The organism is Marispirochaeta aestuarii (assembly GCF_002087085.1).
Lineage (GTDB): Bacteria > Spirochaetota > Spirochaetia > JC444 > Marispirochaetaceae > Marispirochaeta > Marispirochaeta aestuarii.
This window is the reverse complement of the sequence record NZ_MWQY01000001.1, coordinates 1-55406: the sequence shown is the minus strand read 5'-3', so window position 1 is coordinate 55406 and position 55406 is coordinate 1. Positions and strand designations below refer to the sequence as shown.

Genomic DNA, 55406 nt, shown 5'->3' with positions numbered 1-55406 from the left:
ACGGAATCGTCCGCCAGAGCACAGAGGGTTTCTTCAACCGTGTGCTGAAGAAGGGAGTCGTCAGATACAATACCATTAAAATCGTCGTACGGTGCGTTGAGCTCAAACTGAGGCTTCAGAAGAAAGACTCCCCAGCCTTCACTGGTCAGGGAGAGGACATGGTCAACCACTCCACGCAGAGAACGGAAAGACAGGTCGCCGACGGCCGCATCCGGTCTGGGATCAAGGGATTTCAGGGATAAGATGTTTGTCCGCTCATGGACGATTACACGAGGATCGGTGCGCAGGCTGTAATCCAGCTGGTTGTACCCAACGTCCACGGCATGTACCGACCGCGCCCCGTGGAGCAGCAGAAAATGGGTAAAGCCGCCGGTGGAAGAACCGGCATCGACAAAAACCTTGTCGGTAACCGGGAACCCCAGCCCGAGAAAAGCTGATTCCAGTTTATCACCGCCACGGCTTACATAACGCTGCCTGCTGAACCCCAACTCCGCCGCGGGCTTAACCAGGGCTTTCGGGTCTTTTTCCGTGGAACCGTCAACACGAACCTCTCCGCATAAGAGCCGGGCATAGAGCTCATCCTTCGGTATATCCGGAAAGCGGCGATAGAGAAGCTGAAGCAGCGGGATCTTTCCGGCCCGCCGCGGATAAGACGTCATGTTCCCTCAGAGCGTAGATTCAACGAAGATTCTGTTTATTTCAGTGCATTTTCCGTTTTCGGTATCAATTTTCAGATGAACTCCCCGAATACAGGCCTCGAGATCCGCGACCGCCATTTTCAGAGGCATCTGGGTCAGTGATCGTTCTATGGCGGTCTCCAGGTTTACCCCAATAACACTGCGGCTTGGCCCTGTCATACCGATATCGGTTATATAGGCAGTACCTCCGGAGAGGATCCGTTCGTCGGCGGTCTGGATATGGGTATGGGTTCCCAGAACAGCGCTAACCCGACCATTCAGATAGTAGGCAAGAGCCTCTTTCTCCATAACCTCCTCGGCATGGAAATCGATTATTCTGACTTTTGCCTTACCGTCCAGCTTCTTGAGGATCTCATCGGCGCTTCTGAAGGGACAATCCAGGGAGTACATATGCTGCCGTCCCTGGAGATTAATAACTGCGACGGGAATACCCTTTATATCCAGCTTTGTCAGGCCTTTTCCGGGAACACCGGGAGGATAATTTGCCGGCCGCAGGATACGGTCGGAACTCTCCAGCGAGTGGATTATCTCCCGCTTCTGCCAGATATGATTCCCGGTGGTAATCACATCTACACCGCAGGAAAAAAGCTGGTCGGCAATTTGCGGCGTAATGCCGAAACCGTCTGCGGAGTTCTCCCCGTTGGCGACGACGATATCCGCATTGGTTTCCCGGACCAACTGCTTCAGGTGAATAAAAACAGCCCTGATTCCCGGTTGTCCGACTATGTCGCCGAGAATCAGAGCGTTAAGATACTGTGCCATCAATCGATGATTTTCCTTTCGTCTCTTCTGTCTGAGATCACCGGGCGTATTCCACGACCCGGGTCTCACGAATAATCGTGACCTTAATCCGACCAGGATAACGCAATTCCGACTCAATTTTCTTGGCAATGTCCTTTGCCAGTTCCTTGGCCTTATCGTCGCTTATCCGATCGTTATTTACCATGATCCTCAGTTCCCGTCCGGCCTGTATTGCGAAGGTCTTTTCTACACCGTCAAACTCACCGGCTATCCGTTCCAGGTTTTCAAGACGTTTGATGTAATTATCCAGAGTCTCACGCCGGGCGCCTGGACGTGCGGCGGAAATTGCATCAGCGATCTGCACCAGAACAGACTCCACACAGTTGGGCTCCACATCATTGTGGTGGGAGCCGATTGCGTTGATTACCCGCGGGTCCTCACCGTTTTTACGTGCCAGTTCCATACCCAGCTCGGCGTGGTTTCCGTCACCGTCGGTCTCGATACCCTTTCCAATATCGTGCAGCAAAGCCCCCCGTTTGGCGATATCCCTGTCGGCACCAACCTCGGCGGCCAGCATTCCGGAAATCACGGCAACCTCTTTTGAGTGGTTCAGTACATTCTGTCCGTAGCTGGTCCTGAAATGCAGGCGTCCGAGGGCTCTGATGCATTCCTGGCTCATATTGTGTATACCCAGATCAAAGAGGACCTTTTCACCCTCATCATAGATGATCTGACTGATCTCCTTGGTGACCTTCTGGACGACCTCTTCTATTCTTGCCGGATGTATTCTGCCGTCGGTAATCAATCTTTCGAGAGACCTCCGGGCAATCTCCTTGCGAATGGGATCAAAACAGGAAATAACAACCGCCTCGGGAGTATCGTCGATAATTACATCTACCCCGGTCAAGGTTTCGAGGGTACGGATATTCCTGCCCTCCCGACCTATAATACGTCCCTTCATTTCATCGTTCGGCAGGGACACGGATGCAATAGTAACCTCGGAACTTACTTCAGTCGCCAGACGCTGAATTGTCGTAATAAGTATGTCCCTGGATTTCTTTTCCGCAGTACTCAGAGCTTCCTGTTCAATCTTGTTGATAATCAGCTGGGCATCATGTTTTGCCTCATTTTCCATGGAACTGATTATGATCTTTTTTGCTTCCTCGGAAGTCAATCCGGCTATTTTCTCTAATTCATCGCGCCACTGCTCAAGCTTCTGGGCAACCTGCGCTTCTTCTCCTGCTAGTTTTTCCTCTCGATCGGTGAGATCCTGCTTCTGTCTTTCAAGCAGACTCTGTTTTTTTTCTAGATTTTCTTCACGCTGCTGCAGACGTCTATCCAGACGCTGCAACTCGCTTCTTCTTTCTCGAAATTCCCGCTCCTGCTGGTTCCTCTCTTTTAGGAGTTGATCTTTCGTTTCAAGCAGAAGCTCTCTTTTACGTGCTTCAGCTTCCCGTATGGCATCTTGACTCAAACGCTCAGCTTTCTGCTCAACAGAAGAAAGCTGGAATCGGGCATAAACCCATCTTATAGTCCAACCTAGAATTATACCTACGAGAGGAAGAACAACGACCATCAGTACGTTCATGCTTCTTCCTCCAGATACAAATGTACGCTTAATTATAAATATCGCAACACATTTGTCAAGCAAATATACAATCGAGAATGTTTATCGAATAGGATTATTGCATCAATTGCTGAAGGGTATCGATGTAAAATTGCACAGAATCCCTGCGCTGCTTGAGGGAAAGGTACAGATACGCCGGCATTCCATTGTGGATGACAGGAATAAAGATATGACCGTCGATGAAGTGTCGTCCTCTTTCATCAAAACGTGAGTCAAAAAATGGCATGCCCGTGCGCCCCTTCAGCAGGAATACAAGCCGGAAGTCAAGAAAAATCGGGAACAGGTCATCATTTTTATCAAATTTCAGTCTCCGACTGGACTCCTCGTCCATTCCCAGGGAATATTGTGAGGAGAGACCTTTTTCATCGAAGCCGAGTATCGACGAGTACACAGCATTACACTGAGCGGAAACACGCATCAGGGATTTCATTATTCCGATCTGGCCAGCCTTAAAGTCTTTAAGGTAGGCATCATAATTAAAACCTTTCTCAGTAAGTAATTGACTCTCTGTCTGTCCGAACATCTCATCCTCGCCTGAGGAGAATTGTTCACGATCTGCCGGAGAGAGCCCGAGATCCACCGGACCAAAGTCAAAGATCGATTCGATACTTTCGCGTTCCGAATCACTTTTCAATACTGAATCAACCAGCTCTTTAAAGTCTTTTTTGCTTCGAGGAGAGTCCCCTCGCCGGGCAGTATACACAGATTCCTTTATACGGAATACACCGTTATTTTCCTCAATTGTTTCTTCGACTGCATTTTCCAGGGGGATAAGTTCGCTGAATGAATATACCTCTACAGGCCCGGTCTTTTTGATCTCATCCGCCAGCTTATCAATTTCTGCCCTGTCAATGGTACCTGCCATCACCCCGGCAGTCGAATTATCGTCATGTAAGGAACTTACAGATGTTCCTCCTGGTGAATAGGAAAAATCGCTTTCGATCCGTCTATAATCAATAGCCTCAATCTGTCTGTTTTCAAGCTCCATCACAGGTGACGGAATTTCCTCCGCCGAGCTTGACGGTAATTCATCAAGAATTTCAAAAGGTTCCTCCTCCAGGGGAATTACCTTTCTTGGATGATAAATGTCTCGCGCTGCACTCTGTACCCGTACTTCCTCCTCGGAGGCTTCGGGTAATTCATCCAGTTCCCGCTCCTCCTTCCTGCCAGGAGTTCCTGTCTCTGTAAAGCTCCCGCTTTCATCATCTATTTCCGATAACTCCTCAATATCCTCATCCTCATATGCATCTTCGAATACACCAATATCACCAAGATCCTCGGGCCGGTTAAATAATGTCTCCAGATCAAAAGCATCTTCATCAGCAATAAATCCGCTGAAGGAGAGAATATCCATGTCCTTTGATTCGAGATCTTCGAGTTCTTCCGCTTCTTCCAGTTCTTCGGCTTCTTCGAGCTCTTCAGCCTCTTCCAGTTCTTCCGCTTCTTCGAACTCTTCGGCCTCTTCCAGTTCTTCTGCTTCTTCGAGCTCTTCTGCTTCTTCGAGTTCTTCGGCCTCTTCCAGCTCTTCAGCCTCTTCCAGCTCTTCAGCCTCTTCCAGCTCTTCAGCCTCTTCCAGCTCCTCGGCTTCTTCCAGCTCTTCCGCTTCTTCCAGCTCTTCGGCTTCTTCGAGTTCTTCGAGTTCTTCGGCCTCTTCCAGCTCTTCTGCTTCTTCGAGCTCCTCGGCCTCTTCCAGCTCTTCCGCTTCTTCCAGCTCTTCGGCTTCTTCCAGCTCTTCAGCTTCTTCCAGCTCTTCGGCCTCTTCCAGCTCTTCGGCCCCTTCCAGCTCCTCGGCTTCTTCGAGCTCCTCGGCTTCTTCGAGCTCCTCGGCTTCTTCCAGCTCTTCTGCTTCTTCGAGCTCTTCTGCTTCTTCGAGCTCTTCAGCCTCTTCCAGCTCTTCAGCCTCTTCCAGCTCTTCTGCTTCTTCGAGCTTATCAGGGACCTTACGCGGCTTTGGGCTAATCTTTTTCAGGTCCTGCCCGCTTCCTGCAGACATTGAAGTTTCAAGACTTCTCTGTTTTTCAAGAACCTTTTCCAGAATTACTTCGAGATTCTTTATATCCAGACTTGGTTGACTGCTTCTTACTTCTGGAGAGAGCAGTTCAATTATTGTATGCCAGTTCTGATCAAAAACCTTTTCCGCCTCTTCGTACTGGCTTTTACGTATGCCCTTCAGAAGCTTCTTCTTTATAATCTCCTGTTGGCTTTGTAAATCCGCGCTCCAACGCTGCAGATTTATTTTCCCGCTCTTTTTCAGATACTCCTTCAGAAAGCTGTATTGAAAGCGTTTTATCCTTTCAGATATAACGGCCATATCGTCCTGGCGTATGCTCAATATGAGAAAACTTATAAGAAATATTGTCAGGAAAACCATGGTAAGCAGCAATACCTTCAATGGTCCTGTCAGGCTTACTTCTTCTGCGCTAGCTACGTAAGCAAGTTTTCCATACCTTTCAGTTGTTCTTATATACAGATTATATAAACCGGTAGAATCGCCCCCGATTATCAGCTGGCCCGTATTCTTTTCAAAGGAAGATATCTGGCGACCGAGGTCTTCGAGTATTTCATCATTTTCAATGATACCAGCGTTAAACAAATAGGTTTCTTTACCAATCAGAGCAGATGACCTGCCAGCTTCAAGAAGACTCCGCCCCGACAGGTTATTTATCAGTCCCGAATACCCTGTATATACTATAAGCGTTCCCTGATACTCATCTATTGTATTCCTGACAGGTATCAAATAGGCGAATCGCTGCCCCCTGGATTCTATGCGAAAGGAAGGATCATCACGGACTATATAATCATCAAGAGAATTTTCGGGTTCGACGTCCGCAAACTGATAGTAAACCCTTCGGGTTGCAGTGGATTCCCGGATATCCCCTTGAAAACTTGAGTACCAGATTTTCCCGTCTTCATCAATAAACCTGTATCCAAGATATCCGGAAATTTACCTTTTCAGTATCCGATCTGTATCCGTCGTTTTTTCAATCAGCTCTCGACTTACATTGTTTCGATATACCTGCCAAAACAGGGGATCGGAGAATATTTCGACGAATCTGTCAATCTGGTTTTCATGAAACTCCTGTATTGCAGCCGCCTTTTGGGTTAGATCTGATTGTATGTTTGCACTTACGCGGTTATTGTAGAAAGTCCGTTCAATGTAAGAGAAGAGCCCGGAAAAAGCCAGGAATACAAATACAGTAAACAGTAGAATGGTAATGAGCAGACTTATTGCAATTCTATTTCCGGGGCGCATGCTTTAGTTAACAAGCTCCTTATAGAGTCTTCTTGTTTGATTATCGGTATGTAGTTCTTCCGTGTAAAGAGCAGAGACAAGGCTTGTTCCTGGAAAAGATAAAAAAAGGGGAGCCCTGCTCCCCTTTCTCTCATTCACAAGCCAAGTATTATTCAGCTTCCTGTTTTACAGCTTCCTCGGATGCTTCAGATTTTTCTTCAGAGTCCGCTTTTACGGTTTTGGTCTCGTCTTTTTTTGCAGTTTCAGCCTTTGGAGCCTTCGCTTTCTTCTTTTTGGAGGCCTTTTCGGCCTTTCCTTCGGCTTCGTTGTCACTTTCAACGAGAGAAATGACTACCATTTCAGCGGCATCGCCGTTTCTATTGCCAATTTTCAGGATCCTGCAATATCCGCCGTTTCTGTTGGTATTCTTCGGGCCAATCTCTGTAAACAGTTTATTTACGATTCCCTTGTCCCAGATATACCGCGCGACCATCCTGCGATTATGTACTGAATCGGTCTTGGCCCGGGTAATCATTTTCTCGGCGATTCGGCGTATCTCGAGAGCTTTGGCCTTTGTTGTGGTAATCTTCTCATAATTGAACAGGGAAGTTACCATGTTCCTGAGCATTGCCTTACGGTGACTTGCCTTTCGACCAAGACGGTTAAATCCAATTCTATGCTTCATCTTCTTCTTTGCCTTTCATGAACCTGTCTGAGTCTTTTAGGACACTGTAATCAGTCATACCTAAATACAGATTCCATTCCTGAAGTTTCTCTTTGATTTCCGTTAGGGATTTCTTGCCAAAATTACGGGTTTTGGCAATATCATCTTCAGTTCTTCGAGTCAGATCGCCAATGGTCTTTATATTCGCATTCTTCAGACAGTTGCTCGATCTGACAGAGAGTTCGAGCTCTTCCACCGGTGTATCCAGAATTGCCCGTATTCGCTCTTCATCTTCATCCAGTTCATCATCACCAGTTACTGAATCTTCATCGAAATTGATAAAAATGCAAAAATGATCTTTAGCGATCTTTGCAGCCTCGGCTACAGCATCATCCGGGGCAATGGTACCATCCGTGTACACCTCGAGTACCAGCTTGTCATAATCGCTGCGCTGTCCAACCCTGGTATTTTCTATGGAGTACTTCACCCTCTTTACCGGTGAAAACACTGCATCGACGGGGATTGTACCGATAACATCGATATATTTTTCGTTGGTCTCAGCGGGGATATACCCACGTCCAAGATCCACCTGTATTTCGATATCGATGTTTGCATTCTCCATCAGGGTTGCAATTTTAAGATCCTTATTAATTACCTCAATATCCGTTGCCTGCGCGATCGAGTCTCCGGTAACCTCTCCAGGTCCCTTGAACTCGATCAGAACGGTTTTCTGCTCTGTATCATTGGGTAAACGCACATTCAGCGATTTCAGGTTGTTAATAATCTCCGGAGTGTCTTCAACGACTTCCGGGATCGATTCAAACTCTGAAGAAATAATGTGCGGAGTCCCCTCACTGTCATAGGAGGTAATCTTTACCGCAGTAATCGCATATCCCTGTATGGAACTGAGTAATACACGGCGCAAGGTGTTTCCAATGGTAGTACCGAATCCTCTTTCAAAAGGATAAGCGATGAACTTACCGTAATTTTGGTTTACCTCCGAATGCTCGAATGTAATACCCTTAGGTTTTTTGAATCCTTTCATTAAGTTCTTGCGCGCCATGTCACCACCTTACCGAGAATAGAGCTCTACAATGAGATGTTCTTTTACATCTGCAAGTTCAGTTACATCAGAACGGCGGGGTAGAGCCAGAACCTTTCCCCTCATTTCATCAGGATTCAACTCAAGCCAGGGACTTACCCCGGACCGGGAGAACTGCTTGAGGCTCTCCTTGATATTTACAAGCTTTTTGCTTGTTTCATGCACTTCTATAACATCATTTTCCCTTACCAGGTAGGAGGGAATAGTCACACGTCGGCCGTTCACCTTTATATGCCCATGGTTAACGAGCTGTCGGGCCTGTGAACGTGAAGAAGCGAAGTGCAGCCGATAAACGATGTTATCAATTCTGCTTTCCAGAAGGGTTATCAGGTTTTCACCGGTAATTCCCTTCATGCGTTCTGCTTTGTCGAAGAGAATCTTGAACTGCTTCTCAAGCAACATGTACATTCTCTTCAGTTTCTGCTTCTCCCGAAGCTGTATCCCGTAGTCTGACATCTTTTTCATCCTTTCGCGGGGACCTTTCCCCGGGGAAGGACGTTTTTTGTTTATGGGACACTTAGGGGAGTTACAGCGTTCACCCTTAAGAAATAATTTTGTGTGTTCTGCGCGACAGAGCCGGCAGGCAGGTCCTACGTATCTTGCCATGTCTGTAACTCCTTATACCCTTCTGCTCTTCCGGGGCCGGCAACCATTATGCGGGATGGGGGTAATATCGCGAATGCTCTTTACCGCCAGTCCCAGATTACCAAGGGAACGAATCGCAGACTCGCGTCCCATTCCCGGACCCTTTACCTTGACATGCACTTCCCGAAGGCCATAATCCATAGCCTTCTTGGCCGCCGTTTCGGCTGTAGTCTGGGCCGCATAGGGTGTGGATTTTTTTGCACCCTTAAAGCCCAATCCACCGGCGGATGCCCATGAAACGGCGTTTCCTGTCATATCAGTGATAGTAACGATGGTATTATTGAAGGTAGCCTGTATGTAGACCTGACCTTCGTATACCGTCTTTTTCTCTTTCTTCTTCTTAACCTTAGCCAATGTATGCTCCTTTGACTACTTGGTCGCTTTTTTCTTGTTGGCGACGGTCTTTCTCTTACCCTTCCGGGTACGCGCGTTCGTTTTTGTCCTCTGACCTCGAAGGGGTAAACCTCGACGGTGCCGTAAGCCGCGATAGCACCCGATATCCATAAGCCGCTTGATATTGAGCGCTGTTTCGGTCCTCAGACGGCCCTCAACGGTATACTCATTATCCAGCAACTGACGAATATTGTTTACCTCGTCTGCAGTCAGATCATTTATTTTTGCATCGGGATCAACACCCGCTTTCTCGCAAACCTCTATGGCCAAAGATCTTCCTATACCGTAAATATAGGTCAGGGCAATCTTTGTCATTTTATTTGGAAGGTCGATACCTGCAATACGTGCCATTTATGGATCTCCTACTTCTGACGCTGCTTGTGTTTGGGATTATCGCAAATTATCCGGACAACGCCGCGCCGCTTAATAACCTTGCATTTATCACACATAGGTTTAACGCTAACTCTTACCTTCATATAGGTCCCCTTATAGGTTTCTTGATCGAATTTTGCCCTTCTTAACCAGGCCGTCATGATGGTGCATCCTCAGGTGTCCCTCGATCTGGGACATCGTATCAAGGTCTACACCTACCATAATAAGCAGCGATGTTCCACCCATCAGCATAGCCACTTCCAGAGGAAAGTTAAAGAGCATCTGCACGATGGAAGGTATAACTGCAATAAAAGCCAGGAATAATGCACCGGGCAGTATAATCCGGCTCAAAATTGTATTCAAATACTCTTCAATCTTATCGGTACGTATACCGGGAATGGATCCCCCGTTCTCCCGTATCTGTTTTGCAATTTCATGGGGATTCAGGGTCACCTGAGTATAGAAGTATGCAAAAAAGATAATCAAGAGGGTGTACATAATAAGATAGGGAATACCGTTCGGCCGCAACCAGTAACTGAGACTCTGAAGCCAGCTTACCTGTCCCCCCAGGTTTCCCGCAATCTGCAGCGGGAAGGTCAGTACACTGGAGGCAAAGATTACAGGTATTACACCTGACGGGTTGATTTTGAAGGGTATGTAGGTGTTTTGTGCGCCGTACATCCTTCGACCGACCACCCTCTTTGCATACTGAACCGGGATTTTTCGCTGACCCTGCTGCTCGTAGATTACAAGCCCAATGACTGCTATGAACATTCCAAGGACCAGAATAACGAAGACAGGGTTCAGCTCGCCGATCTGCACCTTCTCGATAAGGGTGATAAATGCAGCGGGCATCCTGGCAACGATACCGGCGAAGATAAGCAGGGATATACCGTTACCGATCCCCCGCTGACTGATCTGTTCGCCAATCCACATAAGAAATATCGTTCCCGTCGTAACAGTCAGCATTGCGATGAAAGTATAAGCCGTCCGGTTTATGTTTATGGCATCAGGGATCTGATTTGCATATATGGTTACGGCATAGGACTGGATCAGACATATTACTACCGTTCCGTAACGAGTGTAGCGCTGTATCTTCTTTCGTCCCCCCTCCTGTTCACTTATGCGCTTGAGGCTGGGGAAAACCAGCACCAGAAGCTGCATGATGATCGAGGTGGAGATGTAGGGCATTATACCAAGCATAAAAATGGAGAAGTTCTTAAACGCTCCACCCGCAAAGAAGTCGATATACTCGGTAATACCGACCCCCGCACCTCCCTGCTGAGACATAAAGTAGAGATTCAAAGCTTTCACGTTTATACCTGGAATTGGAAGGTTGGCCCCAAGCCGAAAGACAACCAGCATTCCGAGGGTAAACAATATCCTTTGTCTGAGGTCGCGGATACGGAAAATATCAACTAGTGGATTCGTCGCCATATCAGTTCAGTCCTATTCGCCTTTTTCTTCGGCGTTTTTTTCGCTTTTCTCCTGAGCAGCAACGGCAACAGTACCGCCGGCTTTCTCGATCTTTTCTTTTGCAGCGGATGAAACATGATCAACCTGGAAGGTCAGCTTCTTTGTTATTTCACCGTTCGCAAGAATTTTTACGGCAACGTTCTTGCCCTTGACAAGCTTCTTCTCTTTGAGAGTTTCCAGGCTGACAGTTTCGCCGTCGGCAAATTTCTTTTCGATCAGCTCGAGGTTTACCGGCAGATATTCCTTTTTAAAAGGATAATTTGAAAATCCCCGCCGTGCAACCCGCCTGTAGAGAGGCATCTGCCCGCCCTCGAATCCGGGTCGGACCCCTCCACCGGAACGTGCGTTCTGACCGTTGTTTCCTTTACCAGAGGTCCGTCCCCGTCGAGCGGAGTTTCCACGACCCACAATTATCTTTTTCTTTGTAGAACCTTTCGGTGCATGCAATTCCATATTATTTGATCTCCTCTACCTGAACCAGGTGAGAAACCTTCCTGACCATACCCCGGATAGATGGGACATCGTCATGGTCAGCCGTGCTGTTCAGCTTTTTTAAGCCCAGGGCTTCAACTACCCGCCTCTGGTTCTGCGGGCGTCCAATTACGCTGTTAACAAGTTTGATCCGTAATTTCATACCTTACCCCCACATTTCCGCAAGGCTCTTACCACGGTTCCTCGCAACCTCTTTGGCGTCGAGGATATTGTTAAAGCCTTCAAACACCGCTTTTACGATGTTTATGGTATTTTTGGAGCCCAGAGATTTACTCAGGATATCGGTAACACCACTCACATCCATAACCGCACGTACCGGACCTCCGGCGATTACGCCGGTACCCGGGGCCGCGGGTTTCATGAGCACCTCGGCACTTTTGAACTGACCGATAACTTCATGCGGCAGAGTACCATTTTTAAGAGGCAGGTTTATCATATTCTTCTTTGCCTTCTCAATACTCTTGCGGATCGCCTCGGTTACATCGTTTGCCTTTCCAAAGCCCAGACCTACACGGCCCTTCTGATCTCCAACGACTACCAGAGCGGAGAAGGAAAAGCGGCGACCACCCTTGACGACCTTGGCGACACGGTTCAGTTTTATCAGCTTCTCAGTAAATTCTTTATCCCGATCTCTATCGCGATTATCTCGATCTCGTCTTTCCACCATATCCCCCTAGAACTTCAGTCCGGTTTTCCGGGCACCGTCGGCTATAGCTTTGACTATCCCGTGATACTTGTAACCGTTCCTGTCGAAAACAACAGTATCAACCGACTGCTCTTTCAGGCGCGCACCGATCTTCTCACCGAGCTTTTCTGCATTCTCGACATTGGTTTTCAGATCCGCACTGTCCTTCTGTCTGTTATTCACTGCGGCAATCGTTACGCCGCCGGCATCATCGATTACCTGTATGTAGACATAGCGGTTACTGCGGTAGACGGTCATCCGCGGCCTTTCTGCGGTACCGAAAATCTGTTTCCTGATGTGCCGTTTGCGCTGAAGACGCTTTCTGAGTTTTTCCTCTATCTTCTTCATCATGCTAATCCTTACTTAACACCAGACTTACCGATCTTACGGCGCAGATTCTCGTTTTCATACACGATACCCTTGCCTTTATATGGCTCCGGGGGCCGTAAAGAACGTATTTCGGCAGCAGCCTGACCTACCTTCTGTTTGTCTATGCCGCTTATAATAACCTTGTTGTTTCCCTCAAGGTTTACCGAAACATCATCGTTTATCATGAACTCAATCATGTTGGAGTATCCCAGGTTCAAAGCAAGGACTTTACCCTTTAGCTCTGCCCGGTAACCGACTCCGTTTATAAGCAGGGTTTTACTGAACCCGTTGCTTACTCCGGTAACCATGTTCTGCAGCAATTTTCGGTACAATCCATGATAAGACCGATTCTGCTTTGTCTGGCTGTTGCACTCAACGACAACCTGGCTGTCTTCTATGTTGAGGCTGATATCGCCTTTGATCTCCTGGGTAAGCTTTCCCTTGGGGCCCTCAACCTCTACAACAGAGTTGTTGAGATTAACCTTTACCCCCTTGGGTATCTCTATCGGTAATTTTCCTACACGTGACATCTCACTACCCTCACCATACCGAACAAATAAGTTCGCCGCCGACCTTCTTTTCCGCAGCTTTCTTCCCGGTCGTTACCCCCGTGGAGGTGGAAACGATCAGTGTTCCATACCCGTTGAAGATACGGGGAAGCTTCTTGTATCCGGCGTAGATTCTTCTTCCGGGGGTGGAAATCTTCTTTATCCCGTGGATTATCGGCTTCTGTTTATCGTCGAACTTCAGAAAAATACGGATGTAGTTTTTCCCATCCACGGTAGTTTTCTTGAAGTTTTTAATATACCCCTCGTTCTTGAGTATTTTAACAATCTCAAGCTTCAGTTTAGAGGTAAGAATATCAACTCGGTCGAAACGCGCACTACTTGCATTTCGTATCTTTGTCAGCATATCTGCTACAGGATCGGTAACAGCCATTTAATACTCCCTCACCAGCTTGATTTTGTTACACCGGGAATAAGTCCCTCGCTCGCATATTTGCGAAAACAGACCCTGCACATCTGGAATTTGCGCATATATCCCCGGGGACGTCCGCAGACACGACACCTGTTAACCTTTCTGGTCATAAACTTCGGCTTCCGCGCTGCTTTTATTATCATTGATTTCTTAGCCATCTCGTTTACTCCTATTTCCTGAAGGGCATTCCGAGCTTCTGCAGAAGACTACGAGCCTCGTCGTCGTTCTTTGCGCTGGTTACGATTGCAACATTAAGCCCGCTGACCCGTTCGATCTTGTCGTAATCAATTTCAGGAAAAATAATCTGCTCCTGGATACCGAGAGCGTAGTTCCCTTTTCCGTCGAAGGCTTTGGGATTGACTCCCCGGAAGTCCTTTACACGAGGCAGAGCTACATTCAACAGTCTCTCGAGAAACTCCCACATGTAATTTCCCCGCAATGTAACCTTTGCGCCTATCTCCATACCTTCACGAAGCTTGAAGTTGGCTATGGATTTCCGGGCCTTGGTTTTCACCGCATGCTGACCGGTAATCTGCTCCAGTTCCTTTGTTGCAGAATCCAGGAATTTCTTATTGGCGATGGCATCACCGACACCAACACTAACGCTGACCTTCTCTACCCGAGGGATCTGCATCGGTGACTTGTATCCGAACTCTTCCACCAGTTCTTTTCTGACGGTTTCCAGATACACCTTTTTAAGTCTGGGTGTGTACTCAGCCATCAAAGAGCCTCCCCGCATTTTCTGCAGACCCTGATCTTCGAATCGCCATCGATTTTATATCCGATCCGTGTAGGTCCGCATTTTTTGCATACGATCATGACGTTAGAAACTGCAAGACCGGCTTCGATATCGATGATACCTCCCTTGTCCTGCTGACTCCTGGGCTTTACGGACTTTTTGACCATATTCAGCCCCTGAACCACTACACGTCCCTTGTTCCGGTCAATTCTGAGAACTTTACCGCTCTTTCCGGCGTCTTTCCCCGCGATGACCTGGACTGTGTCCTCTTTTTTCAGTTTTATCTTCATCTTCCCACTCATCCTTTATACCTCGTGCAGAGCCTAAAGGACCTCTGGAGCCAGTGATACGATTTTCATGAAACCGGTATCTCTAAGCTCCCTGGCTACAGGCCCGAAAATACGCTTTCCCCGGGGATTAAGGTTTGCGTCAATAATAACGCAGGCGTTGTCATCAAAGCGGATGTAGGTTCCGTCCGGGCGACGAAACTCCTTTTTAGTCCGCACGATTACAGCCTTCTGGACATCCCCGCTCTTGATGGCAGCATTGGGAAGAGCATCCTTCACCGCAACTACTATAATATCGCCGACTCCGGCATATTTTCTTTTACTGCCTCCGAGCACCTTAATACACTGGACGCGCTTTGCTCCGCTGTTGTCGGCAACATTCAGATATGTCTGCATCTGTACCATGGTAATTCTTCTCCCTCATGTCGCGTCGGATTATTTCGCGCGCTCTACAATTTCAACCAGCTTCCAGGTTTTTCGCTTACTCATGGGCCGGGACTCAACAATGCGTACAGTATCTCCGATATGTGCATCATTATTCTCATCATGGGCCATAAACTTCTTTGACCGGGCGACATATTTCTTATACAAGGGGTGCAGCTGCCGTGTCGAAACCTGAATCACAATGGACTTGTCCATTTTGTCACTGACGACCACCCCGGTATACACCTTTTTGCCGGTTTCGTTACTTGTCTTTTCCACCGCGTCTTTATCCATAGTATCCATTTCTATTTCCTACCTTCTTCCGGTACTCGCATTCCAAGGGCATACTCGTGGATAATCGTGTTCAAACGAGCTACGCTTCGACGCAGGTTACGTTTTTCCACCGGATTTTCCACGTGCCCAAGCACCTTGTTAAACCGGTGTTCACGGAGCTTCGATTTCAGCTCCTCACGCTTCAGCAGAAGCTCATCATACGTAAGATCAGAAAATGAGTTCTTCATAGCTATTACTCCAAATCCCGCCGTACGGCGAACTTCGTCTTGATGGGCAGCTTGGATGCAGCAAGTTTCATAGCTTCCTGCGCAAGCTCAAGGGGGACACCCGCCATCTCGAACATTACGGTTCCCTCTTTGACCACAGCTACCCAGGTTTCGGGGTTACCCTTACCTTTTCCCATCCGCGTTTCAGCAGGTTTCTTTGTGTAAGGAACGTCAGGGAATATCCTGATCCAGACCTTACCGCCACGCTTTACGTGTCTGGTCATCGCGATACGGGCAGCTTCTATCTGCCGGTTGGTTATCCACTCACCCTCAAGGGCAATCAACCCGAAATCTCCAAAGGATATCTTATTCCCCCGGTTAGCTGTCTTTTTCAGACGACGAACCTGACGGTGTTGTTTCCTGAACTTCGTTCTCTTTGGACTCAGCATCGCTTAGCTCCTCTCCGACGCAGCAGCGGGGGTTTTCTTTTTCCGAACCAGGAGCCCTGCGTCTTCCTTTCGATCCTTCCGATATACTTCGCCGGTAAAAACCCAGACTTTAACCCCGATAACGCCGAAGGTGGTGTCGGCCTCGGCGGTACCGTAATCAATATTCGCCCTCAGTGTATGAAGAGGAACCCGTCCGTCCTTATACTGTTCGGTCCTGGACATCTCGGCACCGCCAAGACGTCCTGCTACGCGCACCTTGACACCCTGCACACCGGCTTTCATGGCGTTATTTACAGCCATCTTGAGGGCCCGCCGGAAGGAACCGCGGGACTTCAGCTGCCGTGCAACATTCTGGGCGATTATCTGAGCGTTGACCTCCGGTCGTTTAACCTCTTTGATCTTAAGCTGGATTTTCTTGTTGGCAATCTTCTGAAGACGACCGCCCACCTTTTCTATATTCGCACCCTTGGCACCGATGATAATTCCCGGTCTGGAGGTGTGAATTACGATGGTTATCCTCTGGGGATGCCTGATAATCTCAACTTCGGATATCTCAGCACCCTGAGCCTCGGGAGATGCGGCGAGAGCCTTCCTGAGAGCAAGGTCTTCATGAAGGGTATCAGCGTATTCCCTGGGATCCACATACCATTTGGAAGACCATGTTTTGTTGATTCCTAAACGCAATCCAATGGGATTAACTTTCTGCCCCATCCTATTTACCCCTCTCAGCAATTTCGTCTACGACTACAGATATATGACTCATACGTTTCTGCAGGATGTCCCGGCGTCCCCGCGCACGAGCCCACAGACGCCTGAGCCTCGGACCTTCGTTGATCTGCAGATCCTTGATATACAGCATCTCTTCGTCAAGCTGCTTATTCTGTACCAGGGCATTGGCCGCAGCAGAATGAATCGCCTTGGTCAGGAATTTCGCTCCCTTCTGAGGCAGACTTTCAAGAATAGCCATTGCCTCGACGTAAGGCTTGTTCCGGACTACGTTTGCAACCCGGCGCAACTTGGTCGGAGCAATCAGCAGATGCCGAATATTAGCTTTATAGCCTTTCTTCGCTTCCATATCTTATTGCCTCACCTATCTCTTTCCGGCTTTCTTGTCAGAACCTGCATGACCACGGAAAATTCTTGTCGGGGAAAACTCTCCAAGCTTGTGTCCGACCAGGTTTTCCGTTACATAAACCGGCACCCAGCTCTTACCGTTATAAACCGAAATAGTTAATCCAACCATCTCAGGAATAATCGTAGAACACCGGGAGTAGGTCTTGATCATCCGTTTCTCACCGGATTTGCTCATCTCGAGTATACGCTTGTACAGCTTCTTCTCGATAAATGGTCCTTTCTTTATAGAACGCGCCACGACTCTCTCCTATTTCCGCTTCTTGACAATAAACTTGCCGGAGGATTTTCTCTTCTTCCGTGTCTTGTAACCCTTGGTAGGCTGACCCCAGGGGGTAACCGGATGACGTCCGCCGGAAGTTCTTCCTTCACCGCCTCCATGGGGGTGATCAACGGGGTTCATCACTACACCCCGGACCTTCGGCCTCTTTCCAAGCCAGCGTGAACGACCGGCCTTTCCGATGGAAACGTTCATGTGATCTTCGTTTCCAATTTCTCCAAGAGTAGCCATGCACTTCTTGAAAACAAGACGCATCTCCCCGGATGGCAGCTTAAGAGTTACGTAGTCATCCTCTTTGGCAACCAGGGTCGCACCCATTCCGGCTGCCCTGACAAGCTGTCCGCCACGCCCCTTCTGGAGCTCGACGTTATGAACAGTCATACCAAGGTTGATATTCTCCAGGGGAAGAGCGTTTCCAATCTCTTTCGGTGCGTTTTCACCGCTGACGATGGACATGCCGACCTTCAGACCCCTGGGGGCCAGGATGTACCGCTTTTCGCCGTCGGCGTAATGTATCAGAGCAATGTTAGCGCTGCGGTTGGGATCATATTCTATGGTAGCGACCTTGCCGGGTATTCCATATTTGTCCCTTTTAAAGTCGATGACCCTGTATTTTCGTTTATGTCCGCCGCCCCTGCGCCGGACACTGATACGTCCGCCAGCGCCCCTTCCGGCCTTCTGAAATTTCCCGATGGTAAGAGCCTTTTCAGATTTGGTTGCGGTTATTTCTTCAAACGTAAGAGACGTTTTATACCGCAAAGCCGGGGTTCTCGGCTTGTATTTCTTTATACCCATTCTCGCTTCTCCTTACCGCTGTGTTAAATGCCGTCGATGATTTCGATCTTATCGCCTGATGCCAGGGTAACGATCGCCTTCTTCCAGGGAGTTGTGCTGCCGCGGCGTACACCGTGCTTCGTCCTGGTCGAACGGGGCTTTGCCTTGACATTTACGATATTGCACTTAACAGGCTTGACATCGAAAAGTTCCTTCATGGCCCGCATCACCATATTCTTGTTGGCCCAGGGATGCACCTTGAAAACGTATTTCTTCTGATCGCCTTCCCGCATCAGATTGGTCTTTTCGGTCAGAACCGGCTCAATGATTATCTGTTGTGTATCCATATAATCTCACCACCTTAGGCTTTGGAAGCCTGTCCTGCATAGAAATCATTCAGATTCTTTACGGCAGTTTCCAGAACCAGCAGCTTCCTGCCATAAAAAAGATCATGAGCCCGCAGACGATTGTAGGAAAGAATCGTCAACCAGGGAATATTCCGGCCGGCGCGCTTAACCATCGCGTCATCGTCCTTCAGGATCATAACAGTCCGCTCACCGGCTGTAAGGTTCCGGAGGATAAGGGATAGATCTTTTGTCTTCCCGCTGTCGACAGTAAAATCCTCTACCACCACCAGAGAATCGTCCTTCGCTTTCATGCTCAGAATCGACTTCATCGCAGCACGCTTCATTTTTTTGGGAACGGTATAGCTGTAATCCCGGGGCTTGGGACCAAAAACCGTTCCACCCCCGACCCACACAGGGGACCTGCGGTGCCCGGAACGTGCCCGGCCGGTACCCTTCTGACTCCAGGGCTTTGCCCCTGAACCACGAACCTCGCTTCGGGTTTTCGTGGAAGCGGTACCTATCCGCATATTCGCCAGTTCGTTTCGAATGGCATAATAAATAGCACCATCGCTGACCTCACGGCCAAAGACCTCATCCGACAGCTCGATGCTTCGTATCTCTTTTCCGTCCGTAGACAAAACCTTCTTTTCCATTGATCGCCTCTATTCTAATAATCCTGCTAAATCGGTCGCTATCGCTTCTTGGCTTTCCGAACAAACACAACGCCGTTCTTGGGGCCAGGGACAGCTCCTTTCACCAGCAGGGCGTTTTTCTCAGGATCGATCTTTACAACCAGGAGATTCTGAACAGTCACCCGTTCATTCCCCATCCGTCCGGGCATCTTCTTGCCCTTCAGCACCCGCGAAGGAGTCGCTGCCATACCGGTACTTCCCAAGCCTCTGTGAAACTTGGAACCATGGGTAGCTCTACCACCCTTGAAACCGTGGCGCTTCATAACTCCCTGATAGCCCTTTCCTTTCGAATCGCCGATAACATCAACAAACCGGATCCCTTCGAAAAGATCGATACCCAGGGAAGTTCCCGGTTCGCCTTCAAAATCAGGATCCCGGACTTCCTGAACAATCCTTTTCGGAGAAGATCCGCTCTTATTGAACTGTCCAAGAACCGGTTTCGACAGCCTGGATTCCTTCTGCTCAAAGGCGCCCAGAACCGCTGCGGTATATCCGTCCTTTTCTTCGGTTCTGTTATTCAATATGGTATTTTCTACAATTTCTATTACGGTAACGGGGGTAAGAACACCCCTCTCATCGAACACCTGGGTCATCCCAAGCTTTTTTCCCAACAATCCCAACATGGTATAAAACCTCGATCAATAAAATTGGTCTGTGTGCATGTACGGCAGACAGACGTATTATTGCCGCTAAAGCCTACTGCTTGATTTCTACATCAACTCCGGCGGGCAACTCTAACTTCATAAGGGCGTCCATCACCTTGGACGTCGGATCCAGAATATCAATCAGTCGCTTGTGCGTACGCATTTCGAACTGCTCCCTCGCCTTCTTGTTTACGTGGGGAGAACGCAGTACGGTGAATTTGTTAATCCGTGTAGGCAGCGGAATCGGTCCCGCAACCCTCGCACCGGCTTTACCAACGGTCTGCACGATGGATTTGGCGCTCTGATCAACAAGCTCCACATCAAAGCCCCGCAGCCGCACGCGAATTCTATTCTTCGCCATCCTTCCTCCTAAAAAAAGGCCCCGCCTCAAAGCGGGCGGGACCCGACAGAATAATCTTACTCGATGATATCGGTAACCTGACCGGAAGCTACCGTCCGGCCGCCTTCACGAATAGCGAACTTAAGCCCTTTCTCCATGGCAATGGGGTGAATAAGCTCAACATTGATTTCTGTATTGTCACCAGGCATGATCATCTGCTTGTCTTCGGGCAGAGTGATGGAACCGGTAATGTCGGTGGTTCTGAAGTAGAACTGAGGACGATACCCGGAGAAGAAGGGAGAGTGGCGTCCGCCCTCTTCCTTGTTCAGCACGTATACCTGTCCCTTAAACTTCATGTGCGGAGTAATCGAACCGGGCTTTGCGAGAACCTGTCCACGCTCGACCTCTTTCTTGTCGGTACCGCGAAGAAGCGCACCGATATTGTCACCGGCCTGCCCCTGGTCGAGCAGCTTGTTAAACATCTCAACACCGGTACAGACAGTCTTCTTGGTATCCTTGATTCCGATAATTTCAAGCTCATCGGAAACCTTGACAATACCGCGCTCGATACGACCGGTGACGACAGTACCACGCCCCTGGATGGAGAAAACATCCTCGATGGGCATAAGAAAAGTACCATCGATTGCACGCTCGGGTTCGGGGAAGTAGTTGTCCATGGCATTGAGAAGATCTTCAATACACTTGGTCTTCTCGGGATCGTCAGGATTCTCCATAGCCTCGAAAGCAGATCCCTTGATAATGGGAGTCTCGTCCCCGGGGAATCCATACTCGTTAAGAAGATCCTTCATCTCCTCCTCAACCAGCTCGATCAGGTCAGGATCGTCAACCTGGTCACACTTGTTGATGAAGACAATCAGCGAAGGCACACCTACCTGACGGGCCAGAAGGATGTGCTCCTTGGTCTGAGACATCGCACCGTCGGTAGCCGCAACTACGATAACAGCACCGTCCATCTGTGCAGCACCGGTAATCATGTTCTTGATATAGTCGGCGTGACCGGGACAGTCTACATGAGCGTAGTGTCGGGCAGTTGTTTCATACTCGACATGGCGAGTATTGATCGTGATTCCCCGCGCTTTTTCTTCCGGCGCGTTGTCGATCTCGTCATACTTCATAAGCTTACCACCAAACTTAGTGGCACTGTACATGGTGATAGCTGCAGTGAGAGTAGTCTTGCCGTGGTCAACGTGGCCAATAGTACCAACGTTAATGTGCGGCTTCGTCCTCTCAAATTTTGCTTTGGCCATTCCTATTCCTCCTTGCGCTCATAAAGACGCAAAAAATTTAAAAGTATTATATAAGCACATGATAAAAATATATTCAAGGTCGCGGGAAAACCGGCATACAGTCAGGAGGGCAAAAGACAGGATAAATCGTGGAGATGTCCGAATACAGACATAGAATCCAAGATCAAACCCCAACCACCTGATCATCCCAAACAAAAGACGACCGGTTTGGCCGCAGAGCCGTACATTACAGGTACACGCAGCGGAGCATTAAACGCCCTTCATTACCCGCAATGCGATCTCTCGCAAACAACCGAAACAATTGTTCCGGTGCGAGGGCCATAGTATACCCTCGACACCTTATACGTCAAGGGGGGACGGCAATCTCCCCCCTGAACTCCATACTACCAGCGGTAGTGTGAAAAAGCCTTGTTGGCCTCGGCCATACGGTGGGTGTCTTCCTTCTTCTTGAAGGCTACACCGGCATTGTTATAGGCGTCCATAAGTTCAGCGCTCAGCCGTTCACTCATGGATTTTCCGCTCCGGTCCCTGGCAGCCTGGATAATCCAGCGCATTGCAAGGGCTTCACGGCGGGTCTCCCTGACTTCGACGGGAACCTGATACGTGGAACCGCCCACCCTGCGGGACTTAACCTCGACGGCGGGTTTTACGTTTTCGATGGCCTTGAGAAAAACCTGAAGCGGTTCCTCGTTCATCTTTTTCTGGATAACATCCATTGCATCATATACTGCGCGGCGGGCAACGGATCGCTTTCCGTCCACCATCATGCGGGACACAAACTTTGCAAGAACCTTGCTTCCGAATCTGGGATCCGGCAGCACCGGGCGGACCGGACTGACTTTACGTCTACTCATACTGCACTCTCCCTAGGCCTTCGGCTTTTTGGCACCGTATTTGGAACGGCCCTGCTTGCGATCGTCGACACCCAGGGTATCCTTGGCACCGCGAACTATGTGATAGCGAACGCCGGGAAGGTCCTTGACACGGCCGCCACGCAAAAGAACAACCGAGTGCTCCTGAAGATTATGCCCGATTCCGGGAATATAGGCGGTCGCCTCAAACCCGTTGGTAAGACGCACACGCGCAACCTTCCGCAGAGCGGAATTCGGCTTCTTCGGGGTTACAGTCATAACACGGGTACATACACCCCGTTTCTGAGGACAAGACTCCAGGGCGGGCGATTTTGTCTTGTTGTGAGTCGCCTTACGCCCTTTACGAATAAGTTGATTAATAGTCGGCATTATAGATCCAACTCCCCAATTGTAATTGCTTGAGTCGTGACTATAGCAGTCACCTTGACAAAAGTCAAGTTAAGCCGCCGCAAACTGCGGCGGTTTATATGTCATCCGAAAACAGCCGGCACAGATTCAGCATGACGGAGAACTTATGCATCAACCTCCTCTTCGAGGACTCCGTTCTCCATCTGCGCCTCTCTTTCGATTTTTCTCTGCTCCAGAATGCCCTGTACAGTTGCGTCCAGGTCATCACTGGTCTCATCAAAAAGCTTTATATTGCGGTACTTTCGCATTCCGGTACCCGCAGGAATCAGATGACCGATTGCCACGTTTTCCTTCAATCCGCGGAGCGAATCGGTGTCGCCGGAAATCGCCGCATTGGTCAGAACCTTGGTCGTCTCCTGGAAGGAAGCTGCAGATACCCAGGAGTCAATATTCAGGGAAGCCCGGGTTATTCCAAGCAGCAACGGACGGGCGACGGCCGGCTGTCCTCCTTCACGAATGACCTTCTCGTTTTCCTCGTGGAAACGATACTTGTCGACCTGCTGTCCGAAAATGAAATTCGTATCTCCCACCTGGACAATCTCCACCTTGCGCATCATCTGCCGCACGATGACACCGATGTGCTTGTCGTTGATGTTTACACCCTGCAGGCGGTAGACCTCCTGAACTTCGTTAACAAGAAATCTCTGCAGAGAGTTTTCACCTTCAATATCGAGCACATCATGCGGATCGATAGCTCCATCGCAGAGTCCCTCTCCGGCCTGCACAAGGTCCCTGTCCCTGACAAGCAGGTGCTTGCCCATGGGTACAAGATGACGGTGCTTGCCGCCGAAATCGTCCTCGATCTCCAGGACCCGCTTTCCTTTGACAATACCCTTGAAATGAACCGTGCCGCTGACCTTTGCAATGACAGTAGCACTCTTCGGGTGCCGGGCCTCAAAGAGCTCGTCAACCCGCGGCAGACCACCGGTGATGTCCCGGGTCTTCACGCTCTCCTTGAGCAGCTTTACCAGAGTCCGCCCCTGTTTGATCACATCACCGTCTTCCACGTTCAGGTATGCCGATCCGGGCAGGAAGTACGAAGCTACCTCCTCTCCTTCATCGTCCTCTATTATTATCCTGGGTTGGAGGGTTTCGAGGGTGAACTCGGTAATCTTCTTCTCTATCTTCCCGGTATCTTCGTTCACCTCCTCCTTCAGGGTAGTACCCAGAACGATATCTTCAAAGCGCACCTTTCCATCCACTTCCGCGATAATCGGCTCGGAGAAAGGATCGAATATAGCCAGGGACTCTTCCGCCTTGACGATATCCCCCTCAGACACAAGCAACTCGGCACCGTTCCGGATGTCGATCCGCTGCTCCTGTGCGATCAGCAGCAACCCCTTGTCGTGTATGGAGATATATGCAATCTCCTCAGACAGGATTTCCTCTTTTCCCCGCTTCACAAGAGGCTCGCCGACTATTACCTTCTGCCCCTCTTCCACCAGCAGCTTGTCCCCCTTCTCGAGGGAAATCTGCCGCATTATCTTCGAAACAACCACGAAACCCTTTCGGGTAAAAAGCCGATCTCCCGAATCCAGGGTTACCGTGTTACCCTGAATCTCACGGATAAGCACCGGATATCGCAGATAGGTCCGGTTCTCTTCCGCCACACTGGTTGCGGCACCTCCGATATGGAAGGTACGCATGGTAAGCTGGGTACCCGGCTGTCCGATGGACTGGGCCGCGATAATACCCACGGCCTCTCCGATCTCGACGGTCCGGTTCGTTGCCAGGTTACGTCCGTAACATTTCTGGCACACCCCGTGCCGGGCCTCACAGGTCAGCACCGTTCTTATTCGAACCGATTCCACCCCGGCATCTTCTATTGCCTGTGCAATCTCATCGGTAATCTCTTCGTTAACGTCTATGATAATCTCGCCGGTAATGGGATGTTTAACCCGTTCCAGGGTAAAACGACCGACGATACGGTCCATCAGGGACTCGACGATTTCTTCGCCGTCCTTGATGGCCCGGGTGTCAATTCCGTTGATGGTGCCGCAGTCTTCCTCGTTCACCACCACATCCTGGGCGATATCCACAAGACGCCTGGTAAGGTAACCGGCACCTGCGGTCTTGAGGGCGGTATCCGCAAGACCCTTACGGGCTCCGTTGGTGGAGATAAAGAACTCGATAACCGAGAGCCCCTCCTTGAAGTTGGAGCGGATGGGCAGTTCGATAATATCACCGGAGGATTTGGCCATAAGACCCCGCATACCCGACAGCTGACGAATCTGCGTACGGCTACCACGGGCACCGGAATTGGCCATCATATAAACCGGGTTAAAACCGCCGCGGTCCCGTTCCAGAGACTTCATCAGGGTATTCGTCAGGTCTTCGTTGGTCTTTGACCACACCTCAACAACACGGTTGTAGCGTTCTTCGTGGGTTATGTGCCCCTGGAGATACTGGTTCTGAATGGCGAGGACCTGATTATTGGCAGCCTCTATCATTCCCTTCTTTTCTTCCGGGATCAGGATATCATCGACTCCGATGGTTGCACCGAAAAGGGTCGCATACTTGAATCCCACGTCCTTGATGGTATCCAGCATCTTGACGGCTGTTGAAGGACCGTAATCCTTATAGGTCTTTGCCACCAGCGCGCGGAGCTGCTTGTCACCGAGGGTAACATTTACAAAACCGATTCCCTCGGGCATCTCTTCGTTGAGAACGACCCGTCCGGGGGTAGTCTCGATCCAGCCGCCATCCATCTTCAGCTTGATCAGGGCATGATAGTCCACGGCCTTGGCATCAAGGGCGATGAGCACCTCATCGACACCGCCGAAATATTTGCCCTCTCCCTTTGCACCGGGGCGTTCCTTGGTCAGATAGTTGATACCAAGAACCATATCCTGGGAAGGGAACACGATGGGGGTCCCGTTGGCGGGGTTCAAAAGGTTATTGACGGACAGCATCATAGTCCAGCACTCAATCTGTGCAGCCTGAGTAAGGGGCACATGGACCGCCATCTGGTCTCCGTCAAAGTCCGCGTTGTAGGCATGACACACAAGGGGATGCAGCTTGATCGCCTTACCCTCGACCAGAACAGGCTCAAAAGCCTGTATACCAAGCCGGTGCAGGGTGGGCGCACGGTTCAGAAGCACCGGATGCTCCCGTACAACCTCGTCAAGAACAGCCCAGACCTCAGGGGTCTCCTGCTCAACCAGGGTTTTTGCCTTCTTGATGTTATAGACGACGTCCTTTTCGACGAGCTTCTTCATGATAAAGGGCTTGTACAGCTCCAGAGCCATTTTGGTCGGCAGCCCGCACTGATGCATCCGAAGCTCCGGTCCCACAACGATTACCGAACGGCCGGAATAGTCGACCCGCTTGCCCAGCAGGTTCTGCCGGAACCGACCCTGCTTGCCCTTAAGCATATCAGAGAGGGACTTGAGAGGCCGGTTCGAGGCTCCCTTGACCACCCGTTTCTTTTTGGAGTTGTCGAAAAGTGCGTCCACCGCCTCCTGAAGCATCCGCTTTTCGTTCCGGATAATGATATCCGGAGCATTCAACGACATGAGCCGCTTAAGCCTGTTGTTGCGGTTGATTACCCTTCGATACAGATCGTTCAGGTCAGAGGTTGCAAAGCGTCCCCCATCCAGCTGAACCATGGGCCGCAGCTCCGGGGGAATGACGGGAATTACATCCAGAATCATCCATTCAGGCTTGTTCTGGGAATCCCGGAAATTTTCTACTATCTCGATCCTCTTGAGAAGTCGCTTGTCGGATTTGGCCCCCTTCTCGATCATCTTCATCCTGAGTTCTGCGCTGAGGGCGTCCAGATCGAGCTGCTCGAGGAGCGTACGAATGGCGTCAGCCCCTATTCCGGCGGTAAAACTCATGCCGAAGCGTTCCCGGGACTCCATATACTCCTCTTCGCTGAGGAGTTCCATGTACTTGAGATCGGTATCACCGGGATCTATGACCACGTGCTTTTCGTAATACAGTACGGCCCTGAGGCTGGCTATGGTCATATCCAGAAGAAGTCCCATGCGGGAGGGAACCGAACGGTAGTACCATATATGCGATACCGGAGAGGCCAGCTCTATATGCCCCATCCGTTCCCGCCGGACCTTGAAGTGGGTCACCTCGACGCCGCAGCGGTCGCAGATTACCCCCTTGTAACGGATAGATTTGAACTTTCCGCAGTAACACTCCCACTCTTTGGTGGTACCGAAGATACGTTCACAAAAGAGTCCGTCCTTCTCCGGCCTGAGGGTACGGTAGTTGATAGTTTCCGGCTTCTTGACCTCGCCGTAAGACCAGGCCCGAATCTGTTCGGGGCTGGCCAGCTTTATCATTATATTGTCAAAATCCTGAATATCCCTCATTGGTACTCTCCTAAGCTTAGCCTGCTTTCATTCACGTACGCCATCAATTTAGAACTGGCTCCCCTGCCGGCTGATCAGTTCCTCGTCCCTCTCGGTGAGAGGAACCTGTTTACCCTTGGAATCATAGATCGATACATCCAGGGCAAGCCCCCGAAGCTCCTGAACAAGCACATTGAAGGACTCGGGAACCCCGGCATTCGACGAAGGCTCACCCTTTACAATGCTCTCATAGATTTTCGCTCTTCCCGCCATATCGTCAGATTTGATGGTAAGAAGCTCCTGCAGGGTATTGGCGGCCCCGTAGGCTTCCAGAGCCCACACCTCCATTTCTCCAAGCCGCTGTCCGCCGAACTGGGCTTTTCCGCCCAAAGGCTGCTGGGTAACCAGAGAATAGGGGCCGGTTGATCGGGCGTGCATCTTGTCGTCCACAAGGTGATGCAGCTTCAGCATGTATATTATTCCGCAGAATACGGGGTTCTCGAAGGCTTCGCCGGTTTTTCCGTCATGGAGTACGGTCTTCGAGTTCCTGGGCAAACCGGCTTCCGCAAGCTTCTTTTCTATCATTTCCGTGGATGCGGACTGGAAAACCGGCGTGGAATACCACTCATCCAGAGCCTTTGCCGCCCATCCAAGCTCGGTTTCCAGTATCTGTCCGAGGTTCATACGAGAGGGTACACCCAGGGGATTCAGACAGAGGTCCAGAGGCGTACCGTCGGCCATGAAGGGCATATCTTCCTCGGGCAATACCCGGGCAACGACACCTTTATTTCCGTGGCGACCCGCCATCTTGTCGCCTTCTTTGAGTTTACGCTTTGCGGCAATCAGGACCTTGACGACCTCATCCACACCGGGGGGAAGATCATCCCCTTCACTGCGCCGGAGACGCTGTACGTCGATTACCGTACCGCTGGTACCATGGGGCACCCGCAGGGAGGTATCCCGCACCTCTTTGGCCTTCTCGCCGAAGATGGAGTTAAGGAGCTTGAATTCGGGGGTAGTCTCGGTTTCGGACTTGGGGGTCACCTTGCCGACCAGGATATAGCCCGAGCCGACCTTGGCACCGATCCGTATTATGCCTTCTTCATCCAGCTGATCCAGGGCCTTTTCTGCAGTATTCGGGATATCCCGGGTAAGCTTTTCGGGCCCCAGCTTCGTTTCCCGGACATCTATGGTGAACTCTTTGATATGAATGGAGGTAAAGATATCTTCCTTTACCACCTTTTCTGAAATAAGGATGGCGTCCTCGTAGTTATACCCGTTCCAGGGCACGAAACCGACAACCACGTTCCGCCCGAGGGCCAGCTCCCCGCCGGAGGTTGCGGGACCGTCAGCCAGAACCGCTCCGGCATCCACATGCTGGCCGGCCTGCACGATGGGCCGCTGATTGAAACAGGTATCCTGGTTGGTCCGCTGGTACTTCAGAAGAGGATACACGTCCTTTTCTATATTATTATAGGGCTCATCAAGCTTTATGATTATCTGTTCGGAGGTAACATATTCCACCGTTCCCGCCCTGCGGGCCTTGACCAGAACGCCGGAATCATAGGCGGTTTTCCCCTCCATTCCAGTCCCGACCCTGGGGGGTTCGGTAAAAACGAGAGGCACTGCCTGACGCTGCATGTTCGAACCCATCAGAGCACGGTTGGCGTCGTCATGCTCCAGGAAAGGAATGAGCGATGTCGCCACGGAGATAACCTGCTTGGGAGACACATCCATGTACTGTATATCCGAGGCACCCTTCTGGGTATAGTCTCCGGCCTTGCGCACGGAAATGGTGTCATCGAGAAATTTGCCGCCCTTGTCGATGCGCGCATTGGCCTGGGCAATGAAGTACTTTTCTTCGTCCATGGCGGAGAGATATTCGATATCCCCCGTCGCAACGCCCTCTTTTACCTTTCTGTAGGGGGCCTCAAGAAAACCATACTCGTTGACCCGGGTATAATTGGCAAGGGACACAATAAGCCCGATATTCGGACCTTCCGGGGTTTCGATGGGGCACATACGCCCGTAGTGGGTGTAATGTACGTCGCGGACTTCGAAACCGGCGCGGTCACGGGAAAGTCCTCCCGGCCCCAGGGCATTGAGTCGCCGCTTGTGGGTCAGCTCCGCCAGGGGGTTAACCTGGTCCATAAACTGGGAAAGCTGGGAGGAACCGAAGAATTCCTTGATGGCAGCCACAATCGGCTTGATGGAAATCAGATCCTGGGGCTTAACGGTGTCCGTCTCCTTGAGACTCATCCGCTCCTTTGCGATCCGCTCCATGCGACTGAAAGCGGTCTTGAGCTGGTTAGCCATCAGTTCTCCGACGGAGCGTATGCGCCGGTTGCCGAGATGGTCTATATCATCCACATAGGAGTCGCCGATATAGACCTTGATAAGGAAGAGCATGGTGTTGACCACATCCTCCCTGGTAAGAGTGAATTCCTCCACCGGCGGATCATAATCGAACTTCTTGTTCAGCTTGTAGCGTCCGACCTTGCCCAAATCGTAACGGCGGCTGGAAAAGAACATGGAATTGAGATCCTTTTCAGCACTTTCAAGGGTGATAGGTTCGCCGGGCATGATCACCGAATAGACAGCGATCAGGGCATCTTCCTTGGTCGGTTCGTCAACGTCCGCGTCGGCACGGGTAAATTTGACCTCTTCCCGCTCGAAACAGTTCAGAATAATCGGTGAATCCAGGGATCCTTCGGCGCGGAAATTGATGAGAGTTATCTCGGAAACCCCTGAATGGAGAAGCTCGTCAACATCATGGGGATGAAGCTTGTCTCCGGCACGGTAAAGCTTGCGCTTCTCATCGCCCTCGCCGATATAGACAGCCCTGGCAAGAACACGCCCGTTCAGAGCCTCCTTGCCCCTCTCCAGAACCTCAGCTTTCTCGGTTTTGTAGAAAAGATCGATGATCTGCTCCCTGCTGGAGTAACCGAGGGCCCGTAAGAGCAGAGTACCGAGAATCCGCTTTTTGCGGTCGATTTTGGCGTAAATGAGCTCACGCTTCTGGTCTATTTCAAATTCAAGCCATGAACCCCGGTAGGGGATAATCCGGGAAGAAAACACCCCTTTTTCATGGGAGAAAATTACGCCGGGAGAACGGTGTATCTGGCTGACTACAACCCGCTCGGCACCATTTACTATAAAGGTGCCCCGGTCGGTCATGAGGGGAATATCGCCGACGTAAATATCCTTCTGGCGGATCTCACCGGTCTCCTGGAAGATCAGGTTGATTCTGGCTTTTATGGGCACAGCAAGGGTGACCCCTTTCTGCTTGCACTCCTGCTCAGTGAGCTTGATCGCGTCCTCGTCAAGGGTATAGTGAGTGTATTCCAGCAGCATGTCGCCGTTGGGGCTCTCTATCGGGAATACACTTTGAAACACTTCTTCAAGACCCTGCTCCTTCAGCGGCTGCCCGTTTCGCAAGGTTTCACGCTGAAGAAATCTTTCATATGACGATAACTGGATATCCACAAGATTCGGAAGCTCCATCACCTCCTGAAACTCTTGTCCGATATAGGTACGTTTCCTGGTTTTACCAGTATCCAGCATCTTACCCCCCTAAGGTACGAGATCTGAGGCACCACAAACAGATGCCCTGTGCATAGACAATACGATACCACCGGAAACTTTTCCGGTGGTATCTTGAGCAAATTGATGATTGGTTGCCGGCCGGAGGTTATTTAACCTCAACAACGCCGCCTGCTGCTTCAAGCTTCTCCTTCATCTGGGCAGCTTCCTCTTTGGAAACCCCCTCTTTGATGGCCTTGTCGCCGGCCTCAACGATCTCTTTGGCCTCTTTCAGACCGAGACCGGTTATGGCGCGGACCTCTTTGATAACGGGAATCTTCTTTCCGTCAGCTACACTCTTGAGGATTACGTCGAACTCAGTCTGCTCATCCTCGGCAGCAGCATCGCCACCGGCAGCAGCGCCGGGAGCCGCAGCAACAGCTACGGGAGCCGCAGCGGTTACGCCGAACTTCTCTTCCATAGCCTTAACGAGCTCGGAAACCTCAAGCACGCTCATGCCCGCAATTGTTTCTAAAATTTCATCTTTGGTGATAGCCATATTACCTTCTCCTTTAAATATAAATATTTCTGCGGCAATAGCAGACTATCACAGAAGACTAATGCCGCTTTATCCGAAGGACCGACATACCGTCGGCCTGCATAAGGATCTAAATCAATCAGCCTTCCGCCTGCTTTTTGTCCGCCACTGCCTGCAGTGTACGTACAAGCTTCTGAGGCACCGCATTCAGCACCAGGGCCAGGTTCTGGACCGGCGCCTTCATGGTACTCATAAGCATGGAGATAAGCTCCAGCTTGGTGGGCAGCTTGGAAAATGCCTCGACCTGGGCAAAATCATACACCATACCCTCGATAATGCCGCCTTTCACCTCCAGGGGAGTATCCTTGGCGAAATCAATCAGGGTCTTGGCAACGGGACCTGCTTCATCCCCCGGGAGCGCAACAGCTGTAGGCCCGGTCAGAATATCCCCAACATCGGGGCGGTCGAGCTCCTTGAGGGCGATCTTGGCAAAGCGGTTTTTCACAACCTTCAATTGCGCCTGCTGCTCCCTCAACTTGGCCCGCAGCTCGGAAATCTGTTCCACCGACAACCCACGGTAATCAGTGAAGATGTAGGTAGATATATCTTTAAACTGGTTTTTCAGGGCTTCAACAGCTTCCGTTTTGTGCTGCTGAACCTTTACCGTATACTCACTCATCTGCTTCCTCCAGCCCTACTTATACTCTACCCGGACGCCCGGGCCCATGGTAGAAGAAACCGCTACGGACTTGACGAAATCACCCTTGATATCTGCGGGCTTCCGCTTTCCGACCTCATCCATAAACGCCTTGACGTTTTCGGAGACCTGTGCAGGGTCCATGGAAACCTTTCCCACAGGAAGATGCACAACCCCGGTTTTGTCCGACCTGAATTCGACCCTTCCCTTTTTCAGCTCAGCAAGGGCGGCCTGAATATCGAAGGTTACCGTCTGGGTTTTCGGATTCGGCATAAGACCCCGCCGACCAAGGATCGGACCGAGGCGCCCGACATCCTTCATCATATCCGGAGTTGCCACGGCAACATCAAAATCCAGCCAGCCGCCCCGGATCTTTTCGATCAGGTCATCATCGCCGACAAAAGCGGCGCCGGCAGCTTTGGCCTCTTCTGCTTTTTCGCCCTTCGCAAAAACCAGAATCTTCTTCTCTTCGGTGAACTGATGAGGCAGAACCATGGTATCCCGCACATTCTGACTCTTTTTCAGATTGAGCCGCATGGAAACCTCCACGGTCTCGTCAAATTTGGCGTAGGAGAGCTCCTTGAGCAGCCCCACGGCCTCTTCCACCGAATAATGCTTCTGCTTATCGTATTTTTTCAGCGCTTCCTGATATTTCTTTCCCCGTTTCATGCCGGCCTCCTACGCTTCCACTTCGACGCCCATACTGCGGGCCGTTCCTACGATAATCTTCATGGCAGCATTGATATCGTTGGCATTCAGATCGGGCATCTTCGTCTCGGCGATCTCTTTCAGCTTGGCCTTGGAGATCTTCGCAACCTTTACCTTGTGAGGTTCGGCAGATCCGCTCTGAAGATTGCATGCCTTCTTGATGAGAACCGCAGCAGGTGGTGTTTTTGTGATAAAACTGAAACTGCGGTCGGCAAATACCGTGATGACAACCGGAATCGTGAGACCCGGTTCAAAGTTCTTCGTGCGGTCATTGAACTGCTGCACGAACTGGGGAGCGCTCACACCATGCGGCCCAAGGGCGGGTCCGACAGGCGGTGCGGGAGTCGCTTTACCCGCGGGAACCTGCAGCTTGATAACTGCGGTTACCTTTTTCTTCGCCATAGTAAACTCCTAAAAAACGTGGTACAAACCCCCGCTTCCGTTTTATCGAAAAAACAGAGACGAGGTCCCATCCGCTTCGCAACGCGAAACCCTCAACGCGCGTCCGGCCCGGGACAAAACCCGCGAACAGACAGCAAAAGGAGGCACCCGTCAACAATTCGACAGACCGCCTCCCGTATCAGCAATAACTATATCTTTTCTACCTGGGTAAAGGAAACCTCTACAGGCGTCGAACGACCGAAAATACCGACCATAACCTTCAGCCGGGCCTTTTCCATATTCACCTCTTCAATGGAACCGGTAAAGGTGTCAAAGGGCCCGTCGGTTATGCGCACAGCCTCTCCCACGGAGAAGCTCTGACGGTTCCGTACGACCTTCTCGGACCTGATATCTCCTGCCTTCTGAAGTATCGCCCGTGCCTCTTCAGAGCTTATGGGCTGCGGCTTCATACCGGTCATGGAACCCAGGAATCCGGTTACTCCCTGAATTCTCCTGATATGGGAGCAGACAGCCTTCCACCCGCGATCAGGCAGATCCATCTCCAGAAGAATGTATCCGGGAAGAAATTTGCGGTTTATCGTCTTCTTTTTTCCGTCTTTTACCTCGACAACCTCTTCCGAGGGTATCTTGATGTCAAAAACGTAATCACCTACTTCGGGGGTTTCCATAAGCTTGCGGATATAGCGCTCAACTTTATTCTCGTAACCCGAATAGGTATGAAGAACGTACCAACCTTTCGCCATTATTAATCACCTGTTCCTTACTGCATCCAACCTTACGGACGGATACATCATGGATGGGGAAAAGACTAGAAAATTATATCGCGACCTACGGTAAAGATGAAATCGAATAATCCCAGAAGGGCGGCAAAGATTATCGTTGAAATAATTACCACCTTCGTGGAAGATCCAACTTCCTCTCTACTGGGCCACACTACCTTTCTGAGTTCAGCATAGCTATCGCGAAAGAACTGAAGAAGCCTCTTCATCCCCTACTCCTCAAAATCGTTAACGAAAAACAGGCCAGGCAGGACTCGAACCTGCAACATCCGGTTTTGGAGACCGGCGCTCTAGCCATTGGAGCTACTGGCCTGTGAACTAATTAAAAAACGAACGGCCTTAAGGCCGTTCGCAATTTCCCGATATAAACCTACTTGACCTTTGTTTCGACGTGCAGCGTATGCTTGCGATCGAAGCGGCAATACTTCTTGAATTCGAGCTTGCCCTGAATATTGCGCCGGTTCTTGCTGGTTGTATAGTTCCTGCGATTACATTCACTGCACTTAAGCGCTACCAGCTCAACAGCGCCTTTCTTTGCCTTTGCCATTCTTTACAGTCTCCTCGCCTTGCATTGGAAAGAGTACGCCCTAATGCGCGACTTAGTCAAGAATTACAGCCCTCGATCGGACTTGAACCGATGACCCCATCCTTACCATGGATGTGCTCTACCGACTGAGCTACAAGGGCATACCAGATAGGTTGAAACAACCTAACAAAAGCCCTTTTTTTTGTCAATAGAAAAGTGAAAGAAATCCATCTTCCCACGGCTTGCACCAAAACCTACAAAATAGTACGATTCACAACACCGGCAGACATCTTTGTAAGACAGACCGCAAGGAGCTTCTCGTAAATGGATGAAGACAGGCAACATTATCGCAGAAAGATAAAAGAGCTTCAGTTACTCTTTGAAATCAGCCGTATTCTAGACGGCAGCATCGATCTCAAGGATGTCATTAATCCCGTACTTCGTTCAATGGCTGAAAATATGGGCATGCTCCGGGGGACAATCACCCTGTTGAACCGCAAGACCCGGGAAATCGGGATAGAAGCCTCCTACGGGCTTTCCGTGCAGCAGCAGGAACGGGGTAAATACAAAATCGGCGAAGGTATTACCGGAAAGGTAGTTGAACGGGGAGAACCGATGATAATCCCCAACATAAACAACGATACCCAGTTTCTCAACAAGACCGGTGCCCGGAATGAACTCCAGAAGAAGGATGTCTCTTTTATTATAGTGCCCATAAAGATCGGCAACGAGACCATTGGAACCCTGAGCGTTGACCGTCTCTTCGCCATAAACATCAGCCTCGAGGAGGATCTGCGTCTTCTGTCGATTATCGGATCCATGATCGCTCAGGCGGTCAAGCTGCGCCGCTCCATCCAGGAGGAACGGCAGAGGCTGATGGAAGAGAACAGCCGGCTCCAGCAGGAACTGGAGGAGCGTTTTCGTCCGGCCAATATCATAGGCAACTCCCGGGCCATGCAGGAGGTCTTCGACCTCATTGCCCAGGTATCGAAAAGCGAAGCAACCGTCCTTATCCGCGGTGAAAGCGGCACCGGAAAAGAGCTTGTCGCCCATGCCATCCACTACAACAGCCTGCGGGCGGAACGGCCCTTTATAAAGGTCAACTGCGCCGCCCTTCCGGAGACGGTCATTGAAAGCGAGCTCTTCGGTCACGAAAAAGGGGCCTTTACCGGGGCGATCCAGACAAGGAAGGGACGCTTTGAACAGGCTGACGGCGGAACCATCTTTCTGGACGAGATCGGGGATCTCTCTCCCACAACCCAGGTCAAGCTCCTGAGGGTACTGCAGGAGAGGGAATTTGAACGGGTAGGAGGCAATTCGACGATTCACTGCAATGTCAGGATCGTAGCCGCCACCAACCGCAACCTGGAGGACCTCATGGGGCTGGGAAACTTCCGGGAGGACCTCTACTACCGGCTGAATGTATTTCCCATTCACATCCCCCCCTTACGGGACCGGCAGTCCGATATAACCCTGCTGGCTGACTATTTTATCGAGAAATACAGCGAAAAGAACCATAAACACATAAAGCGCATATCAACTTCGGCGATAGAACTCCTCATGAGTTACCACTGGCCCGGGAACGTGCGGGAGCTGGAAAACTGCATAGAACGGGCCGTTCTGCTGGCCGCGGAGGACGTAATCCACGGACATCACCTGCCGCCGAGCCTGCAGTCCGCGGAATCCACCAGTACCACCCTGAGTTCAACCCTGCCGGAGGCCCTGGATAAACTGGAGAGGGAGCTCCTTATGGACGCCCTTAAATCCACCAGAGGAAACATGGCCAAGGCGGCCAGACATCTGGGGATTTCAGAGCGCATCATGGGCCTCAGGGTCAAGAAACACGAGGTAGATCCCCTGCACTTCCGGCGGGGGTAATTCCGATGGAAGAATCAGACCCGCAGCAGGCCTTCGAGGTTGAGGTCCAGGGCGACGGCGAGCCTGTCGCCCTTCCGGTTCAGGGTCGATCCCGATACGGTTATACAGAGCCTGCCGCTGGCATCGGAGAGATAGATATCCGAAACATAGACCCCTTCTCCCCCTTGAAGGGACGAAAAATACTCTTTCTGTGAACGGTCCTCGCCAAAACCCTGTTCCCGCACGGAGCCCTTATATTTATCGCTCACAATATTCGAGCTCACCTGCCTGCCCCGGTTGTCCATGGCATAAACCAGCTCCACTGCCCGTTTATGCCGCCTGAGCCGAAGACTCCCGGTCTTCTCGAGAATTGTCCCCACAATGGTTTTCAGCTGGGTCGCCACGGCTCCGGTATTCTCCGCCTCCCCCTGAATCTCCTCACTGGCCCGGAATATAACCTGCACCCCGGCGGCCACAGATCCCAGTCCTTCCCGCTGCTTCAGGATTTCAGCTGCTATGGAAACCCCCTCCTCCTCCACTTTGCGGGCGAAATCATTGATTCCGGCGAAGGACTCTCCCACCCTTTCGGAGTCGCCGATCAGGATATCCATGACAGAAGCGGAATCCTCTATTGCCCCGTCGACCGCCTTTATCTCTTCATGAACGGATTTTACAATACGGTCCACCTCGCGGACCGATTCGCCCGCGCGCCGGGCCAGAGCCCGCAGTTCCGTCGCTATCACCCCGAAGCCCCGGTCGCCGGCTCTGGCGGCCTCGATGGCTGTGTTTATGGATATCAGATGAAGCGACTCCGCCGATTCATCGATAATTTCCGTGAGGGACTTTACAGAGTCCAGCAGACCGGTCAGTCTGTTCACAGCTCCAATAGTACGAAGCATACCGGCTTTCAGATTTTCCAGTCTCATCTGGAACTCACCGTTCAGGGAATAGCCTTCGGATGCAGCATTAAAGGAATCCTGCGTAAGTCCCGCAAACCCGGAAACCCGTTCCGCCAGGGCATGGATCTCTTCGTTCAGTCTGTCCGTCTCCCGGGTGATCCCCCGCACCGAGTGGGTCTGGGTATCCGCCTGGCGGGACAGTTTTCCCACCCGTTGCTCCAGATACCTGCCGGAACCGCTTACCTGAACGAGGTTTTCCATAAGGGAAGCGAAAAAGCGTTCCAGGGAAGAGACATGTCCGTTAAGCGTCGCTGCAAGGGGATCGTTTTCCGGAAGTTCGGATGTCAAATCAAGTCTTCCGCCGGATAATCGCTGAAAAAACGCGATAATTCCCTCCGCTTCGATTCTCCTGCACTCCAGACAGTTCACCTCCCCTCCCCCGGAAAAATCGATCGGCTCTTTCCGTCTTCGCAGGAAATCCAGTAATCCAGTCATACACAAAGCACGCCTCCTGCAGAAAAACAGCAATCTCCATGCCAAGACGTGTCGATATACTCCTGCCTGATTATATGACGGGCAGCCCTAAAAGCTGGCATTTTTGCCCGGGTCAGGAAGCAAGGATTTCACAGCACCCGCAAACCCTTGTGATAACAGGAGTTGAGGACCGCGGAGAGTCTTTACGACCCTGGATATGGGGAAAGGAGCAGTTTTTAGAGGTGCTCCGATTACAGCCTGCTCATTCACCGGGAGAGCTGCATACTCTACGTTTCAGTACCGCTTCCGGCCAGGATCCTACATCCCCGTATTTTCTCGGGATCTACAGATAATGACATCGGGAAACAGCTGTGATAGGCTACGCATGCGAAACAATGAAGGAAAAACCCCGTGCCCTGTTGATAAACCCGCCGGTCTACGACTTTGCCCTCTATGACCTTTTTCTCAAGCCCTACGGACTGTTCCGCCTGGCCGCGGCCCTGAGAAAGGGTGGCTACGAGACAGTATACCTGAACGCCCTGGATTACAGAGAACCCTTCAGCGAGGCGGTTGCGGGTCCGGCGAAGAGAAAAAGCGACGGTACCGGCAAATTCTTCCGCATTCCCCGGGAGATGCCCTCGATACTGCAGGAGTACCTGCCCGAAGGTCTCAACCGGCGCTTTGCCCGCTACGGGATTCTTCCGGAGGTCATGCAGCAGAAGATGCGTGAAGCCCGGCCGGATATCGCATTTCTGAGCACGGGGATGACATACTGGTACAAGGGAGCTGCAGAAGCAGGAAATATGTTTAAATCCCTTTTTCCCGGGGTTCCCCTCATTGCAGGGGGTGTATACGCCTCCCTGATGCCTGAACACTGCCGAACCCATACCCGGGCGGATACGGTCCTTTCCCGGCTGGACGGCGAGACCCTCGACCTGCTTCTGCGGAAGGCGGGTCTGACACCGGCGGGAATCGCGGGTCCCCTTCCTGATCCGCTGACGGACCTGGAATACTGGGATGACGCGGGGGTAGTGAGACTGAACGAGGGCTGCCCGTACCGCTGCGACTACTGCGCCTCCGGGGCCCTTCATGGAGGCTTTACAGCGGGAGATCCGGAGAAGAGCTTCTCACAGTTCAGGCAGCTCTACGAAGCCGGGCTGAGGAATTTCGCATTCTACGACGATGCGCTTCTGGTCAACAGCGAAAGTGTATTTATTCCCTTCCTTGAGAAAATACTGGCTGAAGGGATGACCCCGTCGTTTTATACCCCCAACGCGGTGCATCTGAACAGGATAGACCCGGATACAGCCCGGCTGATGAAGCGCGCCGGCTTCAGGGAACTCAGGCTGGGCTATGAAAGTTCATCCTCTGATTTTCACGAATCCCACGGAAGCAAGTACCGGGAAGGGAGCTTTACCGCCGCGGTGGAAGCACTGCGCCGGGGAGGATTTAAGCCCCGGCAGATAGCGGTATACATCCTTGCCGGACTGCCGGACCAGAGAAGCGATGAGGTGGAAACTTCGGTCCGGGAAGCCCGGGCAGGCGGAGTCCGTATCCATATCGCCGAATTCTCCCCCGTCCCGGGAAGCCCCCTGTGGAGCAGCTGTACCGAAAGGAGCCGTTTTCCCCTGGCGGAGGAACCCCTTTTCCACAACAACACATTCTTTCCCATGGAGTGGGAGGGGTTCAACAGAAATCAGCTCTCATCGATAAAGCAGGAGGCGGCCACCTGGAATCGGAACATCCTTACCAAGCTTGTATGATTTGTTCTATTCTTTTATAGTTTCATTCGTATGACACCCCAGGAACCCCATGATTCCGATCTCCTCCCGAACAAACCGAAGCTGAGTTCCCGCAGTACCTTTCGCCTGGCTGCCTCCCTGGTCACAGCTATCGCGGTAATAGTGATCCTCAACCTGACTTTCGCACTGCACCTGCAGACCAGCATGATCGATATGCGCAAGCAGGAGATAAAAAGGCTGGTGGTACTGAGTCTCAATGTGGTGGAGCCGATTCTCAAGCGCCTTGAGGCCGGTGAAATTGAGCGTGACGAGGCGATACGTCAGGTCCGTAAAATACTCCGGTCCCTGGTCTATGACGATCCTGCAACCAAGAACTACATCTTCATGAGTACCTACGACGGCATCTTCCTGGTCCAGCCCTTCGAACCGGAAATGGAGGGAACAAACCAGTGGAACATGCAGGACGTAAACGGAAAATACACCATTCGGGAACTGGTTAAAACCGCCAGACAGGGGGAAGGCTACGTGGAGTATTACTACCCCACACCGGACCGCAGGATCCCCGAGAAGAAGATATCCTATGTGGTGGGAGTCGACTCTCTCAACAGCTACATCGGCACCGGGCTCTACATAAACGATATCAACATTATTCTGCTTCGCCATTTCCGCAGCGGGGCTCTGGGAATAATCGGCGTACTCCTGGGTTTTACAGCGATCCTGGTTCTGCTCTTCCGCCCCTACTACAAGGCATACAACTTTCTTCTTCATCAGTTTTCCAGAATAGCTGAAAATCCCGACAGAATAGAAACCAGTATTCCAAGCCATATCAGGGACCATTCAGAAGTCAGAATCCTCCTGTACAACTTCAGAAGCATGCTGATTCACCTGCGTAATTCCAGGGATCAGATCGAGACATCCCTCAAGGAGAAGGAGGTCCTGCTCAAGGAGGTGCATCACCGGGTCAAGAACAACCTGCAGATCATCTCATCCCTGCTGAATCTCCAGTCCTCCGAACTTCAACCGGGGCAGCAGCATATTCTCCAGGACAGCGTTGTACGCATACGGGCCATGGCCCTGGTCCATGAATCCATCTACGCGGGGGAGACACTCCATTCCATCGATATGGCTGAGTACGTACGGCAGCTTTCCGCCTCCATACTTCAACTATACATATCCGACAGCATACACCCAAAAATCGAGATCCGTATGGAGGGGCTCTACCTGAGCCTCGATCAGGCCGTGGTGTGCGGACTTATTCTGACAGAGCTGCTTACCAATGCCCTGAAGCATGCCTTTGATGATCCCCGGAACGGCAAAATAAGCGTTACAGCCTTGACGGAAGACACGCGGGTACTCCTGTCGGTCGGAGATAACGGAAAAGGAATGGACCCTTCCCTCCTGGAAAACCCAAACGGATCCCTGGGACTCACCCTCATCCAGGCCCTGACCCAGCAGATCGAAGGCTCCCTGAGCCTCGAAACCGGAAATGGAACCGTTTTTACCGTCAGTTTCCCCAGAAGCAAGATCGCCGGAAGAAAAAATCCGGAAGATGGACAGAGTCCGCCTTCCGTGGTATAGAGGTTCTGTGGCTGTTGTACGGGGACCGGGATTTGAGTACGAGCTTATACGTCGTCCCGGACAGAAGCGGATAAACATACGAATTTCACAGGCAGGCAAGGTAACAGTCTCCGCTCCACGGGAGCTGTCTGCTGTCCAGATAGCCTCCGGCGTGGCTGCCAAACGCAACTGGGTATTGAAGCACCTCAACAGGCTGCAGGCAAACCGGGAACAGCACGATCCTCTGCAACGGCTGCTTTTACGGGGCATCCCGTACAGGGTCGTTTTAAAAAAGGGACGCCGCAAACGAGGCGGAGTCGAAATAGAAGACAAGGTTCTGTATGTCGATACCCTGGACGGCAGCGAAGAATCCTCCCTGGCGGTCATGGAAAAATGGCTGATAAAGCTGGCAAAAGACGAGATCGAAAAGAGGGCCCTGGAGATTTCCCGAATAACCGATATCGGCTTCAAGAGAGTCTTTTTCCGGAACCAGAGGACCCGATGGGGAAGCTCCTCGGGACTGGGAAACATCTCCCTGAACTGGAGAATCATCATGATTCCCCCTGCGGTCAGGGATTATCTGATAATCCATGAACTCTGCCACCAGCGCCAGCTGAACCACTCACCCGCTTACTGGCGTCTGGTAAAACACTACTTTCCCGAATACAGGAAAGCCGAAGCCTGGCTCAAGACCAACCGGGGGATCATGGGCCTGTTCCGGGAATGAGATCGCAGGCTGCCCGGTATTCCCGGTAGAGTTCCCGGTACCTGCCGTGGCGGTCCATCTCCGGCTCGATCACCGCGTCGATCTGTACCAGATCTTCAGCGGCCTGGGCAAGATCGGCGTATACACCCTCGCCCACCAGAGCTGCTGAGAGATTACCGATCAGTTCAGCGTCTATGACCCTGGGGATCTCCAGGGGAATCCCCAGGATATCCGCCTTCATCCGGTTCCAGTGAAGATTCCGGTACTGCCCCCCGGTACCCCGGAGGGAAGCAACCGTACAGCCCTCTTTGTTCAGGGTCTCCACAACATCCAGGATACCGAAAGCGATGGCTTCAACGACCCCCTTACCCAGCTCCACATGGGTATGATCAGGCTGCAGCCCGGCGAAAATTCCCTGATCGAAGTCCCAGATCGGCCCGCGATGACGGGAAGGAAAGAAACGGGGAGACCCGGCATCCAGGGGCAGAGCGTAGATCTCCCGCAGAATATCTTCATAGTTTCTGGATGTCTGATTGGTTATCCTTCGGAACCACTCAAAGACCCTCCCGGTGGAAGAGAGAATTCCGGCGACGGTATACATGCCAGATACTGCATGCGGGAGAGTCCGCAAGAAGGCGGAATCCACCGGCCGCAGGGAACAGTAGTTGATCCCCTCCGAAGTGCCTGCCCGGTCACAGCTGATACCGGGACGGACCGCCCCGGACCCGATTATGGCCATCATGTAATCAGGGCCCCCGGCATATACGGGAACCCCCCTGCCGAGGCCGAACTCTTCGGCGGCCCGGGCGCTCACTCCGCCGATCCTGTCACCGGTAAAAAGGAGATCCGGAAAAAGCGACGCCTCGAAGCCCCAGGCGGAAAGCTGCGGGGAGTCCCACATGAAAGGGGAAAAATCCCGGCCGGGACAGGCAGCGGAGGCCAGCCCGGTGAGACGATAGCTCAGATACCCCGGGCATGTAACGAATACCGCTGTCTTTTCAAAAAGATCAGGCTGCGTCTCCCGAAACCATCCGGCGGCGGGCAGAAAGTATGAGGAAGAATCCGGGGGTATCGCAGCGGGACTCCTCCGCTGCAGCCAGAGCAGAGCGGGACCGGCGAGACTGCCGTCCTTTTGCAGGGGTACCAGGGTGGGACCGTTGCCGGAAATGGTGACAGATGAGGCTTTTTTCCCGTCCTTCAGGGTTCCCAGAGCCTGTCGGAAGGCGCTATCCCAGACAGAAGGGTCCCATGCACCAAGATCGGCCCCGGGCATTCCGGCAAAAGAGACTTTTGTGCTGCCCAGAGGGGAACCATGATCATCAAGGAGTGCTGCCTTGAGAGAGCTGGTTCCGATGTCGACTGCAAGATGGCTGCGGGAGGGGCTCATACCCGCTATTCCCCTCTCTCCTTCTCCCCGGGCTCTCTGGATGAAGGCTCCCGGTCGAAGGGAAGCTCATCTTCTCCGCCCTCGGCTGCCACCTGGGACAGAAGACGCTGAATGATCTTTCGGTTGTCCAGGAGAGGACTCAGGGAACGGCCGTGGTGCAGCCTGGAGATAATTCTGGAAAAGAGGTTGGCGATATTGGCGGAGACAAACCACTCCTTTTCCAGGAGGGTTTCGTCATGGTAAACGGCATTGGTGCCGATGATGCGGTAAAACAGCCCCTTCTGATAGGCTGCATCGAACTCCTCGATGGCCCTGCCGGTAAAGAGGGGCAGACTGATGGCGCAGATGATTTTCTCGGCGCCCACCTCCTTCAGATGGGTCATTGCCTTGATAAGGGTACCGCCTGTGCCAAGCATGTCGTCTGCCATGAAAACGGTTTTCCCTTCCACGTGTCCGAGAAGGTTTATACTGGTTATATTGCTGTCCCCCGCCTGACTCACCTTGGAATAGTCCCGCTCCTTGTACAGAAGGGCCAGGGGTTTATGCAGGCTCACGGCGTAAAACTTGTTGCGGTCCACCGCGCCGGTATCCGGAGCCACAACAACCAGGTCCTCATGGACCAGATCAACCAGCCGTGAAAGGGACCTGAGAATCTGATACGAGGCATGAAGATTCTCGATGGCAGTCCGATGAAAGGTATTCTGAATCTCCCGGGAGTGGATGTCCAGGGTAATAATGCGTCCAACCCCCATGAACTCGCAGATTCTGCCGAACCATGCAGCAGTCAGACTCTCCCGGCCTTTGCGCTTATGCTGCCTGGAATAGGGATACACCGGCAGCACCAGGGTTACACTGCGGGCTCCCGCCTGGATCGCGGCATCGATGGTGACGAAGAGAATAAACATGTGATCGTTCAGACTCAGGGTAGTCTCTTCCCCGTTCAAAGGCACGGGATAGTGGTTTTCCACATCCTGAATTACATACAGATCGATGCCCCGGACCGAAGAGAGAATCTCCGCCTTGAACTCTCCATTGGCAAAACGGGTAAAACGGGTTGGAATCTCAAAGGAGGGCGGACGGTAGTGTTCCCCGAAAAAGCCGTGATTCTGGGAGGGAATATGCAGATCCTGTACGAAGTTGATCTGCTCAATGGCCTTTTCCTTGTCTATTTTATACCGTTTGGCGAGGCGTGTGGCCATGCGCTGGTACTTGCGGGCATAAATGGATCGCAAGTGCGGCAATAATTCCCTGGCGAAACTCGCTCCGCCCGGACAGGCGATGATTCCCAAAGTACCGGGTTTAGATATGCTCAAAGGTTGTCCCCATCTTCTCGTGCGTTCCGGAAGCAAACGCTAGGCTAGGAGTTACTGGTGAATACCGGTCAAACCTATCATTAGTTCAGTGTGGGGGTCAAGTAAAGCCTCAGGCGCCTGCCTGAACGGCCAAGATTGACATTCAGGGTAAAAAGGAAATATATTTGACGCAGATATATTTTCTTCGAGGGAGGGACCTAAAGTCCCGACCGGCGGTAACAGTCCGCAATCCCTGTACCGGTTTCGTTGAGACGGCACAGGGGGGATTCGGTGGGATTCCGAAACCGACAGTGAAAGTCTGGATGGGAGAAGAAAATAGAACCAGCCGTTCCGGATTTTTCCGGGAGGGCCCGCTCTACTTTCTCTCATCTGCCCCCGATGCGTTTTCTGGAGGCAGTTTTTATGAACCGCGTATTACAAGGCAAACTCAATTTCTCTGTACCGGGGATTACCCGTTTTGCAGTACTCCTTTTTGTGGTGGCAGGTTTTCTCTTCCTCAGTTCCTGCAGTCCGAAGGAGGCTCAGACGGAAGAAGCACAACAGGAGGCCCCCGGGGCAGTCGGCTCCATAGCGGTTTTCGTCCCCGGGGTAGTGGCCGGAAGCCCTACCTACGAGATGATGGTCGAAGGAGTCGAGGCGGCAGCCCGGGGAAAATCCGGTGTGGAAGTTTCGGTTGTCGAAGGCGGATTCAATCAGGGAGAATGGTTAACGAAGCTGAGCTCCCTGGCAGCTTCCGGCCGCTACGACCTCATCGTTACTTCGAACCCTGCGATGCCGGAGATCTGTGCAGAGGTCTCAAGGTCCTACCCTGAAGCCCGCTTCCTGGTCCTGGACGGACACATCGAAGGGAATCCCTCGATCTTCACCTTCCGTTTCAACCAGCGGGAACAGGGGTATCTCGCCGGCTATTTCGCGGGCCTCGTGGCCAGAGAGAAGCAGGCGGAAGGGACTGTAAAAGTCGGCCTCATTGCAGGTCAGGAGTATCCGGAGATGCTCCGCTCGATCCGGCCGGGCTATCAGCAGGGCGCTGAGGCAGCGGCAGGGACTGCAGAGCTTGATTTCCGGGTTGTGGGAAACTGGTACGACGCAGGGAAGGGCTCCGAACTTGCCGGAGATATGTTCCGTTCCGGAGTCAATGTGATCCTGGCCATCGCCGGCGGGGCGAACCAGGGGGTGATCTCGGCGGCACAGGAGGCAGGAAAGGGAGTAATCTGGTTCGACTCCTCAGGCTACGATGTCGCCCCCGGTACCGTTATCGGCAGCACTCGAATTTACCTGGATCGGGCGGCCCGGGAGATGACCCTCAAGGCCATTGAGGGGGAACTCCCCTTCGGCTCAGCGGAATCCGTGGGGATAGCCGAGGGATATATTACTTTCATCACCGATCACCCCGCCTACACCGAAAACTTAAGCCAAGAGCTGCGGGAGAAGCTCGAGAATCATCTTGAGGAGCTCAAGAACGGTTCGGTGAAGGTACAGGAATAGGCTCAGGGCAGCATCAGAGGAAAAGGGTAAGCGATGCCGGACAGCGGAGGATCCATCAGGGCCCGGAACATACACAAATATTTTAACCACGGAGAGGTAAAGGCCCTCGACGGAGCCGGCATCAATCTGCGGCGGGGAGAGATCCACGGGCTTCTGGGGGAGAACGGATCGGGAAAGACCACCCTGGTGCGCTGTATCGCCGGGATGACCCGGCCCGACTCCGGGGAGATTCTGATGGACGGTATTCCAGCTGCCCGGCACAACCGGTCCAAAGTAAGCGGGAAGATCGCCTATATTCCCCAGCACCCCCGGCTGGTCCCCTCCCTGACGGTACAGGAGTTCCTGCACCTGGGGATGAACCCGGCAGGACAGGGACGGGATGAAGCAGCGGGAAAAATCAGGAGGATATCCGAAAGGCTCAGGATCGATCTTCCCCTGGCAACCCGGGGAAACCGGGTACCTGCCAACCTGGTCACTGCGACAATGATTGTCGAAGCCCTGCTGAAGGCCCCGGATTTTCTGATCCTCGATGAACCCTCCACTTCCTTTACCCCCCTGGAGACGGAGAACCTTTTTTCCCTTTTACAGGAACTCGCCGCGGAGGGTATGGGCATTTTGATAGTCTCCCATAAAATCCGGGAAGTCCGGCAGCTCGCCCACCGGCTTACCCTGCTGCGAAAGGGGAAGAGTATAGCCGAAACCGAGGCAAGAGATCTCTCCCTGGAAGAGATATCCCGGATACTCATGGGAACCGGCGACAGGGCTGCTGAACTGACCCCTTCCAGTCCCGGGGGGATCTGCCTGGAAGTCCGGAATCTTTCAAAGAGGTCCCGGGAGAGCTTTATCCGGAACATCTCCTTCAGCCTCCGCAGGGGTGAGATTCTTGCCCTCTCGGGCATCCGGGAGAACGGTCTGGACTGCCTGGAGAGGATACTCAACGCCTCCGTTCAACCCGACTCCGGAGAGATCCTCATGGCAGGGGGAACACCCTACCCCCGGGAACCGGAAAGGATAAAAATGGCCGGAATAGCCATGGTACCCTCCGACCGGCTGGAGAGCGGGGCCGCCCTGGGGCTTCCGGTCATGGAAAACGCCGCTGTGCTGGTCCGGAAGGAACTGAGCCGTTACGGTATACTGGGAGAAAAGAAAAAAGAGAGCTATACCCGGGAGCTACTTTCCGAATACGGAATTTCTGCTCATCCCCGGTCACTGACCTCCGCCCTCTCCGGGGGAATGCTGCAGCGTCTTATTCTGGGCCGGGAAATCCTTTCGGCTTCCGGCCTGGTCATTCTCTGCGAACCGGCCTGGGGGCTCGATGTCAAGGGCAGACTGGAGGTCTATCAGCGGATACTGAGTCTGCGGGACAGGGGTGCGGGGATTCTGCTTCTTGCCAGCGATATCGACGAGGTCCTGGAAATCGCCGACCGCCTGCTGGTCCTCTATAACGGAGAGATCACCGCCGGCTTTCAGCGTGACCAGTTTGATCACGGCAGGATCGGCGAGGCAATGCTGGGGATCTGCGGGACAGGAGACGGGAAGTGACAAAGAACAGACGGATTCTGGTTATAAGCGGAGGGATTCTCCTTCTCCTGGGGCTGGTGCTCTACGTCAGCCCAAAACCCCTGGAAGCCCTGACAGACCTTTTTACCGATCCCCTGAGGACTCCCTTCGCCTTCGGTAACCTTATGGCCACCGCAGGAATCCTTACCCTGAGCGGTGCGGGCATAGCCGTGGCCATGACCTCGGGCTCCTTCAATCTGGGGGGAGAGGGGCAGGCTTACCTCGGATCCCTGCTGCCGGTACTGCTGCTGCTTGCCCTGCCCGGGGCACCCCCGGCCCTGATGATACCTCTGGGTCTTGCGGCGGGGGCCTTCGGCGGCAGCGCCATGGGCTGGCTTTCCGGCATCATGCGGGAAAAAATAGGGACCGACGAGCTTATCTCCTCCTATCTGGCCGCGGGAGCCGTGATCCCGATAATAGACTACCTTATAGCGGTGCCCCTGCGGGACCCGGACAGCTACCTGCTGTCAACCCCGAAGATAGCGGAGGGATTCCGCCTGGTCCGACTGCTTCCTCCTTCACAGCTGACCAGCGGCATATTTCTGGCCCTTGGGGCAGCCCTGCTGTGGTGGTTTCTGAGCCGCTATACCCTTATGGGCTATGAACTCAGGCTGAGCGGCGCGAATCCCCGTTTTGCATCCCTCTCGGGAATCCGCGTCTCCCGTTACCGCAGCGGAGGTATGAGTATATCCGGGGCGCTGTGCGGACTCGCCGGAGCCCTGATGAGCCTTGGGGTCTATGGGGCCGCTGTACAGGGGGGTACCGGAGGCATCGGCTGGAACGGAATCGCCGTGGCCCTGATAGCCCGTTACCGTCCGGCCCTTATACTGCCGGCGGCGCTCTTTTTCGCCTACCTCACCCAGGGACTCTCCGCAGCGGTAATGGCCTCCGGAATCTCCAACGAGATGGGACTGCTCCTCCAGGCCGCCGTGTTCATCGCCATTACCGCCGGTGAAGCCGGAAAAGGGGAATAAGCATGCTGAATTCGGTTCTTTCCATAGCCGCTCCGCTGATTCTTGCCGCCGTTGCCGGATACCTCCCCTTCCGGGCAGGCATCCTGAACATAGGGCTGGAGGGACTCATGGCCCTGGGCGCCTTCTTCGGTTTTATAGCTGCAGCCGCATCGGGCTTCTGGCTGATGGGAGTTCTGGCAGGCAGCCTTGCGGGCGCCATGGCTGCCGCCTTCTTTGCGTGGACGGTGCTGAGACTGGAAGCGAACATCTTCTTAAGCGGTCTGGGACTCAACCTTGCTGCCGCAGGCTTTCTTGGCATCGCTTCCCAGATGGCCTTCGGCACAAAAGGGGTGCTGCGACCCGCAATCCTGAATACCTCCAGAACCTTTCCGCCGGACCACGGCATCATCCCCGTACTTGCAGCCGGATTCGCCTTTACCGCCCTGATGCTGATTATGAGCAAGACCCGCTGGGGACACAGGGTCATCGCAGCTGGAGAGGCTCCGGAGACCCTGGAGAATCTGGGACACCCGGTAAAAATGGTGCGCCTTCAAACCCTGGTGCTATCCGGAATCGGCTGCGGTGCTGCAGGCGCCCTGTTGGCCCTGGACATTGGAGCCTACGTACCGAACATGACCGGCGGACGCGGCTGGATTGCCCTGGTTGCCCTCTATATCGCCGGGAAAAGTCCCCTGGGCCTGCTGGCCACGGTGCTCCTCTTCTCTGCAGCCAACGCCACTGCAACGGTACTCCAGGGAATGACGGGAATTCCCGATTCCCTGCTGCTGGCCTCCCCGTTTTTTATTACCTTCCTCGGACTCGTAGCCGCCGGGGCCCTGCGGACCCTGGCGGAATCACGGCAGAGGCGGAAAGAGCGGGACCTCACGGCCGACGAGGTCAGAGGCTGAAGCAGCCAGGGATTCTCCCAGGGCACGGGCATGGGAGGCGATCTCCGCCGCACGGGTGGCGGCGAAAGAGAGGTTCAGGTTTCCCGGAGACCCTGTTGAGCTGCGCTGCTTGAGAGACTCCCCGGGATCCCGGTCCTTCACCTTCTCCAGGGCTGTACCTACCTCCCGGTAGGCGTCGCGGAAACTCTTTCCCTTTGCCGCCATCTCCAGTGCCACATCCGTGGCGTAGATCTCAGGAGTGAAACCCCGCTTTAAGGCCTCTTTGTTGACCTCGAGCTTCGATATGGTCAGTGTGCTGACCCGCAGCATCTGAATGCACAGCCGGGCTCCCCGCAGAAAGGGTTCCTTGGTCTCCTGGAAATCCCGGTTATAGCCCGAGGGAAGGGAACGCAGGATCCCTTTTACCTGGGATGCGTAGGATGAGAGGGTCGCCGATTTTGCCCGCATGAGTTCGAGACCATCGGGGTTCTTCTTCTGGGGCATGATACTGGACCCGGAGCAGAGCTCCCGGGGCAGGGAGAAGTATCCGAACTCCGGCAGGGAAAAGAGAATCAGGTCCTGGGCCATCTTGCTCAAGGTCAGACCGATCTGCTCACATGCATCCAGCAGGTAGGACTCGAATTTCCCCCGGGAGTTGTTCACATAAAGAACATTGTTCTGAACTCCGGAAAAACCCATGAGTTCGGCGGTCAGCTCACGGTCCAGAGGCAGGGGAACCCCGTAGGAGGCCGCAGAGCCCAGGGGTGACTGGTCCAGAACTGCGTCGATGGAGAGAAGCTGCCTGAGAGCGTCGAGAAGCTCTTCGGCATAGGCAGCCGCCCAGAGCCCAACTGAGGAGGGCATGGCAATCTGCATGTGGGTTCGTCCGGGCATGGGAGTCTTTTCATGTTCCCGGGCGAGTTTCAACAGGGCATCCACCGTGTCGATCCCCGCGAGGACCGCTTCGGACAGGAATGCCCGGGAGTAGAGCCTGAGGGCAGTGATGACCTGATCGTTCCTGCTGCGCCCGGTGTGGATCTTCTTGCCCGCCTCTCCGCAGAGGGCCACAAGACGGTTTTCCAGAGCGGTATGGCCGTCCTCGTCGCTCTTTTCTATTCTATACTCCCCGGATCCATATTCATCCAGTACCGACCGGATCCCCCGGGAAAGAGAAGAGAGCTCGCTGTCCGACAGAAGGCCGACGGTTGCAAGCATGCTTGCGTGGGCAAGACTTGCGGTGCAGTCCGCCGGAAGAAGCTCCATGTCAAGAAGATAATCCCTGCCGACGGTAAAGCTTTCGATCAGGGAATCAAGAGAGTAGTCCTTCTGCCATAGTTTCGCCATGGGGTGTGCCTCCGTAGCGCACAGTATACATATTTATCCTCCGGGGGAAAACAGGAAAAATACAGGTTCAGAATGGACAGCAGGGGAATCCGCCCCTACAATAGACCCATGACACATATGGACGATCTGGCGGCACGGGAAAAGGAACTCCTCGAGGACCTGGAAGAGTTCAACCGGGAGAAGGAACGCATCCGCTCACTCCTGGGCAAGATCGGGGGAAAGGACTATTCCCACCGGGACAATATAATCAACGGCCTTTTCCTCTTTGTGATTCTGGTTTTCTTTGTTCTGGAGCTTACGACCCATTTTCTGCCTGCCTTTGTATCCATCGAGATCAGCGTACTTCTGGTTTCGATCAAGATTGTCTGGATGATTCATTCCCAGCATAAATTCAATCATTTCCAGTTCTGGATCCTCAACAGTCTGGAGTTCCGGGTGAATGAAATGAACAAGCGGATGCGGAAAATCGAGAAAGAGATAATCAGGAAGTAACATTCTTATTGTCGGATCTCCGGGAAGCCCGATTCAGGAAAGTCCTTCTCGGATAGTCCCGTCGGGATACATATTGTCAGGGTGGGGAATGCCTTTTGATTCCATCTGCTTTCGTACGCAACCGGGGTTTCCCGCCTGATACCCCTGTTATCAAGGAATGCCTCCCCCCCGGAGAACGCGGTTCCGATTTACCGGATCATCAACGATGTCACCATGGAGGATGCCCGTGCCACGGAATGGACAGGCTCTGCGAGGTGGCCTCCAGCGGCTTCCCCGCCCCGGGGGCGGTACCGAAGTTCCTGAGCCCGGGGTTTCGGGAACTCCTGAACAGCGCCGATATTATCATCGGTAAAGGACAAGGGAACTACGAAGCCCTCTCCGGCAGCGGGCTGAGCTCCGGGAGCCCTGACCAGGGCAAAGGGTATCGATTCCGCCGTAAAGGAAACGGACGGGGCAGGTTCCCACGGGCGTATCTCCGGGGAAAAAGCAGAAATCCCTCCGAATACGGTCCCAGGTACCTGAGGTATCGGCGCTATGTTTCGTCAAGACCCTAATTTATCAGGTTTTTTCAAAATGCCTGGATTAAGTCGGCCCAGGGAAGTATCTTATACTGACCGGTGATGTACTTAGCCGCTTCATGTGCAGAAGCCCTGACCGGTCCATTCGTAAGGAAAGTTGACGGCGACAAGGAGCCACTCATGGGAAAAGAAAGAAACACACACAAGGACAGCAAGAAGAAACCGCTGAAAACCCAGAAAGAGAAGCGTAAAGAGAAGAACGAAAAAAAGAACAAAAGGGAGCAGGCATAGATAGAGACGTCGGGTCAAAGGTCTTCGGGGCACACTTTCAGGAAAAGTCCGGGGAAGATGGAAACCTCCGTCGGGGAGCGGGAATCTCCGGACACTCAGTACGGCAATTCCGGAAAACCTGGGCCCGGAACAGGACCGAACCGGGCCCATGGACCTCAATGGATTTTAATCCACCGCCACCATGACATTGGAGGCCTTGATTACCGCGTAGGCTGTCTTTCCTTCCGCCAGCCCCAGGCTTTCGGCGGAACTATTGGTTATGATCGAGACAATCTGGGCTCCTCCGGGGATTTCCAGGATTACCTCGGAGTTGACTGCCCCCCTGGTAACTTTAAGCACCTTGCCTTTGATCTGATTGCGTGCACTGAGTTTCATATATTCCTCCTTATGAACAGCATGCCTGCCTAAAATACTAATCTTTTGCAGAAAAGAGAAATATGCCGCTGTGCCTCGAATCGGGGGGTAGAAATACGGTTCAGCCCCGGGGAAGCTTCTAGAATTTTTTTCCGCCCTTTTTCATCCCGGTCTTTACAAACTCCAGGGTCCTTAAGATATGCCGGCGCATCCGCTCCTCCGCCAGGTCGCCGTCCCGGGCTTCGATAGCCTCGAAGACCGAGATATGGTCCTTCAGCCCCCGGACAGCTTCTTCATGATCAGAGAGGGCCTGATGACGCAGATCGCGGTCAAAATTTCTGAGAACATCGATCAGGCGCCCGACATAGGGGTTATAGGAGGCCCGATGGACCAGGGAATGAAACCGTGCGTTCGCTTCGCTTATATTCTGCTGGGTATCTTTTTCGGTTCTGCGGCGCATTTCCACTATCTGTTCCCGCATCTCCTGCAGATCCTCATCTGTTGCCTTGGAAGCGGCAAAGCGGGCGGCCAGCCCTTCCAGGGAGGCCCGCATAACGGTGTTCTCTTCCATGGCGGGGAAACTCTCCACCACGTAGGTACCCTTCCGGGGCTGTATTTCCACCAGGCCTTCGGCCTGAAGCTGCTGGAGGGCCCGTTTTACCGTGGTTGAACTCACCCCCAGCTTATCCACCAGCATCCGCTCGCTCAAGCGTTCCCCCGGCTCAAGTTCCCGTGCAAGAATGGCTTCCCGGATTTTACTGTAAACCGTCTCACTCAGGGACCTGAACTGATCGTTAACTGCCGTAAGTGCTGTATCCTGTTTTTCCATAGGTAATGATCTCCGTCCCCGTCTGCTGCGCGTTTCCTGCGGTTCCTTTCAATGATATACGATGCGGGATAAGGAAACAACGAAAAAGTCGATGCAAAACAATTGACAGATGCCTGATGCATCAGACATAATATTTCATAATTTTTCATTATAAGCAATACTTTTTTGCAGGCCCGCAGGCGGCTCTGCACACAGGAGATGAGTATGAATTTTGCTCCCAAGGGCGTACTGCCCGCAATGATCACCCCCCTGACAAAAGACGGCAAGGTGAACGAGAAAGCCCTTCGCAAGCTGATCGATTTTCTGCTTGACGGAGGCGTTCACGGAATATTCGCCATTGGAACAACCGGTGAGTTCTACTGTCTGTCCAATGACGAGTACCGGATGATTCTGGAGGTAACCAAGGATCAGGTTGCCGGACGGGTTCCGGTCTATGCCGGGGCCAACCACATAACCACCCGGGGAAGTATCGAACTGGCCCAGATCGCCCAGGAAGTCGGTGTGGATGCCCTCTCTGTTCTTACCCCTCTGTTTATCAGCCCTAACCAGCAGCAGCTGATCAAGCATTTTACCGATGTTGCGGCAAGCACCGATCTGCCGATTCTGCTCTACGACAACAGGCCCAAGACCCACGTAGCCCTGCAGCCCGGTTCGGTGGTGGAACTCGCAAAGATCAAGAATATTATTGGGATCAAGGACTCCTCCGGGGACATGACGAACACCGCCGAGAATATCCGCCTTACCCGGGATATGGACTTCGATGTAATGATCGGCCGGGACACCCTGATTCATGCCAACCTCTGTTACGGTGGTGCCGGTGCAGTTGCAGCCTGTGCCAACGTTGCCCCCCGGATCTGTGCGGACATCTACGACAAGTATGTGGCAGGCGACATCAAAGGCTCCCTGGAGGCCCAGTTCCGTCTGGCGCCCCTGCGTATTGCCTTCAGTCTGGGGACCTTCCCGACGGTCATCAAGGAAGCCCTGGAGCTTCTGGGAATAGAGGCAGGACCCTGCTTCGAACCCGTCGGCCCCATGAGCTCCGACGAGAAGGAGCAGCTGAAGAAGATCCTGAAAGGAATGGAACTGCTCTAAACGATAAAAATATCGGAGTGAATAAATGCATGTTCAAGAGGATAGACTGAAAGAGTTTGTCACCGCGGTCCTCACACGGGTCGGGGTTACCGAAGACAAGGCACGGAACGCCGCGGAGGTCCTGGTCTTTGCTGATTCCCGGGGCATAGAATCCCACGGCGTTTCGAAACTTCCGATTTACGTACAACGTATCAAGGCGGGGGGAATCAACCCCGCCGCCGATCCGAAAATCGTTTCCAGAACCGGCGGTATCTGCAGAATCGACGGTGAGAACGCCATGGGTCCCGTTGCGGGACACTTCGGCGCCGAGACGGCGGTACAGAACGCTCTGGAAAACGGGATCGGTCTGGCAGCGGTGGGTAACTCGAACCATTTCGGAGTAACCGCTTATTACTCCATGAAGGGCCTGGATCGGGGAATCATCGGCTTTGCCATGAGCAATGCCAATCCCACCATGGCCCCCTGGGGCGGAAAGAAAGCGATGGTGGGGACCAGTCCCCTCTCCATAGCCGTACCCACGGGAAACGGACTGCCCCTGGTTGTCGATATGGCCAGCAGCCTGGTGGCCCGGGGCAAGATTCTGCTGGCAGCCCAGGCGGGAAGGGAACTTCCCCAGGGATGGGCGCTGGATAAAGAAGGCCGGGAGACCAGGGACCCGGAAGCGGCCCTGCAGGGACTCCTGAGCCCCATGGGCGGCCCCAAAGGCTCCGGGCTGGCACTGATAATCGACATACTCTGCGGAGTGCTGTCCGGCTCCAAGTGGCTTACCGATGTGGGGCACCTGTACAGCGGACTCGATACACCCCAGAGAATCGGCCATGTTTTCGGAGGCATAAAGATCGAAGCCTTCATGAAGGTGGAGGAGTTTTACACCATCATGAACGAGTATGTTCATGCCGTCCACGACTGCCCCAGGGCGGAAGGCTTCGACCGGATTTATATGCCCGGTGAAATCGAGTACCTCAAGACCCTCGAGGCAAAGGCAGAGGGCATAAAGCTCTCCGATGCTATCCGGAAAGATCTGGAAACTACAGCGGAAGAGCTGGACTTGAGCCTTGCCGCATATGCCTAGGCGGGGGAAACCCCGCCCTATTTCACGGCCCCATTAGAATGCTGAGCCTGAAGGATCTGCCATGAACTTCGGAAACAAGGAGATAATCCCGGGCCGGTTTTAATCCGGTATCAGCGATTACTCATCACGATGAATCATCTCTCAGAAAGGGTCGTCAAGAATTCCTTGAGTGCGGAGGACGCGGCCGTGCAAGGATTCCCCAATTCCCGTCAAAAAATGCTAAGATATGCTATAAAATGAGGGACCGAGTATAGAGGGTTACTTCGTGTCCACAATCGTGGGGATGGATGCATCATGGGCCCGGAGACCCTGATCTTCGACGAGAGCAACCAGTTCTACAAAAAGATCAGCTACTGCGCCGAGGAGGATCCGAAGTCGGTGCTGAACCGCTTAAGAAACTCCTGGGCGGGCCGCATAGCCGAGCAGTGAGCTAAGCGAACGACCAGGCGGGTCGCACAGCCGAGCAGTGAGCGAAGCGAACGACCAG

The 55406-nt window shown here is 52.6% G+C and carries 64 protein-coding genes, 2 tRNA genes and 1 riboswitch (1 of these 67 running past the window's edge); of the genes, 14 read left to right on the top strand and 52 right to left on the bottom strand.

Annotated features, from left to right (window positions below):
• The 46 genes from B4O97_RS00325 to B4O97_RS00095 all read right to left on the bottom strand — a co-directional run.
• Window positions 1–659: the 5' portion of a TlyA family RNA methyltransferase gene (locus B4O97_RS00325; protein WP_083047168.1), read on the bottom strand. It extends 151 nt beyond the left edge of the window; 659 of the gene's 810 nt are visible here — the first part of the coding sequence; its start codon is at window positions 657–659; the stop codon falls past the left edge of the window.
• A 6-nt stretch (window positions 660–665) separates the two neighbouring features.
• The gene (locus B4O97_RS00320; protein ID WP_083047166.1) at window positions 666–1460 is read right to left on the bottom strand and encodes a TIGR00282 family metallophosphoesterase; all 795 of its coding nucleotides are present in this window, start codon (window positions 1458–1460) and stop codon (window positions 666–668) included.
• Window positions 1461–1497: 37 nt separating this feature from the next.
• Complete coding sequence (rny, locus tag B4O97_RS00315) at window positions 1498–3027, bottom strand: ribonuclease Y (RefSeq protein WP_083047164.1); 1530 nt, start codon at window positions 3025–3027, stop codon at window positions 1498–1500.
• A gap of 94 nt (window positions 3028–3121) precedes the next feature.
• Window positions 3122–5377 (bottom strand): hypothetical protein, encoded by a 2256-nt coding sequence (locus B4O97_RS00310; RefSeq protein WP_143305453.1) that lies wholly within the window; start codon window positions 5375–5377, stop codon window positions 3122–3124.
• Window positions 5378–6467: 1090 nt separating this feature from the next.
• Window positions 6468–6983, bottom strand: coding sequence for a 50S ribosomal protein L17 (gene rplQ / locus B4O97_RS00300; protein WP_083047158.1), 516 nt, complete (start codon window positions 6981–6983; stop codon window positions 6468–6470).
• Entirely contained in the window at window positions 6973–8025 is a 1053-nt protein-coding gene (locus tag B4O97_RS00295; protein ID WP_083047156.1) for a DNA-directed RNA polymerase subunit alpha, read from the bottom strand. Before B4O97_RS00295 ends, rplQ begins: the two co-directional genes overlap by 11 nt.
• Before the next feature lie 9 nt (window positions 8026–8034).
• Window positions 8035–8670: a 30S ribosomal protein S4 gene (rpsD, locus tag B4O97_RS00290; RefSeq protein ID WP_083047155.1), complete on the bottom strand. Its 636-nt coding sequence runs from the start codon at window positions 8668–8670 to the stop codon at window positions 8035–8037.
• Between the two features lie 12 nt (window positions 8671–8682).
• On the bottom strand, window positions 8683–9063 hold the full coding sequence (gene rpsK, locus B4O97_RS00285; RefSeq protein WP_083047153.1) for a 30S ribosomal protein S11: 381 nt from the start codon (window positions 9061–9063) through the stop codon (window positions 8683–8685).
• A 15-nt stretch (window positions 9064–9078) separates the two neighbouring features.
• The gene (rpsM, locus tag B4O97_RS00280) at window positions 9079–9453 is read right to left on the bottom strand and encodes a 30S ribosomal protein S13 (RefSeq protein WP_083047151.1); all 375 of its coding nucleotides are present in this window, start codon (window positions 9451–9453) and stop codon (window positions 9079–9081) included.
• Window positions 9454–9464: 11 nt separating this feature from the next.
• Entirely contained in the window at window positions 9465–9578 is a 114-nt protein-coding gene (rpmJ, locus tag B4O97_RS00275) for a 50S ribosomal protein L36 (protein ID WP_083047149.1), read from the bottom strand.
• A gap of 10 nt (window positions 9579–9588) precedes the next feature.
• Window positions 9589–10911 (bottom strand): preprotein translocase subunit SecY, encoded by a 1323-nt coding sequence (secY, locus tag B4O97_RS00270; protein WP_083047147.1) that lies wholly within the window; start codon window positions 10909–10911, stop codon window positions 9589–9591.
• 12 nt (window positions 10912–10923) lie between these two features.
• Entirely contained in the window at window positions 10924–11403 is a 480-nt protein-coding gene (rplO, locus tag B4O97_RS00265) for a 50S ribosomal protein L15 (RefSeq protein ID WP_083047145.1), read from the bottom strand.
• Between the two features lies 1 nt (window position 11404).
• The gene (gene rpmD, locus B4O97_RS00260) at window positions 11405–11584 is read right to left on the bottom strand and encodes a 50S ribosomal protein L30 (RefSeq protein WP_083047143.1); all 180 of its coding nucleotides are present in this window, start codon (window positions 11582–11584) and stop codon (window positions 11405–11407) included.
• Between the two features lie 3 nt (window positions 11585–11587).
• Complete coding sequence (gene rpsE / locus B4O97_RS00255) at window positions 11588–12109, bottom strand: 30S ribosomal protein S5 (RefSeq protein WP_083047141.1); 522 nt, start codon at window positions 12107–12109, stop codon at window positions 11588–11590.
• A 6-nt stretch (window positions 12110–12115) separates the two neighbouring features.
• Window positions 12116–12478 (bottom strand): 50S ribosomal protein L18, encoded by a 363-nt coding sequence (gene rplR / locus B4O97_RS00250; RefSeq protein WP_083047139.1) that lies wholly within the window; start codon window positions 12476–12478, stop codon window positions 12116–12118.
• A gap of 8 nt (window positions 12479–12486) precedes the next feature.
• Complete coding sequence (gene rplF, locus B4O97_RS00245) at window positions 12487–13026, bottom strand: 50S ribosomal protein L6 (protein ID WP_083047137.1); 540 nt, start codon at window positions 13024–13026, stop codon at window positions 12487–12489.
• A 10-nt stretch (window positions 13027–13036) separates the two neighbouring features.
• The gene (gene rpsH / locus B4O97_RS00240) at window positions 13037–13435 is read right to left on the bottom strand and encodes a 30S ribosomal protein S8 (protein ID WP_083047135.1); all 399 of its coding nucleotides are present in this window, start codon (window positions 13433–13435) and stop codon (window positions 13037–13039) included.
• 11 nt (window positions 13436–13446) lie between these two features.
• Window positions 13447–13632: a type Z 30S ribosomal protein S14 gene (locus B4O97_RS00235; RefSeq protein WP_083047133.1), complete on the bottom strand. Its 186-nt coding sequence runs from the start codon at window positions 13630–13632 to the stop codon at window positions 13447–13449.
• Between the two features lie 11 nt (window positions 13633–13643).
• The gene (rplE, locus tag B4O97_RS00230) at window positions 13644–14195 is read right to left on the bottom strand and encodes a 50S ribosomal protein L5 (RefSeq protein WP_083047131.1); all 552 of its coding nucleotides are present in this window, start codon (window positions 14193–14195) and stop codon (window positions 13644–13646) included.
• On the bottom strand, window positions 14195–14503 hold the full coding sequence (gene rplX, locus B4O97_RS00225; RefSeq protein ID WP_233142866.1) for a 50S ribosomal protein L24: 309 nt from the start codon (window positions 14501–14503) through the stop codon (window positions 14195–14197). Before rplX ends, rplE begins: the two co-directional genes overlap by 1 nt.
• Before the next feature lie 33 nt (window positions 14504–14536).
• Entirely contained in the window at window positions 14537–14905 is a 369-nt protein-coding gene (gene rplN, locus B4O97_RS00220) for a 50S ribosomal protein L14 (RefSeq protein ID WP_083047127.1), read from the bottom strand.
• A 30-nt stretch (window positions 14906–14935) separates the two neighbouring features.
• A complete protein-coding gene (gene rpsQ / locus B4O97_RS00215; RefSeq protein ID WP_083047604.1) occupies window positions 14936–15202 on the bottom strand; it encodes a 30S ribosomal protein S17 in 267 nt (88 codons plus the stop codon).
• 26 nt (window positions 15203–15228) lie between these two features.
• On the bottom strand, window positions 15229–15444 hold the full coding sequence (gene rpmC / locus B4O97_RS00210) for a 50S ribosomal protein L29 (RefSeq protein WP_083047125.1): 216 nt from the start codon (window positions 15442–15444) through the stop codon (window positions 15229–15231).
• Between the two features lie 5 nt (window positions 15445–15449).
• Window positions 15450–15872, bottom strand: a complete 423-nt coding sequence (rplP, locus tag B4O97_RS00205) for a 50S ribosomal protein L16 (protein ID WP_083047123.1) — start codon at window positions 15870–15872, stop codon at window positions 15450–15452.
• Window positions 15873–15875: 3 nt separating this feature from the next.
• On the bottom strand, window positions 15876–16583 hold the full coding sequence (rpsC, locus tag B4O97_RS00200) for a 30S ribosomal protein S3 (RefSeq protein ID WP_083047121.1): 708 nt from the start codon (window positions 16581–16583) through the stop codon (window positions 15876–15878).
• A gap of 1 nt (window position 16584) precedes the next feature.
• The gene (rplV, locus tag B4O97_RS00195) at window positions 16585–16947 is read right to left on the bottom strand and encodes a 50S ribosomal protein L22 (RefSeq protein ID WP_083047119.1); all 363 of its coding nucleotides are present in this window, start codon (window positions 16945–16947) and stop codon (window positions 16585–16587) included.
• Between the two features lie 15 nt (window positions 16948–16962).
• On the bottom strand, window positions 16963–17244 hold the full coding sequence (gene rpsS / locus B4O97_RS00190) for a 30S ribosomal protein S19 (protein ID WP_083047117.1): 282 nt from the start codon (window positions 17242–17244) through the stop codon (window positions 16963–16965).
• 9 nt (window positions 17245–17253) lie between these two features.
• Complete coding sequence (gene rplB, locus B4O97_RS00185) at window positions 17254–18078, bottom strand: 50S ribosomal protein L2 (protein WP_083047115.1); 825 nt, start codon at window positions 18076–18078, stop codon at window positions 17254–17256.
• Between the two features lie 23 nt (window positions 18079–18101).
• The gene (rplW, locus tag B4O97_RS00180) at window positions 18102–18404 is read right to left on the bottom strand and encodes a 50S ribosomal protein L23 (RefSeq protein ID WP_083047113.1); all 303 of its coding nucleotides are present in this window, start codon (window positions 18402–18404) and stop codon (window positions 18102–18104) included.
• 14 nt (window positions 18405–18418) lie between these two features.
• Window positions 18419–19057, bottom strand: a complete 639-nt coding sequence (rplD, locus tag B4O97_RS00175) for a 50S ribosomal protein L4 (protein ID WP_083047111.1) — start codon at window positions 19055–19057, stop codon at window positions 18419–18421.
• A 38-nt stretch (window positions 19058–19095) separates the two neighbouring features.
• Window positions 19096–19719 (bottom strand): 50S ribosomal protein L3, encoded by a 624-nt coding sequence (gene rplC, locus B4O97_RS00170; protein WP_083047109.1) that lies wholly within the window; start codon window positions 19717–19719, stop codon window positions 19096–19098.
• A 73-nt stretch (window positions 19720–19792) separates the two neighbouring features.
• Window positions 19793–20101, bottom strand: a complete 309-nt coding sequence (gene rpsJ / locus B4O97_RS00165) for a 30S ribosomal protein S10 (protein WP_083047107.1) — start codon at window positions 20099–20101, stop codon at window positions 19793–19795.
• Between the two features lie 56 nt (window positions 20102–20157).
• Entirely contained in the window at window positions 20158–21348 is a 1191-nt protein-coding gene (tuf, locus tag B4O97_RS00160) for an elongation factor Tu (protein ID WP_083047105.1), read from the bottom strand.
• A gap of 383 nt (window positions 21349–21731) precedes the next feature.
• Complete coding sequence (gene rpsG / locus B4O97_RS00155; protein WP_083047103.1) at window positions 21732–22202, bottom strand: 30S ribosomal protein S7; 471 nt, start codon at window positions 22200–22202, stop codon at window positions 21732–21734.
• Between the two features lie 12 nt (window positions 22203–22214).
• Window positions 22215–22589: a 30S ribosomal protein S12 gene (gene rpsL / locus B4O97_RS00150; RefSeq protein WP_083047101.1), complete on the bottom strand. Its 375-nt coding sequence runs from the start codon at window positions 22587–22589 to the stop codon at window positions 22215–22217.
• A 143-nt stretch (window positions 22590–22732) separates the two neighbouring features.
• Window positions 22733–26956 carry a DNA-directed RNA polymerase subunit beta' gene (rpoC, locus tag B4O97_RS00145; RefSeq protein ID WP_083047099.1) on the bottom strand — a complete coding sequence of 1408 codons (4224 nt, stop codon included), beginning with the start codon at window positions 26954–26956 and terminating at the stop codon, window positions 22733–22735.
• A gap of 48 nt (window positions 26957–27004) precedes the next feature.
• Window positions 27005–30499, bottom strand: a complete 3495-nt coding sequence (rpoB, locus tag B4O97_RS00140; protein WP_083047097.1) for a DNA-directed RNA polymerase subunit beta — start codon at window positions 30497–30499, stop codon at window positions 27005–27007.
• A gap of 127 nt (window positions 30500–30626) precedes the next feature.
• A complete protein-coding gene (gene rplL / locus B4O97_RS00135; protein WP_083047095.1) occupies window positions 30627–31016 on the bottom strand; it encodes a 50S ribosomal protein L7/L12 in 390 nt (129 codons plus the stop codon).
• A 118-nt stretch (window positions 31017–31134) separates the two neighbouring features.
• Window positions 31135–31674: a 50S ribosomal protein L10 gene (rplJ, locus tag B4O97_RS00130; protein ID WP_083047093.1), complete on the bottom strand. Its 540-nt coding sequence runs from the start codon at window positions 31672–31674 to the stop codon at window positions 31135–31137.
• A 15-nt stretch (window positions 31675–31689) separates the two neighbouring features.
• Window positions 31690–32361 (bottom strand): 50S ribosomal protein L1, encoded by a 672-nt coding sequence (gene rplA / locus B4O97_RS00125; protein ID WP_083047091.1) that lies wholly within the window; start codon window positions 32359–32361, stop codon window positions 31690–31692.
• Window positions 32362–32370: 9 nt separating this feature from the next.
• Window positions 32371–32802 carry a 50S ribosomal protein L11 gene (gene rplK, locus B4O97_RS00120; protein ID WP_083047089.1) on the bottom strand — a complete coding sequence of 144 codons (432 nt, stop codon included), beginning with the start codon at window positions 32800–32802 and terminating at the stop codon, window positions 32371–32373.
• Window positions 32803–32990: 188 nt separating this feature from the next.
• Window positions 32991–33545 carry a transcription termination/antitermination protein NusG gene (gene nusG, locus B4O97_RS00115; RefSeq protein ID WP_083047087.1) on the bottom strand — a complete coding sequence of 185 codons (555 nt, stop codon included), beginning with the start codon at window positions 33543–33545 and terminating at the stop codon, window positions 32991–32993.
• Window positions 33546–33610: 65 nt separating this feature from the next.
• Window positions 33611–33790 carry a preprotein translocase subunit SecE gene (gene secE / locus B4O97_RS00110; protein WP_083047085.1) on the bottom strand — a complete coding sequence of 60 codons (180 nt, stop codon included), beginning with the start codon at window positions 33788–33790 and terminating at the stop codon, window positions 33611–33613.
• A gap of 30 nt (window positions 33791–33820) precedes the next feature.
• Window positions 33821–33894 (bottom strand) — tRNA-Trp (locus B4O97_RS00105).
• Window positions 33895–33951: 57 nt separating this feature from the next.
• Window positions 33952–34128 carry a 50S ribosomal protein L33 gene (gene rpmG / locus B4O97_RS00100; RefSeq protein WP_069892876.1) on the bottom strand — a complete coding sequence of 59 codons (177 nt, stop codon included), beginning with the start codon at window positions 34126–34128 and terminating at the stop codon, window positions 33952–33954.
• Window positions 34129–34195: 67 nt separating this feature from the next.
• Window positions 34196–34268, bottom strand: a tRNA-Thr gene (locus B4O97_RS00095).
• Window positions 34269–34431: 163 nt separating this feature from the next.
• Here B4O97_RS00095 and nifA point away from each other — a divergent pair.
• Window positions 34432–35985 carry a nif-specific transcriptional activator NifA gene (nifA, locus tag B4O97_RS00090; RefSeq protein WP_083047083.1) on the top strand — a complete coding sequence of 518 codons (1554 nt, stop codon included), beginning with the start codon at window positions 34432–34434 and terminating at the stop codon, window positions 35983–35985.
• A gap of 14 nt (window positions 35986–35999) precedes the next feature.
• Here nifA and B4O97_RS00085 read toward each other — a convergent pair whose 3' ends face one another.
• Window positions 36000–37358, bottom strand: coding sequence for a methyl-accepting chemotaxis protein (locus tag B4O97_RS00085; RefSeq protein ID WP_083047081.1), 1359 nt, complete (start codon window positions 37356–37358; stop codon window positions 36000–36002).
• Window positions 37359–37732: 374 nt separating this feature from the next.
• On the opposite strand from B4O97_RS00085, the gene B4O97_RS00080 reads away from it, so the two are divergent.
• The 3 genes from B4O97_RS00080 to B4O97_RS00070 are packed head-to-tail and all read left to right on the top strand — an operon-like array spanning window position 37733 to window position 41363.
• Complete coding sequence (locus B4O97_RS00080; RefSeq protein WP_083047079.1) at window positions 37733–39100, top strand: B12-binding domain-containing radical SAM protein; 1368 nt, start codon at window positions 37733–37735, stop codon at window positions 39098–39100.
• 30 nt (window positions 39101–39130) lie between these two features.
• Window positions 39131–40657 carry a sensor histidine kinase gene (locus B4O97_RS00075; RefSeq protein ID WP_083047077.1) on the top strand — a complete coding sequence of 509 codons (1527 nt, stop codon included), beginning with the start codon at window positions 39131–39133 and terminating at the stop codon, window positions 40655–40657.
• Between the two features lie 7 nt (window positions 40658–40664).
• Window positions 40665–41363, top strand: coding sequence for a M48 family metallopeptidase (locus B4O97_RS00070; RefSeq protein ID WP_158084072.1), 699 nt, complete (start codon window positions 40665–40667; stop codon window positions 41361–41363).
• On the opposite strand, the gene B4O97_RS00065 is transcribed toward B4O97_RS00070, so the two are convergent.
• Both B4O97_RS00065 and prs read right to left on the bottom strand, forming a co-directional pair.
• Window positions 41341–42729, bottom strand: a complete 1389-nt coding sequence (locus B4O97_RS00065) for a xylulokinase (RefSeq protein WP_083047073.1) — start codon at window positions 42727–42729, stop codon at window positions 41341–41343. The two genes, B4O97_RS00070 and B4O97_RS00065, sit on opposite strands and share 23 nt — an antisense overlap.
• Window positions 42730–42734: 5 nt before the next feature.
• On the bottom strand, window positions 42735–44042 hold the full coding sequence (gene prs, locus B4O97_RS00060; protein ID WP_083047071.1) for a ribose-phosphate diphosphokinase: 1308 nt from the start codon (window positions 44040–44042) through the stop codon (window positions 42735–42737).
• Between the two features lie 176 nt (window positions 44043–44218).
• Window positions 44219–44360: riboswitch (FMN riboswitch) on the top strand.
• Between the two features lie 84 nt (window positions 44361–44444).
• On the opposite strand from prs, the gene B4O97_RS00055 reads away from it, so the two are divergent.
• The 4 genes from B4O97_RS00055 to B4O97_RS00040 are packed head-to-tail and all read left to right on the top strand — an operon-like array spanning window position 44445 to window position 48948.
• Window positions 44445–45527, top strand: a complete 1083-nt coding sequence (locus B4O97_RS00055) for a BMP family ABC transporter substrate-binding protein (protein WP_083047603.1) — start codon at window positions 44445–44447, stop codon at window positions 45525–45527.
• 33 nt (window positions 45528–45560) lie between these two features.
• Complete coding sequence (locus tag B4O97_RS00050; protein ID WP_083047069.1) at window positions 45561–47069, top strand: ATP-binding cassette domain-containing protein; 1509 nt, start codon at window positions 45561–45563, stop codon at window positions 47067–47069.
• Window positions 47066–48061 carry an ABC transporter permease gene (locus B4O97_RS00045; RefSeq protein ID WP_083047067.1) on the top strand — a complete coding sequence of 332 codons (996 nt, stop codon included), beginning with the start codon at window positions 47066–47068 and terminating at the stop codon, window positions 48059–48061. Before B4O97_RS00050 ends, B4O97_RS00045 begins: the two co-directional genes overlap by 4 nt.
• 2 nt (window positions 48062–48063) lie before the next feature.
• Window positions 48064–48948, top strand: a complete 885-nt coding sequence (locus tag B4O97_RS00040) for an ABC transporter permease subunit (RefSeq protein WP_083047065.1) — start codon at window positions 48064–48066, stop codon at window positions 48946–48948.
• On the opposite strand, the gene argH is transcribed toward B4O97_RS00040, so the two are convergent.
• Window positions 48895–50271 (bottom strand): argininosuccinate lyase, encoded by a 1377-nt coding sequence (argH, locus tag B4O97_RS00035; protein WP_083047063.1) that lies wholly within the window; start codon window positions 50269–50271, stop codon window positions 48895–48897. The genes B4O97_RS00040 and argH overlap by 54 nt on opposite strands.
• Window positions 50272–50343: 72 nt before the next feature.
• On the opposite strand from argH, the gene B4O97_RS00030 reads away from it, so the two are divergent.
• The 3 genes from B4O97_RS00030 (at window position 50344) to B4O97_RS19270 (ending at window position 51572) form a co-directional block, all read left to right on the top strand.
• Window positions 50344–50763, top strand: a complete 420-nt coding sequence (locus B4O97_RS00030; RefSeq protein WP_233142865.1) for a hypothetical protein — start codon at window positions 50344–50346, stop codon at window positions 50761–50763.
• 236 nt (window positions 50764–50999) lie between these two features.
• Window positions 51000–51317 carry an ARMT1-like domain-containing protein gene (locus B4O97_RS00025; protein WP_083047061.1) on the top strand — a complete coding sequence of 106 codons (318 nt, stop codon included), beginning with the start codon at window positions 51000–51002 and terminating at the stop codon, window positions 51315–51317.
• Window positions 51318–51380: 63 nt separating this feature from the next.
• A complete protein-coding gene (locus B4O97_RS19270; protein ID WP_143305451.1) occupies window positions 51381–51572 on the top strand; it encodes a hypothetical protein in 192 nt (63 codons plus the stop codon).
• 165 nt (window positions 51573–51737) lie between these two features.
• Here the strand turns inward: B4O97_RS19270 and B4O97_RS00020 are convergent, their stop codons facing one another.
• Together B4O97_RS00020 and B4O97_RS00015 are read right to left on the bottom strand one after the other, a co-directional pair.
• Window positions 51738–51947: a TOBE domain-containing protein gene (locus tag B4O97_RS00020; RefSeq protein ID WP_083047059.1), complete on the bottom strand. Its 210-nt coding sequence runs from the start codon at window positions 51945–51947 to the stop codon at window positions 51738–51740.
• A 118-nt stretch (window positions 51948–52065) separates the two neighbouring features.
• Window positions 52066–52755, bottom strand: a complete 690-nt coding sequence (locus B4O97_RS00015; protein WP_083047057.1) for a GntR family transcriptional regulator — start codon at window positions 52753–52755, stop codon at window positions 52066–52068.
• Window positions 52756–52959: 204 nt separating this feature from the next.
• On the opposite strand from B4O97_RS00015, the gene dapA reads away from it, so the two are divergent.
• The 3 genes from dapA (at window position 52960) to B4O97_RS19715 (ending at window position 55348) form a co-directional block, all read left to right on the top strand.
• Window positions 52960–53847: a 4-hydroxy-tetrahydrodipicolinate synthase gene (gene dapA / locus B4O97_RS00010; RefSeq protein ID WP_083047055.1), complete on the top strand. Its 888-nt coding sequence runs from the start codon at window positions 52960–52962 to the stop codon at window positions 53845–53847.
• A 25-nt stretch (window positions 53848–53872) separates the two neighbouring features.
• Window positions 53873–54919: an Ldh family oxidoreductase gene (locus B4O97_RS00005; RefSeq protein ID WP_083047053.1), complete on the top strand. Its 1047-nt coding sequence runs from the start codon at window positions 53873–53875 to the stop codon at window positions 54917–54919.
• A 294-nt stretch (window positions 54920–55213) separates the two neighbouring features.
• The gene (locus B4O97_RS19715) at window positions 55214–55348 is read left to right on the top strand and encodes a hypothetical protein (protein WP_269844530.1); all 135 of its coding nucleotides are present in this window, start codon (window positions 55214–55216) and stop codon (window positions 55346–55348) included.
• Window positions 55349–55406 lie beyond the last annotated feature (58 nt).

What these genes read in the sequence shown, in the direction of transcription:
- rpsD (WP_083047155.1), bottom strand. Translation starts at nt 8,670, where the DNA reads ATGGCAAGATACGTAGGACCTGCCTGCCGGCTCTGTCGCGCAGAACAC.
- rplP (WP_083047123.1), bottom strand. Translation starts at nt 15,872, where the DNA reads ATGCTGAGTCCAAAGAGAACGAAGTTCAGGAAACAACACCGTCAGGTT.
- rny (WP_083047164.1), bottom strand. Translation starts at nt 3,027, where the DNA reads ATGAACGTACTGATGGTCGTTGTTCTTCCTCTCGTAGGTATAATTCTA.
- rplC (WP_083047109.1), bottom strand. Translation starts at nt 19,719, where the DNA reads ATGTTGGGATTGTTGGGAAAAAAGCTTGGGATGACCCAGGTGTTCGAT.
- secY (WP_083047147.1), bottom strand. Translation starts at nt 10,911, where the DNA reads ATGGCGACGAATCCACTAGTTGATATTTTCCGTATCCGCGACCTCAGA.
- B4O97_RS00310 (WP_143305453.1), bottom strand. Translation starts at nt 5,377, where the DNA reads ATGGCCGTTATATCTGAAAGGATAAAACGCTTTCAATACAGCTTTCTG.
- secE (WP_083047085.1), bottom strand. Translation starts at nt 33,790, where the DNA reads ATGAAGAGGCTTCTTCAGTTCTTTCGCGATAGCTATGCTGAACTCAGA.
- rplK (WP_083047089.1), bottom strand. Translation starts at nt 32,802, where the DNA reads ATGGCGAAGAAAAAGGTAACCGCAGTTATCAAGCTGCAGGTTCCCGCG.
- rplD (WP_083047111.1), bottom strand. Translation starts at nt 19,057, where the DNA reads ATGGAAAAGAAGGTTTTGTCTACGGACGGAAAAGAGATACGAAGCATC.
- rplL (WP_083047095.1), bottom strand. Translation starts at nt 31,016, where the DNA reads ATGGCTATCACCAAAGATGAAATTTTAGAAACAATTGCGGGCATGAGC.
- rpsL (WP_083047101.1), bottom strand. Translation starts at nt 22,589, where the DNA reads ATGCCGACTATTAATCAACTTATTCGTAAAGGGCGTAAGGCGACTCAC.
- rplQ (WP_083047158.1), bottom strand. Translation starts at nt 6,983, where the DNA reads ATGAAGCATAGAATTGGATTTAACCGTCTTGGTCGAAAGGCAAGTCAC.
- rpsG (WP_083047103.1), bottom strand. Translation starts at nt 22,202, where the DNA reads ATGAGTAGACGTAAAGTCAGTCCGGTCCGCCCGGTGCTGCCGGATCCC.
- B4O97_RS00030 (WP_233142865.1), top strand. Translation starts at nt 50,344, where the DNA reads ATGGACAGCAGGGGAATCCGCCCCTACAATAGACCCATGACACATATG.
- B4O97_RS00080 (WP_083047079.1), top strand. Translation starts at nt 37,733, where the DNA reads ATGAAGGAAAAACCCCGTGCCCTGTTGATAAACCCGCCGGTCTACGAC.
- B4O97_RS00025 (WP_083047061.1), top strand. Translation starts at nt 51,000, where the DNA reads ATGGACAGGCTCTGCGAGGTGGCCTCCAGCGGCTTCCCCGCCCCGGGG.
- B4O97_RS00320 (WP_083047166.1), bottom strand. Translation starts at nt 1,460, where the DNA reads ATGGCACAGTATCTTAACGCTCTGATTCTCGGCGACATAGTCGGACAA.
- rpsM (WP_083047151.1), bottom strand. Translation starts at nt 9,453, where the DNA reads ATGGCACGTATTGCAGGTATCGACCTTCCAAATAAAATGACAAAGATT.
- rpmG (WP_069892876.1), bottom strand. Translation starts at nt 34,128, where the DNA reads ATGGCAAAGGCAAAGAAAGGCGCTGTTGAGCTGGTAGCGCTTAAGTGC.
- B4O97_RS00015 (WP_083047057.1), bottom strand. Translation starts at nt 52,755, where the DNA reads ATGGAAAAACAGGATACAGCACTTACGGCAGTTAACGATCAGTTCAGG.
- B4O97_RS00050 (WP_083047069.1), top strand. Translation starts at nt 45,561, where the DNA reads ATGCCGGACAGCGGAGGATCCATCAGGGCCCGGAACATACACAAATAT.
- rplA (WP_083047091.1), bottom strand. Translation starts at nt 32,361, where the DNA reads ATGAAACGGGGAAAGAAATATCAGGAAGCGCTGAAAAAATACGATAAG.
- B4O97_RS00235 (WP_083047133.1), bottom strand. Translation starts at nt 13,632, where the DNA reads ATGGCTAAGAAATCAATGATAATAAAAGCAGCGCGGAAGCCGAAGTTT.
- B4O97_RS00055 (WP_083047603.1), top strand. Translation starts at nt 44,445, where the DNA reads ATGAACCGCGTATTACAAGGCAAACTCAATTTCTCTGTACCGGGGATT.
- nusG (WP_083047087.1), bottom strand. Translation starts at nt 33,545, where the DNA reads ATGGCGAAAGGTTGGTACGTTCTTCATACCTATTCGGGTTACGAGAAT.
- rpoC (WP_083047099.1), bottom strand. Translation starts at nt 26,956, where the DNA reads ATGAGGGATATTCAGGATTTTGACAATATAATGATAAAGCTGGCCAGC.
- rpoB (WP_083047097.1), bottom strand. Translation starts at nt 30,499, where the DNA reads ATGCTGGATACTGGTAAAACCAGGAAACGTACCTATATCGGACAAGAG.
- B4O97_RS00005 (WP_083047053.1), top strand. Translation starts at nt 53,873, where the DNA reads ATGCATGTTCAAGAGGATAGACTGAAAGAGTTTGTCACCGCGGTCCTC.
- B4O97_RS00075 (WP_083047077.1), top strand. Translation starts at nt 39,131, where the DNA reads ATGACACCCCAGGAACCCCATGATTCCGATCTCCTCCCGAACAAACCG.
- rplO (WP_083047145.1), bottom strand. Translation starts at nt 11,403, where the DNA reads ATGGAATTGCATGCACCGAAAGGTTCTACAAAGAAAAAGATAATTGTG.
- rplR (WP_083047139.1), bottom strand. Translation starts at nt 12,478, where the DNA reads ATGATGAAGAAGATAGAGGAAAAACTCAGAAAGCGTCTTCAGCGCAAA.
- rpsH (WP_083047135.1), bottom strand. Translation starts at nt 13,435, where the DNA reads ATGGCTGTTACCGATCCTGTAGCAGATATGCTGACAAAGATACGAAAT.
- rpmJ (WP_083047149.1), bottom strand. Translation starts at nt 9,578, where the DNA reads ATGAAGGTAAGAGTTAGCGTTAAACCTATGTGTGATAAATGCAAGGTT.
- rplW (WP_083047113.1), bottom strand. Translation starts at nt 18,404, where the DNA reads ATGGATACACAACAGATAATCATTGAGCCGGTTCTGACCGAAAAGACC.
- B4O97_RS00020 (WP_083047059.1), bottom strand. Translation starts at nt 51,947, where the DNA reads ATGAAACTCAGTGCACGCAATCAGATCAAAGGCAAGGTGCTTAAAGTT.
- rplF (WP_083047137.1), bottom strand. Translation starts at nt 13,026, where the DNA reads ATGTCACGTGTAGGAAAATTACCGATAGAGATACCCAAGGGGGTAAAG.
- rpmC (WP_083047125.1), bottom strand. Translation starts at nt 15,444, where the DNA reads ATGAAGAACTCATTTTCTGATCTTACGTATGATGAGCTTCTGCTGAAG.
- rplB (WP_083047115.1), bottom strand. Translation starts at nt 18,078, where the DNA reads ATGGGTATAAAGAAATACAAGCCGAGAACCCCGGCTTTGCGGTATAAA.
- nifA (WP_083047083.1), top strand. Translation starts at nt 34,432, where the DNA reads ATGGATGAAGACAGGCAACATTATCGCAGAAAGATAAAAGAGCTTCAG.
- B4O97_RS00085 (WP_083047081.1), bottom strand. Translation starts at nt 37,358, where the DNA reads ATGACTGGATTACTGGATTTCCTGCGAAGACGGAAAGAGCCGATCGAT.
- rplJ (WP_083047093.1), bottom strand. Translation starts at nt 31,674, where the DNA reads ATGAGTGAGTATACGGTAAAGGTTCAGCAGCACAAAACGGAAGCTGTT.
- B4O97_RS19715 (WP_269844530.1), top strand. Translation starts at nt 55,214, where the DNA reads ATGGGCCCGGAGACCCTGATCTTCGACGAGAGCAACCAGTTCTACAAA.
- rplN (WP_083047127.1), bottom strand. Translation starts at nt 14,905, where the DNA reads ATGGTACAGATGCAGACATATCTGAATGTTGCCGACAACAGCGGAGCA.
- B4O97_RS00065 (WP_083047073.1), bottom strand. Translation starts at nt 42,729, where the DNA reads ATGAGCCCCTCCCGCAGCCATCTTGCAGTCGACATCGGAACCAGCTCT.
- rpsJ (WP_083047107.1), bottom strand. Translation starts at nt 20,101, where the DNA reads ATGGCGAAGAATAGAATTCGCGTGCGGCTGCGGGGCTTTGATGTGGAG.
- rpsC (WP_083047121.1), bottom strand. Translation starts at nt 16,583, where the DNA reads ATGGGGCAGAAAGTTAATCCCATTGGATTGCGTTTAGGAATCAACAAA.
- rplX (WP_233142866.1), bottom strand. Translation starts at nt 14,503, where the DNA reads ATGAAGATAAAACTGAAAAAAGAGGACACAGTCCAGGTCATCGCGGGG.
- rpsE (WP_083047141.1), bottom strand. Translation starts at nt 12,109, where the DNA reads ATGGTGGAAAGACGAGATCGAGATAATCGCGATAGAGATCGGGATAAA.
- rplE (WP_083047131.1), bottom strand. Translation starts at nt 14,195, where the DNA reads ATGGCTGAGTACACACCCAGACTTAAAAAGGTGTATCTGGAAACCGTC.
- B4O97_RS00295 (WP_083047156.1), bottom strand. Translation starts at nt 8,025, where the DNA reads ATGGCGCGCAAGAACTTAATGAAAGGATTCAAAAAACCTAAGGGTATT.
- tuf (WP_083047105.1), bottom strand. Translation starts at nt 21,348, where the DNA reads ATGGCCAAAGCAAAATTTGAGAGGACGAAGCCGCACATTAACGTTGGT.
- rpmD (WP_083047143.1), bottom strand. Translation starts at nt 11,584, where the DNA reads ATGAAATTACGGATCAAACTTGTTAACAGCGTAATTGGACGCCCGCAG.
- argH (WP_083047063.1), bottom strand. Translation starts at nt 50,271, where the DNA reads ATGGCGAAACTATGGCAGAAGGACTACTCTCTTGATTCCCTGATCGAA.
- B4O97_RS00040 (WP_083047065.1), top strand. Translation starts at nt 48,064, where the DNA reads ATGCTGAATTCGGTTCTTTCCATAGCCGCTCCGCTGATTCTTGCCGCC.
- rplV (WP_083047119.1), bottom strand. Translation starts at nt 16,947, where the DNA reads ATGGAAGCGAAGAAAGGCTATAAAGCTAATATTCGGCATCTGCTGATT.
- dapA (WP_083047055.1), top strand. Translation starts at nt 52,960, where the DNA reads ATGAATTTTGCTCCCAAGGGCGTACTGCCCGCAATGATCACCCCCCTG.